Genomic DNA, 56,199 nt, shown 5'->3' with positions numbered 1-56,199 from the left:
CGCTCGGGCCGTCGAGCACCTGCCGGACCTTGCGGGCCAGGTCCTGCGGCAGGAAGGGCTTGGAAATGACTGGCAGCTCGCTGCCGCCCACGTCGGTGCGTTCGATCGAACTCTCGGCGTAGCCCGTCATCAACAGGCTTTGCATGGATGGCCAGCGCCGCTTGGCCTCGCGGGCCAGCATCACCCCGTTCATGCCGCCCGGCATCACGAGGTCGGTCAGCAGCAAGTCGAAGCGGTGCTGCTCCAGGATGGACAGCGCCTCGGCGGCGCTGTAGCACACCTGCGCGCTATAGCCGTATTCCTCCAGCATCAGCTGGGCCAGGTTGGCCACGTCCTGGCGGTCGTCCACGATCAGCAGCCGCTCCGAGCCGCGGCGCCTTGGCTGCACGGGTTGCGGCGCCTCGCGTTCGGCCGATTCGTCGGCCGCGGGAAAGTACATGCGCACGGTGGTGCCCACGCCGTCCTCGGAGTAGATGCGCACGATGCCCCCCGATTGCCGGGCGAAGCCGTAGACCATGGACAGGCCGAGCCCGGTCCCTTTTCCTTCCTCCTTGGTCGTGAAGAAGGGGTCCATCACGCGCGCTGCCACGGCCGGCGGCATGCCCACGCCGTTGTCGGTGAAGGACACGCTGACGTAACGTCCCGGCAGGAGTTCGTCGAAGCTGGCCTGGGTACTGGCTTCGACCTCCACGTTCCTGGTCTGGATGCTGAACTGCGGCGCGGGCCGCCCCTGCAGCGCATCCCGCGCATTGAGGTAGATGTTGAGGAACGCGACCTCCATCTGCGTCGGGTCGATGCGGCTGTTCCACAGGGGTCTGGCCAGGTCCACGCGCAGCGCTGCGCCGGCCAGCGACTGCCGCGCCAGGTCCAGCGTCGACTCCACGAAGGTGTTGAGGTTCACCACCCGGCCATGGAGCTTTTGCTTGCGCGAGAAGGCCAGCAGCTGCTGCGTGAGGGTGCTGGCCCGTTCCGCGGCAACCCGCGCGCTGGCCAGGCTGCGGGCCATCTTGTCGCGCTCCGGCCGGGGCGCGGCGAGGGCGCGTTCCACGATGTCCATGTGTCCCAGCATGACCTGCAGCAGGTTGTTGAAGTCGTGCGCGATGCCGCCGGTCAGCTGGCCCAGCGCCTCCATCTTCTGCGCCTGGCGCAGGCCTTCCTCGGCGTCGCGGCGCCGGCTCACGTCGAGCTGGGAGGCGAAGAAGTAGGTCAGCTCGCCGGACTCGTTGAGCACGGGTGAGATGAACAAGGCGTTCCAGAAGGCCGAGCCGTCCTTCTTGTAGTTCACCAGCTCCACCGCGATCTCGCGCCGCTGGGCGATGGCCTGGCGGACCTGCGTCACGATCGCGCGGTCGGTCTCGGGCCCCTGCAGGAAGCGGCAGTTGCTGCCGATGATCTCGCCGGCCGAGTAGCCCGTCATTTCGAGGAAAGCCGGATTGGCAAAGACGATGGGATTGTCCGGCCGGTGCGGATCGGTCACGAGCATGGGCATGCGCGTGGTCTGCACGGCGGCAAAGAAGATGTTGTGCCCTTCCTTGCTGATGTCACCGTTTGCGGTGTCGGCCACCCGCACTGGTGCCGTTTTGTGGACTGCCATGGCCTTCCCGTTCCAAGAGGGGTGCTTCTGTCCGCGGCCGAGCCCATGGCAACACCGCGGTCCGGGACGGCACAGGCTGGCCTGTGCCGTCAGTCGCGGGCAGTCTGCGGTACCGGCGCAGGTGCGTCTGTAGGACGGCACGGGACGGGCGCGACCGCCAAGGGCGCTACCGCGGGGCGCGGCAACGGTGCGCTCAGGCGGCTGCGGAGGAGGGCGCGCTGCCCCCGCGCGGCCGCCGCCGCGCCGGCCTGGCGGTCTGCGCGCCATTGGTGAGCGGGTCTTCCTGCAGCACCAGACGCGACACGGCCCAGCCGCCCTTGTGGTGCTTGCGCAGCATCTCGCGCAACAGCGGGCCGGCGCGGTCGCGCAGCGCGGCCAGCATCTCGCCGTGCTCCTGCACGGCCTGGCGCCAGCGGCCGGCCTGCTGGTTGCCGGCGTAGCGGTAGCGCCGGATGCGCGCGCACTCGGCCGCGTAGATGCGCGAGAGCACCGGGTTGCGCGCGGCATCCACCATGCACTGGTGAATGGCCTGGTTGATTTCGAAGTAGGACATCAGGTCGCCTGCCGCATGGGCCGCCACCATGCGCGCATGCAGCGCGCCGATGGCTTGCAGCTCGGCATCGGTGACGTGCGCGCAGGCCGGCTCCGCCGCCATGGTCTCCAGGCCGATCAGCACCTCGATGGCGGCCTCCACCTCGGCCAGCGACAGGGCCGTGACCACGGCGCCGCGGTTGGGTTCCAGCGTCAGCAGCCCCTCGGCCGCCAGGATCTTGAAGGCCTCGCGCAGCGGTGTGCGCGAGACGCCCTCCAGCTGTTCGGCGATCACGCGCTCGGACAGGCGCTGCCCCGGCGTCAGCGCGCCCGCGACGATCAGCGTGCGCAGCCGGGCGGCCGCCTGCTCGGTCCGCATGCCATCCCGGCCCGCCGCCTTGCGCGGGGCCGTCACCTGGGTGTCTTGTTCCATGTCCACATCCGTCTTGTACCTCCAAGTCCATGCACTTTGACGTCTGGAATTGCCAAACCAAGGGTTTTCCCTCGGATTTAATGTGCAAAGTGCATGCAAACTACCGCTATTCTTCTTCCCGGCGCGCCCGAAACGTTGTTCGGCGCGCCAACTGCATTCACATGGACCATCTTCACCGATACGCCGGCGTCACCCAGCCCATCGAGGTGTGCGTCGTCGGCAGCGGCGGCTTCGGCCGCAGTTTCCTGGCCCAGTCGACCCGCGTGCGCACCGTCAGCACCCGCGTGGCTGTCGATCTCACGCCGGCCATCGCGGCCGAAGCCTTCGCTGCCATCGGCCTTGCGGCCGACAAGGTGGCGCAGTGTCACACGCCGGCCGAGGCCGCTGCGGCCTGGGAGCAGGGCCTGTGCATTGCCGCCGGCGACGTGGCCACCGTGCTCGGCCTGCCGCTGCAGGTGATGGTGGAAGCCACCGGCCACCCCGAGGCCGGTGCGCGCCATGCGCGCCTCGCGATCGAGGCCGGCCTGCATGTCGCGCTGGCCTCCAAGGAGGTGGACAGCGTGGTCGGCCCCGAGCTGTCGCGCCTGGCCCGCGCCAAGGGCCGCGTGGTCACGCCGGTGGACGGCGACCAGCCGGCGCTGCTGATCGGCCTCGTGACCTGGGCCCAGGCCCTGGGCTTCACGGTGCTGTCGGCCGGCAAGTCCAGCGAGTACGACTTCGTGTTCGACGCCGCCACCGAGACCATGCACAGCAATGGCCAGGCGGTCGCCGTGCCGGGCTTCGGCGCGCATTTCGGCCTGGGCGAGGCCGCCGTGGGCGCGCGCGTGCAGGCCCGTGCCGAGATCTGCGCCGCGCTGCCGCAGCGCGCCGTGCCCGACCTCTGCGAACTGCAGGTGGTGGCCAACAGCACCGGCCTGATGGCCGACGTCTCGCCGCTGCACGCGCCGATCGCGCGGCCGGCCGAGGTGCCCGACCTGTTCGCCAGCCAGGCCGACGGTGGCCTGTTCGCACGCGACGGTGCGATCGACGTGTTCCACTGCCTGCGCCGGCCCGACGAGCTGAGCTTCGCCGGCGGCGTGTTCGTGGTGATCGGCTGCGACGACGCACCGACCTGGGAGCTGCTGCTGGGCAAGGGCCATGTGCTGAGCCGCGACCGGCGCCGCGCCATGGTCTACATCCCGCGCCACCTGCTGGGCCTGGAGGCCATGACCAGCGTGCTCGATGCCGCCGTGCTGGGCGTCTCCAGCGGCGCGCAGATGCCGCAGCCGCGGCTGGATCTGGTGGCGCGCAGCACGCGGGCCCTTGCGGCCGGCACGGTGCTGGCCATGGGCGGCCACCACCACACCATCGACGGCATGACCGCCGAACTGGTGCCGGCCGCGCCGCTGGCCGCCGGCACGCCCGCGCCGTTCTACCTGGTCGGCAACCACCGCCTGGTGCGCGACATCGCCGCCGGCCAGCTGGTCTGCTTCGACGACATCGCCATCGATCCGGATTCCGAACTGTTGCGCCTGCGCCAGCAGCAGGACGCCGCCTTCTTTCCCGCCCGCTGACCCGTTCACCAGGAGACACACCAACATGCGCACCCCGTTCCAAACCCTCGCCATGGCCGCCGCCGTGGCCGGCGCTTTCGCCGCTGCCGCACCGGCCCTGGCCGCCGACTGGAAGCCGACCCGCCCGGTCGAGTTCGTCGTGACCGCCGGCCCCGGCGGCGGCACCGACCAGTTCGCCCGCGTGGTGCAGGCCACTGTGCAGAAGCACAAGCTGATGCCCGTGCCCATCATCGTGACCAACAAGGGCGGCGGCGCCGGCTCCGAGGCCATGGTCTACCTGCAGTCCTCGCAGGGCGATGCGAACAAGCTGGTGTTCTCCACCAACCTGGCCTACCTGATGCCCATGATCACCAAGGTGGGCTACAAGATCGAGACCATGACGCCGGTGGCCATCATGGCGGCGGACGAGTTCCTGCTGTGGTCCAACGCCGAGAGCCCGTACAAGGACGCCAAGGGCTTCATCGATGCGGCGCGCGCCAAGCCGAACGGCATCAAGATGGGCGGCGCCCAGTCCAAGGACACCGACCACATCCTCACGCGCCAGATCGAGATGACCACCGGCGTGCAGATGACCTATGTGCCGTTCAAGTCGGGCGGCGAGGTCGCGGCCCAGCTGTCGGGCGGGCATGTGGACGCCAACCTGAACAACCCGTCCGAGAACGTCTCGCACTGGCGCGCCGGCAAGGTGCAGCCGCTGTGCGTGTTCACCAAGGAACGCCTGAAGATCGACGGCAAGGTGCAGGGCGGCAAGGGCTTCGCCGACGTGCCGACCTGCAAGGAGTCGGGCATCGCCATCGACACCTTCAACATGCCGCGCACGGTCTGGGCCGCCGGCGGCCTCACGCCCGAGCAGGTGAAGTACTACGAGAACGTGATGGCCCAGGTGCGCGAGAAGCCCGAGTTCAAGGAGTGGCTGGCCCGTGGCCTGCAGACCGAGATGTTCCTGACAGGCGCCAAGCTCAAGGACTACATCGCCGCCGACGCGGCCAAGAACAAAGCACAGTTCGCCAAGGACGACTGGCTCGTCAAGGACTGAACATGCCGGTCTCGATCCGCCGCCAGGCCATGGAAGTGACCATGGCCGGGCTTCTCGCCGCCTTCTCGGCGGTCGTCATCTACGGCAGCCTGCAGCTGGCCTCGGGCTGGGGCGACACCGGCCCGCAGGCCGGCTACTTCCCGCTGCGCCTGGCCATCTTGCTGCTGGTGGTGAGCCTGCTGCTGCTGGTGCAGGCCGTGCGCCAACCGGTGGAGGGCCCCTTTGCCGACGGCACGCAGCTGCGCCGCGTGTTCTCGCTGTTCGGCCCCACGGTGGTGCTGGCCCTGGCCGCGCCCTTCCTGGGCTTCTACCTCGCCTCGGCGCTGTTCCTTTTGTACATGTGCCGCGTGCACGGCGGCTTCGGCTGGGGCCGCTCGCTGCTGATCGGCTTTGGCGCGGCCGTGGTGCTGTACGCCGTGTTCGAACTGTGGTTCGGCGTGCCGCTGGCGCGCGGCCCGCTCGAAGACTGGCTCGACACCCTGCGCACCGCCGCCTGATCGCTTCGCCATGCTGGACCAACTCAACTACCTCGCCATCGGCTTCGAGACCGCGCTGACGCTGCACCATGTGCTGCTGATGGCCGGCGGCGTGCTGCTCGGCATCCTGGTCGGCGTGCTGCCCGGCCTGGGCGCGCCCAACGGCGTCACGCTGCTGCTGCCGCTGACCTTCACCATGGACCCGGTGTCCGCCATCATCCTGCTCTCGTCCATGTACTGGGGCGCGCTGTTCGGCGGATCGACCACCTCCATCCTGTTCAATATCCCGGGCGAGCCGTCCTCGGTGGCGACCACCTTCGACGGCTACCCGATGGCCCGCAACGGGCGCGCGCCCGAGGCGCTGGCCACGGCCTTCCTGGCGGCCGGCTTCGGCGCCATGGCCGGCGTCATCGTGGTCACGCTGATCGCCAATGCGATCGCCGACTTCGCGCTGAAGTTCGGCCCGCCGGAGTTCTTCGCGGTCTACCTGCTGACCTTCTGCAGCTACCTGGTCTCGGGCGGCTCGCCGCTCAAGACGCTGGCCTCGCTGCTGGTCGGCCTGATCCTGGCCACCGTGGGCATGGACACCGTGTCGGGCGAGATCCGCCTGACCTATGGCTCGGACACGCTGGTCAGCGGCATCTCCTTCCTGGCGGCCGTGGTCGGCCTGTTCGGCATCGGCGAGCTGCTGGTCACGATCGAGGAGGGCCTGAAGTTCAACGGCCTGAAGGCGCGCATGAGCTGGGGCGTGGTCTGGGATGCCGCCAAGAAGATGCCCAGCCATGCCGTCACGCTGGTGCGCTCCACCATCGTGGGCTGCTGGATGGGCATCACGCCGGGGGGGCCGACGGCTGCGTCCTTCATGTCCTACGGGCTGGCCAAGCGCTTCTCCAAGCGCCGCGCCAACTTCGGCAAGGGCGAGCCCGACGGCGTGGTCGCGCCCGAGGCGGCCGACCACTCGGCCGGCGTCTCGGCGCTGCTGCCCATGCTCGCGCTGGGCGTGCCGGGTTCGGCCACGGCGGCCGTGATGATGGGCGGTCTCATGATCTGGGGCCTGCAGCCCGGTCCCATGCTGTTCATCGAGCGGCCCGAGTTCGTCTGGGGCCTGATCTCGTCCATGTACGTGGCCAACATCGTGGCCGTGGTGCTGGTGCTGGCGACGATCCCGCTGTTTTCGTCCATCCTGCGCGCGCCGTTCGCGGTGGTGGGGCCGCTGATCATCGTGGTCTGCCTGATCGGGGCTTACACCATCAGCGGCAAGATGTCCGACGTGTACATTGCGCTGGCCTTCGGGGTGCTGGGCTACGTGTTCAAGAAGCTCGACTACCCGATCGCACCGCTGATCCTGGCCATGGTGCTGGGCGACAAGACCGAGGACGCGTTCCGCCAGAGCATGCTGCTGTCCGACGGCGCCATGGGCGTGTTCTTCGCCAACGGCCTGGTCGGCACCATCACCACGGCTGCGCTGGCGCTGCTGGCATGGGGCCTGGTGGGGCGCCTGTTCTCCAGGCGCGAACTGCCGGCCGCGGGCTGAACGACAAGGACAAGACATGGGTAATTCGACGGAACGCAAGGGCGGCGTGCGGCTGGGCTGCATCGCCGACGACTTCACGGGCGCGACTGACCTGGCCAACAACCTGGTGCGCGCGGGCATGCGCGTGGTGCAGACCATCGGCGTGCCGGGCGCACCGCTGGATGCGCAGGCCGACGCCGTGGTGGTGGCGCTGAAAAGCCGCACCATCGCGCCGGCCGAGGCCGTGGCCCAGTCGCTGGCCGCGCTGCAGTGGCTGAAAGAGCAGGGCGCCGAGCAGATCTACTTCAAGTACTGCTCGACCTTCGACAGCACGCCCGAGGGCAACATCGGTCCCGTGACCGATGCACTGATGCAGGCGCTCGGCACCGGTTTCACGGTCGCCACGCCGGCCTTCCCGGACAACAAGCGCACCGTGTTCAAGGGCTACCTGTTCGCGGGCGACGTGCTGCTCAACGAGTCGGGCATGCAGGACCATCCGCTCACGCCCATGACGGACCCCAACCTCGTGCGCGTGCTGCAGGCGCAGACGCAGAAGAAGGTCGGCTTGGTGGACTACCAGACCATCGCGCAAGGTGCAGACGCGGTCCGCGCACGCTTCGCGGCCCTGCAGGCCGAGGGTGTGGGCATCGCCATCGTCGACGCGCTGGCCAATGCCGACCTCGTGACCCTGGGCGCTGCGCTGAAGGGCATGCCGCTGGTCACGGCCGGCTCCGGCGTGGCCATCGGCCTGCCGGCCAACTTCGGCATCGCGCCGGATTCGCAGGCCGCCGCGCTGCCGGCGGCCGAGGGCCGGCAGGCCGTGGTGTCGGGCAGCTGCTCGGTCGCGACCAACCAACAGGTGGCGGAGTTCATCGCCACGGGCCGGCCCGCGCTGGCCATCGATCCGCTGCGCATCGCCGAAGGGGCGGATGTGCGCGGCGAGGCGCTGGCCTGGGCCAAGGACAAATTGGCCAGCGGTCCGGTGCTGGTCTATTCCACGGCCGAACCCGCCTCGGTGCGCGCCATCCAGGGCCGCCTAGGCGTGGAGAAGGCCGGCGCCATGGTCGAGGAGACCATCGCGGGCATCGCGCGCGGCCTGGTCGAACTGGGCGTGCGCCAGCTGGTCGTGGCCGGCGGCGAGACCTCGGGCGCCTGCGTGCAGGCCTTGGAGATCGCGCAGATGCGCATCGGCGCGCAGATCGACCCGGGCGTGCCCTGGTGCCATGCGCTGAGCCCGGCCGCGCCGCAGGGCCTGCACATCACGCTCAAGTCGGGCAACTTCGGCACGCCGGACTTCTTCACCAAGGCTTTCGCCAAGCGATGAGCGGGTTCCTCGACGAAGCCACGGCCCGCGCCGAGATCGTGCGCGTGGGCGCCAGCCTGTTCGCGCGCGGCTATGTGCACGCCACGGCCGGCAACATCAGCGTGCGCCTGGCCGACGGCTACCTGATCACGCCGACCGACGCCTGTCTCGGCGCACTGGACCCGGCGCGCCTGGCCCGGCTGGACGAGAACGGCCAGCAGACCGGCGGCGACCGCGCCAGCAAGACCATCGTTTTGCACCGGCGCATCTACGAGGCCAGCGCCGCCACGGCCCAGCCTGCGCGCTGCATCATCCACACGCACAGCACCCACCTCGTGGCCTGTTCGCTGCGCGACGAGGCGGCGGCCGAACTGCTGCCGCCGATCACGCCGTATTTCGTCATGAAGGTCGGCCGCGTGCCGCACATCGGCTACCGCCGCCCGGGCGCACCCGAGGCCGCCGAGGCCGTGGCCGACGCCATTGCCCGGTACCAGCAGCACGGCCGGCCGATCCGCGCCGTGATGCTCGCGCGGCTGGGGCCCAATGTCTGGCACGACAGCCCGGCCGCGGCCATGGCCACGCTGGAGGAGCTGGAAGAGACCGCGCGGCTGTGGATGCTGACGCAGCCGAAGTCGCTGGATGCCGAACAGATCGAGGAATTACGCCAGCAGTTCGGCGCCAATTGGTGAATACACGCCCGTCTAGAATCGCGGGCTGTTTGCAAACCAACCCGGACGAGGAATTCTGAGCATGTACCAAGAAGACAAGGACGACACGCAGCGCGTGGGTCTGTGGATCACCTTCGGCATCGTGGCCCTGGTGGTCATCAGCACGGTCAGCGCCATGGTGGTGCGCCAGCTGCAGAGCATCGAGGTGCCCGCACCCGCTGCGGCCGTGGTGGCACCGGCGGCCGTGGTCGTCGTCGAAGAGATCGTGCTGATCGAAGCCCCGCTGGTCGGTGACCTGGCCGCCACGCTGTACTTCGGTACGGGCGAGTCCGCGCTGCCGGCCGATGCCGCGCCGCTGATCACCGCCGTGGCCCAGGCCCTGGCGGCCGCCCCCGCACGCAAGCTCGTGCTGTCGGGCTTCCACGACGAAACCGGCGACGCCGCCAAGAACGCCGAGCTGGCCAAGCAGCGCGCGCTGTCGGTGCGCACCGCGCTGGTCGCCGCTGGCGTCGACAAGTCGCGCGTCGCGCTGCGCAAGCCCGAGGTCACGACCGGCAGTGGCTCCGACCAGGAAGCCCGTCGCGTGGAGCTGCGCCTGGTGGACTGAGCGCTTCCGCGTGCCAGAGGAACCGGGCCTGGCCCGGTTTTTTTCGCCGCGCAAACGGTGTTTCTTCCGTGTTGTGTCATCTGGATGACACGCAGCGTTCATAACATTTCCTCACATTTGAGGATGCGTCGCCCATGTCCGCTGTTGCCGAGTACCTGACCGATTCCCGTCCGCGCTTTCGCCAGCCCAGTGCCGCCGACCTGTGCACAGCGGTGCCGTGCATGACCACGGACGAGACCAACGAGAAGGTCATGGAGATGTTCAACCGGCACCGCGATCTGGTCAGCCTGCCGGTGGTGGAGGGGCGTCGGCCCATTGGCCTCATCAACCGCAGCATCTTCCTGTCGCAGATGAGCAAGCAGTTCCGCATGGAGCTGTACGGGCGCAAGAGCTGCATCGCCTTCATGGACAAGGAGCCGCTCGTCGTCGATGCCGCGATGGACATCGACACGCTGACCTTCAAGACCGTGGAGCACGGCGAGAAGGCGCTGTCCGACGGCTTCATCATCACGCAGGGCGGTGTGTTCCTGGGCGTGGGCAATGGCCTGCAGCTCATGCGCGTGGTGGCGGACATGCAGGCCTCGCGCAACCGCCAGATCATGCACAGCATCGAGTACGCGAGCGTGATCCAGCAGTCCACGCTGCGCAGCTCGCGCGAGGCGCTGGCGCGCGTGTGCCCCGCGGCCGACCTGGTCTGGGAGCCGCGCGACGTGGTCGGCGGCGACTTCTACCAGTTCAGCGAAGGCGAAGGCGGCTGGTTCGGCGCGGTGGCCGACTGCACGGGCCATGGTGTGCCGGGCGCGTTCATGACGCTGATCGCCTCCAGCGCGCTGACGCAGGCGCTCGAACAGCACGGCCCGCGCGACCCGGCGCAACTGCTCGGCGCGGTCAACCGCAGCATCAAGCAGACGCTGGGCCAGCAGGGCGGCGAGGACGCCACGCCGGGATCGGACGACGGCATGGACGCGGCCTTCTTCTGGTACGAACCCGAAAGCCTGCGCCTGGTCTTCGCCGGCGCGCGGCTGGCGCTGTTCGTGCTGCGCCCGGGCGCGCAGGAGGTGGAACTCGTCGATGGCCAGCGCAAGGGCGTGGGCTATGTGGACAGCGAGGCGGACTATGTCTGGCACAACCACAGCCTGCAGCTCGAATCCGGCAGCCTGGTGTTCATCACCACCGACGGCCTGATCGACCAGGTCGGCGGCCCGCGGGCGATCGCACTGGGCAAGAAGCGTGTGCGCGAGGCCGTGCTGGGCGCGCCGGCGCACAAGCCCGCGGACGTGAACGGCGCCGTACTCCAGGCCTTGCGCAGCTGGCAGGGCGAGCACCACCGCCGCGACGACCTGACCTTCCTCAGCTTCACCGCCTGAACGCCGCCATGCCCCCGACCCCGATCGCCGACAGGTACGGCTCCTTCTTCCACCTGGCGCACGAGCACCAGGTGATCTTCTACTACATGGGCTACTTCTCGCAGCACATCGTGGCGGCCATGGCCGACGCGGTGAAGTTGCAGCTGGAAGTGACCGGCGTGGCCGGCCCGACGCGGCGCAAGCTGTTCTCCTGCTTCATCGAGATGGCGCAGAACATCGTGCACTACTCGGCCGACGCGCTGACCTCGCCGACCCAGCGCGAGGGCGAGGTGCGCCATGGCGCGGTCTGCATCCGGCGCGAGAACGACGGCAGCTTCCTGCTGCTGTGCGCCAACCCGGTGGAGGCGCGCATCGCCGAAGAACTACGCGGCAAGCTCGAGGCGCTGCGCAGCATGACGCTGGACGAGATCAAGCAGGCCTACCGCAAGACGCTGCGCGAGGAGACGCCCGAGGGCAGCAAGGGCGCGGGCATCGGCCTGCTGACCGTCGCGCGCGACGCGCGCGAGCCGCTGGAGTTCGACTTCGACGCGGCCGAGTCGGCCGGCGGCGCGTCGGTCTTCTACCTCAAGGCGGCCATCTGAGCCACCTGCCCGGCACCGACACGAGACCACGCAATGGACAACTTCTACATCGCCCCGACGCCCAGTTCGCCCGAGGTGGACTTCCGCTTCGACCAGCACCAGCTGCACCTGCGCGGCGAGTCCTACCCCGAGAATGCCGCCGCCTTCTACGGCGAGGTCATCGCGCAGCTCAGGAACTACCTGGCCGGCGAGGACGGGCGCAGCATCGAGATCCACATCGCGCTGGCCTACTTCAACAGCTCCAGCACCAAGATGCTGTTCAACCTGATCGAGGCGCTGAACGACGCGGTGGACGCCGGCAACCAGGTCGCGCTGCACTGGTACCACGATGCCGAGGACGACACCATCCTCGAGTTCGGCGAGGAGCTGCGCGACGACTTCCCGGCGATCGCGTTCGCCAGCCATCCCGTGGAGCAGGCCTGAGATGAAACACCCCCGTTTGGATGTCTCACTGCGTGTAGAAATCCCATCCCCCCTCAAGGGGGCGCCGCGAGCGGCCGGGCAGAGCCCGTTCCACCGCGTCTGCCGGCATGGCCTGCTCCGCGGCCTTCGGGGCAGCGGCTTGCGCGCCAGTTTCGCATCCTGCGGGTGGCGCGCCAGCGCCGTGGAGAACTGACATGGACGGGCCCGGCGAGGCGCCTGACCTGTTCGACGCCGAACACCGTGCGCTGCTGGCCGCGCGCGCGGCCCATGCCGCCGGGCCCGACGGCGCGCACGCGGCCCTGGGCGAGCTGCTCGCCGCCTACGACCGCCTGCTGCGCGAGACGCGCCGCCTGGTGCGCCGCAGCGACCGCGCCGAGCTGGAGATGACCCAGCTGAACCAGCGCCTGCAGGAGCTGGCCGGCGAACTGCAGTACCGCGCCACGCACGACCCGCTGACCGGCGTGCTGAACCGCGCCGCCATCATCGAGCGCGTGAACCAGCTGTTCGCGCACAGCGGGCTCACGCTGATCGTGCTGGACATCGACCACTTCAAGCGTGTCAACGACAGCTTCGGCCATCCCATGGGCGACAAGGTCATCCTGGGCGTGGTGGCCTGCCTGCAGCAGGCGGTGCCGGCGCAGGGCCTGCTCGGCCGCGTCGGCGGCGAGGAGTTCACGCTGCTGCTGCCGCACGACGACCCGGAGGCTGCCGAGGCCGTGGCCCAGCGTGCCCGCCGCGCCATCGAGGCCCATGCCTTCGGCCTGCCCGACGGCAGCCGTGTGACGGCAAGCTTCGGCATCAGCTGCATGCCCGCGGGGGCCAGCTTCGACGAGGCCTACGGCCAGGCCGACGAGGCGCTGTACGCGGCCAAGCGTGGCGGCCGCAACTGCGTCGCGCATGCAGGCGGCGACCTGCAACTGCACAACTGACATGCCCCCACGCGCACCCGCGCCGGCCCGCGCCGGCGCGATCCTGACCGCCGCGGCTGCGCGCGACTGGCGTGTGCTCGTGGTCGACCACGACGAGGACGTGCACGCCGCCGCGCAGGCCGGCCTGCAGGGCCTGGTGCTGTTCGGTGCACCGGTGGTGCTGCTGCAGGCGCGCACCGAGGCCGAGGCCCGCGCCGTGCTGCGCCAGGAGCGTGACCTGGCCGTGGTGCTGCTGGGCGCGGACGCGCCGCCGCACAGCGGCTTCGGCCTGGTGGAGTTCCTGCGCGAGGACCTCAGGCTGCAGCACACGCGCGTCGTGCTGCGCACCGAGCAGCCCGATCCCGCGCTGGAGACGCTGCTGCGCCTGGACATCGGCGACTGCCGCAGCAAGGCCGAGCTGGCACCGGCGCGCCTGCAGGCCTCCGTGGCCGCCGCCCTGCGCGCCTACGAGCAGCTGTGCAACACCGATGCCAGCCGGCGCAGCCTGGAGCGCATCGTGCAGTCCGGCACGGCGCTGCTGGAGCAGACCAATCTGCAGGCCTTCGCCGCCGCCGTCATCGCGCAGCTGGCCGCCGTGCTGGACGTGCCCGAGGAAGGCCTGGTCTGCCTGCGCGATGCAGGCGCGGCCGCGGCGGGCACCGGCCAGGTGCTGGCGGCGGCCGGCCGCTTCGCCGGACTGACCGGACAGCCGCTGCAGGCACTGCCCGCGAGCCGGGCCGCGCAGCTGCTGCAGCGCGCGCTGGTGCAGGGCACCAACGTCTACGGCGCGCAGGGCGGCGTGGCGCTCTACATGGGGCGCCGCGACGGGCAGGACATGGCCGTCTACGTGCAGGCGCCGCGCCTGCGCAGCATGGCCGACCGGCAGCTGCTCGATGTGTTCTGCACGAACCTGCGCACGCTGCGGCACAACCGCGGCCTGCTCGAGCGGCTGCACCAGTCGGCCTACTTCGACACCCAGGTGGGCCTGCCCAACCGCGCCCACTTCATCGAGAAGGTGGACGCCTGCGCGCGACGGGGCGCGCGCCACCACATCCTGGCGCTGCTGGACATCGACGACTTCAGTGCCGCCAACGACGTCATGGGCCACCGTTTCGGCGACCGCCTGCTGGCCGCCGTGGCGCGGCGGCTGGCCGAGGCGCTGGCGCCCGGCGTGCTGCTGGCGCGCGTGGGCCCGGACACCTTCGGCGCCCTCGGCACCACCAGGCAGGTGGTGCCGCAGCGCCTGCTGGAATGCGTGCGCCAGCCGGTGCTGGTGGACGGCGTGCCGCACAAGGTCACGCTGACCTGCGGCCATGTGCTGCTGCCGCATGCGGCGGAGGCCGGCGCCGACCTGGTCAAGGACGCCACCATCGCGCTCAAGCGCGCCAAGCGCGACCACCGCGGCCAGGACCTGCGTTACGCCGAGCAGATGGGGGCCGAGGCGCGCGACCGTGCGCTGCTGCTGTCCGAGCTGCGCGTGGCCATCGACGAGGCGCGCCTGTATCTGGTCTACCAGCCGCAGCGCGACCTGCGCACCCAGGCGCTGGTGGGCCTGGAGGCGCTGCTGCGCTGGCGCACCGAGGACGGCCGGCTGATCCCGCCGGACCAGTTCATTCCGGTGGCCGAGCATTCCGGCCTGATCGTGCCGCTGGGCCAGTGGGTGCTGGCCACGGCCTGCGCCACCATGCGCGAGATGCTGGAGCTGGGCTGCGCGCCGCGCCGCATGGCGGTGAACGTCTCGGTGGCGCAGCTGCGCGACCCGGGCTTTTTCGAGACCGTGCGCGGCGCGCTGGCCGCCAGCGGCCTGGACGGCCACCACCTGGAGCTGGAGATCACCGAGTCGGTGGCCGTGCTGCCCACGCAGCTGCTGGAGTCCACGCTGTCGGCCTTGCGCGCCGAGGGCATCACCATCGCCATCGACGACTTCGGCACCGGCTACTCCTCGCTGAGCTACCTGGAGCGGCTGCCGCTCGACCGCATCAAGATCGACCGCGGCTTCGTGCGCCAGCTGCGCGAGGCCCAGGGCGCGCGCATCGCCGAGACCGTCACCCAGCTGGGCCGCAAGCTGGGCCTGCAGGTGCTGGCCGAGGGCATCGAGGACGCCGCCACCTGGCAGGCGCTGCTGGACATGGGCTGCCACGAAGGGCAGGGGTACCACATCGCGATGCCGATGGAGCACAGCGCCTTGCTGGACTGGCTGCGCTGCCCGGCGCTCGCCTGAACCATGCCCCTGCGCGGGCCGAGCTTCTCGCGCCCCGGCCGGGGGGCGATGCTGTAATGGTTCGATGGTCGATGCAGGATTCGGAACGCGCGAGACGCCCGGTGTGCGGCTGCTCGTGGTCGGCGGCGGCGTCGCCGGCCTGGGGATCGCCACCGTGCTCGGGCGGCGCTGGCGCGGCCGGCCCGGCGCTCCCACGGTCACGCTGCTGGACAGCGATGCGGCCCATGTCTGGAAGCCCATGCTGCACACCATCGCGGCCGGCACGCGCGACATCGCCCAGCAGCAGACCACCTACGTCGCCCAGGCCCGCGACGCGGGCTTCGTCTACCAGCCCGGCGCCCTGAGCGGCCTGGACCGTGCGCGCCACGTGGCGCAGGTGGCGCCGCTGCATGCCGAGGACGGCCGCCTGCTGGTGCCGGCGCGCGAGCTGCCTTACGAACTGCTGGTGCTGGCCGTGGGCAGCCAGGCCAACGACTTCGGCACGCCGGGCGTGGCGGCGCACTGCCATGCCATCGATTCGCGGCTGCAGGCCGATGCCTTCTGCCGCGAGGTGCGGCTGCGCATGCTGCAGTGCGTGGCCATGGAGCGGCCGCTGTCGATCGCCATCGTGGGCGGCGGCGCCACGGGCGTGGAACTGGCGGCCGAGCTCGTGCAGCTGACCGAGACCGCCGAGGCCTATGGTGCGCGCGGCCTGGCTGAGCGGCTCACGATCACGCTGGTGGAGGCCGGGCCGCGGCTGCTGGCCGCGTTCCCGCAGGACATCTCGGCCGCCACGCAGCAGCGCCTGCAGTCGCTGGGCGTGCGCGTGCGCACCGGCACCCAGGTCAAGGCTGCGCACGCCGAGGGCCTGGAGCTGGACGATGGCAGCCTGCTGGCGGCCACGCTGCAGGTCTGGGCGGCCGGCGTCAAGGGGCCGGCGGTGCTGGCCGCGCTGGACGGGCTGGAGACCGGCCGCAACCAGCAGCTGCTGGTCACGCCTTCGCTGCAGACCACGCGCGACGAAGCCATCTACGCCGTGGGCGACTGCGCCAGCCTCACGCCTGCGGGCAGCGAACGCCCGCTGCCGCCGACCGCGCAGGTCGCGCACCAGCAGGCCCAGCACCTGGTGCGCTACCTGCCGGAGGTGCTGACGGCAGGCCGGCCGGTGCCGCCGTTCCGCTTCCGCGACTTCGGCGCGCTGGTCTCGCTGGCCGACTACGACGCCTTCGGCTCGCTGGGCCAGTTCGGCTTCTTCGACGGCGGCGTCGTCCGCGGCCGGCTCGAGCAGCTCAGCCACGCCATGTTGTACCGCAGCCACCAGGCGCGACTGCACGGCTTCTGGCGCGGCGGCCTGCTGTGGCTGGCCGACCGCATCCAGGCGCGCGTGCGGCCGCCGATCCGGTTGGATTGAGCATGCTGGCGGAGGACGCGGAATGTGAGGACAGGGACTCCAATCTTCACTTTGTGCGTCGTTGACACGGCTTGCTTGGCCGAGTCGATGGGGTTTGCCGGATGTGTCGTTGAACGGACGAGAGGCTGATTGCTTAAAGGGCCGCTGTGCACCATCTGCTGTCGGCCGGCTCGCAAGCCTGAACGACAGCAGTGCAGCGGTTGGAGCCGTTGCTACCTCAAAAGCGAACGAGTGGCCTGGGCCAGTTTGCGGTCGTTGAGGCTTCCGTAGCTCGCGTGGCTCGAACGACCGCACTGGAGTGCGCTGCAGTCATCCCATTCATCGTCGCTCGACCATCTTGAGAATCTGGCGCTTCAATGTCCGCTGTCAGCTCGGGCGAACTGGCGCTGCGTGCACACAGCAGACGTCGGGGGGCGAAGCCGGGCCGGCGACCTGACGCCTGCTAAGGTTGCAGCGGCCCTTTGTTGCCGATGCTTCCAGGCGCCTCCGAAGAAGCGAACGGCAGCAGCACGGTGAAGGTCGCGCCCTGTCCAGGCCCTGGGCTGTTAGCGAAGACCTGTCCGTCATGCAGTTCCACGATCCGCTTGACGATGGCAAGGCCAAGCCCGAGGCCACTGCTCTCGCTCCCGATTGCGGCAGGTGCCTGAACGAACGGCTCGAACATCTCAGCTTCCGTCGTCTTGTCGAAGCCTTGGCCACTATCGGTGATGCTGGCCACCCATTCACTTTCGGCGCGCGACAGCTTCAGGGTGATGCGTCCCCCAGGTGGGGTGTACTTAGCAGCGTTGTTCAACAGATTCGCGAACACCTGGACGAGACGGGCTGCATCGCCCCACACATTTGCAGGCTCACCGGGGATCTCGCTGGTGAGATCATGCTGCCGGCTGACCATGAGTGCACTGCTCTGCTCAAGTGCCTGTCGCAGGACGAAGCGCAAATCGAGGCCACTCGCCTGGATGTCGAGACGGCCGTGCAGGACCTTGGATGCCTCGGTAAGGTCATCGGACAGGCGCGAGATCTGAGCCACTTGCCGGCCGATGATTCCAGTGGCCCGCGCCACCTTCGTTGGATCGGTGCCAGCGCGCTCCAGGACATTGATAGCAGTGGTCAACGCAGACAGCGGGTTGCGGATTTCGTGTGCGACGGTGGCCAGGACCTGGTCTTTTGCGCGATTGCTTCTGCGCAGCTCGAGGACGCTCGCGGCCAACTCGCGTCGAGACGTTTTTAGCTGTCCACTGATCAAGCTGATGCTGACACCGATCGCCACGAAGAGGAGAGTTCGCGTGATGTTCGGCAGCTCCAGCACGCTCTCCCAGCCGGGCTTCGTGCCGATGAAGAGATAGGTGCCAACCATGGTCCCCAGCGCCGTCGCCAAGATTGCAGGACCAAAGCCTCCGTATAGTCCGGCAAGGACGATTGAGAGTGTGAGGATCAGGTACGGCCCTTGTTGGCCAAGCAGCGGCGACAGGATGTATCGCAGCAGCAGGCCTCCGGCCACGGCCACGAACGCCAGCGCATAGCCTCGCCATGGACGGTCGTGGTCAGAAAACCTCATCCGTCTGGAGCTCTGCAGTTTCCATAGGGAAGCCAGTCTACAGGTACGCTCGAACCGTCTTGCACAGGGGCCTCTTGGCGCTCATCGGGCGGGAGGAGAACGGCTCACCGCGGATGCAGACAGTTTTCAGCCGGCATTTCCTGAAGGCAGCCATCAACGCGCCGTTCCCAGCCCTGCTTGACCCTTACCCTTGCGCTGACGGGCACGCGTGCAATGACAGGGCGCGCCACCGTTGTCCGCTTCTGGCCGAGAGCGCCTGCCCACCGGGACGCTTGAATGCCGCCCTTCAACCCTGCTTGTCGGAGGGGGCAACTCGCAACGACAGCGGCCACGCAGGCGCATCCTACAAGCCCCTCAACTCGATGGGAGACCATCATGGAAACTGCAAGCAGTGCGATCCACCACGAGCCGTGGAACAAGGGCAAGATCGTAGGGCAGAAGGCACCGTTTAAGTTGAAGGACATCTGGGCGTTGCGCGTTCGCCTGCAGATGGACGGCCGGGTCCGCGAGCTGGCCCTCTTCAACCTCGGAATTGACAGCAAACTGCGCGGGTGCGACCTCGTTGCACTGAAGGTCCGTGACGTGTGCCACGGTGAGCAGGTTGCCTCGCGCGCCATCGTCTTGCAGCACAAGACGCAGCGCCCAGTCCAGTTCGAGATCACGGCCGCCACCCGAGAGGTTCTGGCGGCGTGGATCAAGAAGGCTGGACTGAGGTCGGATGACTTCCTCTTCCCAAGCCGGCTCCATGAGTCGCCACACCTGGGAACGCGGCAGTACGCCCGGATTCTCGGCCACTGGGTCACTGAGCTGGGCCTCGACCGCGCGGACTATGGGACGCACTCGATGCGAAGGACCAAGGCGACCCTGATCTATCGACGGACGAAGAACCTGCGCGCGGTGCAACTGCTGCTCGGGCACTCCAAGCTCGAATCGACCGTGCGGTACCTCGGCATTGAAGTCGACGACGCCCTCGAGATCTCCGAGCAGACAGAGATCTAAGCCACCGCAGCGGCCGCGACTGCAATCACCCTGGGGCGGCCGCCGCTGGACGACCGCTGTGTGGGATCTGGCAGCGCCTACGCTTTCGGCCAGCAGCGGACGTTCGAAACGCTGCCGCGAATGGCAGCTTCGTCAAGTATGCGACGTTCACCATAGCGCTTTGGCCGCCTGCACTGAGCAAGCCGGCGCCACTCTCAAGCTCGCACCCATAGACTCTCGCCTCGTGAACTGGCCTCAGCCTGGCACACGCTCCCCGATTGGCTCCGCGTGCTTAGCGTAAAAACTAAGCAGCGAATCGGTACAACCGCTGCGGGTTACGAACCAACAATTGCTCGAGTGCATTTGCAGTGGGAGCGATCTGCGCAAGCGCATCGATGAGCACACCGTCATCAGGAATGTGCGTGTGGTTCGGATGTGGCCAGTCCGTCCCCCAAACGCAGCGCTCCGGAAAGCGCTTGACCAGCGCTTGCGCAAGCGCAACGCCGTCGCGGTACTTCTGCGCAGGCGGCGCCTTCGCATCGATGCGGTCAATGCCACTGACCTTCACATAGAAGTTCGGGTTTTCGAGCAGGCGCATGAGTCCTTGGAAGTCTGCGTGCTCGATCCCGAGCGTGGCATCCACTCGGCCCATGTGGTCTATCACTACGGGCACGCTGCTGCGCTGCAGCGGCGCCGTCAGCTCATGCACAAGTTCGCTTTCGAAGTGCACCTGCAAATGCATGCCGACGGCGGCAAGCCGTGGTGTCAACGCCAGCACAGCATCGACAGAAGCGCTTCCGGCGATGTGGCGCATGAAGTTGAAGCGCACGCCGCGGAAGCCGGCTTGCGCAAGCCGACTCAGTTCCACATCCGGCACATCGGGCGAAACCAGTGCTACGCCCAGGTAGCGACCTCCGCCCGCCTGGATGGCGTCTTCGACTACGCTGTTGTCTGTGCCGTGCACGATGGATTGCACGATCACGCATCGCTCGATGCCCATGCTGCGATGGAGTGCGAACAGAGCTTCCTTCGGGGCTTCAACCGGCGTATTGCGCCGGGTAGGCACGTAGGGGAACCGCGCGACGGGTCCGAATACGTGGACATGGCTGTCGCAAGCCAAAGCAGGCAAGCGCACGCTTGGCTTGGACGGATGTTCGAGAAACGTTCGAACTGGAACGGCGGTATCGGCAACAGTGGTGGACATTTTCAGGTTGAGGTAGGTTGATGAGTCCAGGATCAGGCCGAGATAGAAAGGCCGACGAGACGTTCGAGTTCGGCCAAGGTCAGTCCATCCACCGCATCGATCATGAGGAGGCCCTGGGGCGTGCAAGCGAAGGTCGCCAGGTCGGTGTAAATCCGTTTGACGCAACCAATGCCCGTGAGCGGGTAGGTGCAGCTCTCGACGATCTTGCTGACGCCTTGCTTGGTCAGCAGGTCCATCATGACCCAGGTCTGTTTGGCGCCGATTGCAAGGTCCATGGCGCCGCCCACTGCCGGGATAGAGCCGGGCTCGCCCGTGCTCCAGTTGGCTAGGTCGCCCGTGGAAGACACCTGGAACGCACCAAGGACACAGATGTCCAGATGGCCGCCGCGCATCATCGAGAAGCTGTCCGCGTGATGAAAGTACGCGCCGCCAGGCAGGAGCGTGACGGGTTGCTTGCCGGCGTTGATGACGTCGTAGTCTTCCTCGCCCACGACAGGAGCAGGCCCCATGCCCAGAATGCCGTTCTCGCTGTGCAGGATGACTTCGCGGCCAGACGGCAGGTGGTTAGCCACCGTCGTTGGCTGGCCGATCCCCAGATTGACCACGGCACCGTCGAAGATGTCCGCTGCGACGCGTGCGGCCAACTGGTCCTTGGTGCGGCGCTGATAGTTGCTTGTCGTCATGGTCATGCCGCCTTTCGGAATCCACCAGCCTCGGTCGCCACGCGGTCGACCCGCACGATGCGCGAAACGAAGATGCCCGGTGTGACGATGGTCTCTGGGTCCAGTTCGCCCAAAGCCACGACCTCGTGCACGGTGGCGATGGTCGTGGTGGCGGCCATTGCCATCACAGGCCCGAAGTTGCGCGCTGCCTTGCGGTAGGTCAGGTTCCCCCAGCGGTCTCCACGCTCTGCCTTCACAAGGGCTAGGTCGCCATGGATCGGACACTCCAGCACGAAGGGTTTCCCATCGATAACGCGCACTTCTCGGCTCTCGGCCAGTGGCGTGCCGTAACCCGTCGGACAGAAGAACGCACCGATACCTGCTCCCGCCGCGCGAATGCGCTCAGCCAGATTGCCTTGCGGCACTAGCTCCAATTCAATCTTGCCGGACCGGTACAGCCCGTCAAAGACCTGGCTGTCAGCTTGGCGGGGAAAGCTGCAGATGATCTTGCGCACCCTGCCGGCTTTCAGCAACGCAGCCAGGCCCGTTTCGCCATTGCCAGCGTTGTTGTTCACGATGGTCAGCTCGCGCGCGCCCTGTGCAATCAGCCCATCGATCAGTTCGTTGGGAATGCCAGCGGTGCCGAAGCCGCCAATCATCACGGTCGAGCCGTCGCGTACTTCAGCCAACGCCTGTGCGACAGACTCGCTGATCTTGTTGATCATTCGGCCTCCGTCAGTGGGAGATGTTCAGTGCCACGAGGAAGCGCGACACCATGTTGTAGGCTGCCACCGTGGCCACCAGCTCCACGACCGCCTGCGGATCGCGTCCTTCGTTGACGCGTGCCATCAACGCTGCGGGAACCTTGACGTCACGCGTCATGTGATCCGTCAGCTCCAGCAGCAGCTTTTCTTCCGAAGAGAACAGGTTGCCAGGCGACGCCTCGCGCAACGCGTCGATCTTGGCCTGCGGAAACCCCGCCTTCAACGCGTGAGGGACGTGCGCGTCGAACTCGAATGCGGCGTCGTTGAGCACTGCCACGCGCAGGATGACCATTTCACGCAGGTCGGCCGGCACGCCGGTGCGGTTGCGCACCGCGGTCAGCATGGCTTCCCAGCCGGCGGCGATGGCCGGACTGTTCAGCAGCACCTGGTACAGCAGAGATATGCGGCCGCGCTCAGCCAGGATGCGCGCTTCGGTCTCGGCCAGCTCGGGTCGCGTGCCGGGCGTTACAAGGGGCACGCGGATGTGGTCGGTGCTCATTCGTCCGCCTTGATGTTGCGTGCCTTGATCAACGCGGCCCACTTGGCCGTGTCGGTCTTCAGCAATGCGGCAAGTTCTTGCGTCGTGGAGGACTTCGGTTCGGCACCACCGTGCAACAACTTGGCGTTGGTTTCAGGGTGCGCAATTGCGTCGCGCACAGCCTTGTTCAGTTGCTCCACCACGGCCGCCGGCGTCTTGGCCGAAACGAACAAGGCGTACCAGTTGTTGGTGTCCACCGCCTTGATGCCTTGCTCTTCGAACGTCTTCACGCCGGGCAACGACGGATGGCGCTTGCTGGCGGCAATGCCAATGGCCTTGAGGCGACCGCCTTGGACCTGGGACATGATGGCCGGCACATCCGCGAACACGCCCTGAACCTGACCGCCCATCAAGTCGGTGAAGGCCGGCGCCATGCCCTTGTACGGCACATGCAGGAATTTCGCGCCTGTCGACTCCTCCAACTGGATCAAGGCCAGATGCGGAATGCTGCCAGAGCCCGAAGAGGCCATGGGCGTCGATTCCTTGCGAGCCTTGGCGGCCTTCACGAACTCAGCGGCATCGGTCACCGGCGTCTTGGCATTGACCACCAGCGCCTCCACATTGTTCGCCACCAGCGAGACGGGCAGGAAGTCTCGTTGCGTGTTGTACCCAGGCTTCTCCGCGAGGGTCGGGTTGATAGCTGCAGCGCCCACGCTGGTGATCCACAGGGTGCTTCCATCAGCTTCGGATCGCAGCGTCTCCAAAGCGCCGAGTGCGCCGTTCGCTCCCGGCTTGTTCTCAACGATGACAGGCCGCTTGAGCTCGCGAGCAAGTTGCTCAGCCAAGGTGCGGGCAACGAAGTCAACAGGACCGCCGGGACTGAAAGAGCTGACGATGCGGACTGGCTTGCCGCTCGTCTGTGCATGGGCAAGCGGAACCAGGGTGAAAGCCATGGCGGCTGTGAGCAGGTGACGTTTCTTCATGATGTGGCTTCGCAAGGGATGGGGTATCAGTCGCAGCGCGCGGTCATGCCGCCATCGACGACGAGTTCGGTGCCCGTCACGAAGCGAGCTTCATCACTGGCCAGGTACAGGGCAGCGCTGGCGGTGTCGCGGCCATCGCCCATGAAGCCCAGCGGAATGCGCTTGACACGGGAGGCGAGGAGCCCTTCGACGTCACCACCGGTGCGCTGCTTGGCCAGCCGGACTTCGACCATGGGCGTATGCAGCTGACCCGGCACCACGGTGTTGACGCGCACACCGTCCGGTGCGTGCTGTACGGCGACTACCCGAGAGAGGTGGATCACGCCAGCCTTGCTCGCTGCGTACGCCACTTGCGCGCTGCCCGTCCAGCGCATGCCGGAGGTCGAGGCCACGTTCACGATGGCGCCGCGCTTGCGCTCCACCATCAGCGGCAGAACGTACTTGCAGGTCAGGAAGACACTCTTCAGATTGATGTCGATCTGGCTGTCCCAGGCCTCTTCGCTCAACTGCACAGGGCCGCCAGCGGCCGAGCCGCCAACGTTGTTGATCAAAATGTCCGGGGCGCCGTAGGCAGCGACACAGGCCTCGACCATGGCCTGCACGCTGGCGGCGCTGGTCACGTCGCAGATGCACGTGGTGATGGACGCCGCCGCATCGCCCGCCAGCGACAGGGTCTCGTTCAGGCGCTCCTTGTCGCGGTCCACGGCAAGCACTTTTGCCCCTTCCTCGGCCAAACGAACTGCCATCGCGCGGCCGTTGCCCCAACCCGCGCCGACGCAACCCGCGCCGGTCACGATGGCGATCTTCGATTCAAACCTCTTCATGCCCTTGCTCCTCGTAGTTCCAGCAGTCCGGCAGGTGGCCGACTCGCTGCATGGATCAAGTTTGCGAGAACGGCTCCCAAAGTTAAACTCGATGACAGCTATATCGACTATGTTCTAACGCTATGGATTTGCGGCAGTTGGAGTATTTCGTTGCCGTGGTCGAGCAAGGCAGCTTCAGCCGAGCGGCCACGGCCCTCAACCTCGCCCAGCCCAGCGTCAGCCGGCAGATCGCGCTGTTGGAGGAAGAGTTGGGCCAACGCCTGCTTGAACGCACTGGTCGCGGTGTTTCAGCGACGGACGCAGGTCACGCCTTGTTGGCTCACGCGCACGTGATGCTGAACGCTGCCAAGCAGGCGCTGTCCGATCTGAAGGACATGCATGCGGAGCCGGTCGGGCGCGTCGTGGTGGGGCTGCCGCACCACGTGGCAATGGGTCTGGCAGTGCCGCTGATCCGCCAATTTCGCCAGCGCTTTCCCAACGCGCTGCTGTCGGTTGTCGAAGGGCTCAGTCTGTCGTTGCGCGAAGGGCTGGTGGCAGGCCGCATTGACCTTGGCCTGCTGTTCGACCCCGCTCCGACACCTCTTCTGGCCTATGAAGACCTGACCCGCGAGCGCATGGTCTTGGTTGCGCCGAAGGGATTCCGGCTGGACAAGCAGGTGGGATTGACCGCGCTGGCAGAGTTTCCGTTGGTGCTGCCGGGCTCGCACAACCCGATTCGCACCTTGGTGGACGCCGTGTTGCTACCTCGTCGCATCAGCCTGAACGTCGTTGCGGAGGTCGGCGCAGTGCACACCGCGCTCAGCGTGGTCGAAGATGGCTTGGCATGCTCGATCCTGCCCGAGAGCGCCTTGCAACTGAGCAGGCGGCCTGCCCGAATTCACTCCGCCCCCATCGGTCCGCCCGCCATGCGAAACCTGCTTGTGCTGGCCATGCCCCGCGCACGCCCCGCAAGTCGCCTGATCGCAGAGACTGCCAAGCTGCTTCGCGAACTTGGACACCGAAAAGAAGGCGCGGACGACTGACTTTCAGTCGACCAAGGAAAACATCGTGCGCACTGTCGCCGTGAACCGCGGCCGCACGCGCGAACTCCAAGCCGTGTTGCGCACCGCCAGCCAGGGCGGGGACCCCATGGCTTGCGCATCGACCAAGTCGTAGCAAGCCAGTGAACTTGGCCCTGTGTCGTAGTTCAGGAACCGCTGCGCGCGCACGCAGCCAGGAACACCGGCCAGTCCCGGCAGGTGCTCGCGGGCATACCAGTGCTGCAGCTCCGCTTCCCAGCCGGCCTGCGGGGTCATCTCGACGGCGTAGTGGACCGCTGGGTGTTGACCATGGCTCGCGCCGTCCAGCGTTTGCATGAGCGCCAAACGGGAAAGCTCGACGCCCACGCCCATCGCCGAAAGGCCCGCAACGCTCTCGGGCGCAAGCACTGGCAATGCAATGCGCTCGGGAAGGTCCAGGTAGACGTAGGCCGTGCCCGTTTCCTTCAACCAGGCGCAGCGCCCAGGCGAAGCACCAAGATCGCGCAGGTCCGGCAGGCCTTCCAGGCACTTGCGCAAGCTGTTCAGCGCATCTGGTGCAACGCGCATGCGCAGCAGCAGAACGTCAGTCGGAAGATGGGAGTGCAGCATTGGGTCTTCGAGTGTCGCGCTCAGCCCCGCTTGCAGAGCAGGCCTCCGTCTACGGGCAGCAGAACGCCCGTCACGTACCGGGCCTCTTCCGACGCCAGGAACACCGCCGCATTCGCAACGTCCCAGCCAGTTCCCATGCGCTGCATGGGCACCAGCGCCTCGCGCTCGGCGCGGACCACATCCCGCGAAACGCCGCGCTCCATGGCTCTGCGCTCGATGGCCATTGGCGTGTCGATCAGGCCGGGCAGGATCGCGTTGGCGCGGATGCCATGCGCCGCGTTCTCCATGGCTAGGTGCTGCGTGAAAGCGTTGACAGCGCCCTTGCTGGTCTTGTAGGTCACGGTGGGCCGCGCTGCCATCGAAGCGGTGGAAGACACGTTGATGATGCTGCCAGAGCCTTGCTGAACCATTTGGGGCAGCACATGCTTGCACGTCATGAACATGCCCTTGAGGTTCATCGCCATGATCTCGTCCCACATCTCTGCATCCATGTCGGCGGTCCGTCGGTCACCTTTGGACCGGCCCACGTTGTTGTGCAGGATGTCGATGCGACCATAGCGTTCAACACAGGTAGCCGCAATGGTGCGGCAGTCACCCTCCTGGGTGATGTCTGCACGCAGCACGCTCGCCGGCGACCCGTAGCCTACGACTGCATCAAGCGTGGCCTGCGCCAGTTCCTCCTGAATGTCCACCAGCAAGAGGGTGGCACCTTCCTGCGCAAAACGTTCGGCAACAGCGCGACCATTGCCAACCGTGTCGCCGGCCAACTGGCCCGCGCCCACGATGACGGCGACCTTGCCGTGCAGTCTTCCTTTTGATTGCTCTTGCATGTCGTGTATCAGTCGATGGTGACCTTGCCTTCGACCACGACTTTGCGCCAACGAGCCTCTTCAGCGCGCATGAGCTGCGTCATCTGTGCGGGCGTGTTTGCCGCAACTGTCAGACCCTCATGCGCCAGTCGCTCCTTGTAAGCAGGAGCCTCTGCGGCTTTGCGCACGGCGGCGTTGATGGTCGCGATCACGTCTGGCGGTGTTCCCGCCGGCGCGAACAGGGCGTACCAGACGTCAGCCTCGTACCCCGGCAAGGTTTCCGCGATGGTGGGCACGTCCTTGTAAGCAGGACTACGCCGGGTGGAGGTGACGCCGATGGGCCGCATCTTGCCGCCTGTCACCAGCTTGGCCACGCCGCCCGCGGTTCCAAACAGGAGGTCAACTTGGCCGCCGATCAGGTCGTTGTAGGCGGGACCAGCACCGCGATACGGCACGTGCGCGATGTCAACCTTGGCCATGGTCTTGAACAACTCACCAGCCAAGTGCACCGCAGACCCGTTGCCGGATGATGCATAGGTCAATTTGCCCGGTGTGGCCTTGGCCGCAGCGATGACATCCGCCACGGTTTTGTAGGGGCTGTCTGCCTTCGTCACCAACACATTGGGGCCGGTGCAGATGAGGGCGACCTCGGTAATGTCCTTGTCCGTGTCGTAGGGAAGCTTCTTGACCAACGAGTCGTTGATGGCGATGGCGGACGTGGTCATCAACAGCGTATGGCCGTCTGCGGGAGCCTTCGCCACCAAGTCGGTGCCGATCACGGTACCGGCGCCTGGCTTGTTGTCGATGATGAGCGCCTGTCCCAGCTCCTTCTGCATGCCGATGATGAGCGCACGGCCAACCACGTCGGTACCGCCGCCAGGCGTGAACGGCACCACGATGCGGATGGTACGAGAGGGAAACTTGTCAGCGGCGCGGGCGCCAAAGCTGGCCAGGGCGAGCGTAGCGGGTGCCAAGCTGCCTGCGCGCAGCATGCGGCGGCGCGACACGGTGGTGTTGAGAGTGAACATGGTCGTGGTCCTGATGCTTAGAAATCGATGCGGATGCCCGCTTCCTTCACGGCCTTGCCGATCTTTTTAAGGTCGTCGGCAATGAGCTGTCGGAACTCGGCAGGCGTGGACTGCGTCGGGACGAACGACAGCTCCGCGAACTTGGCCTTCAGCGCCGGAACCTGCACCGCTTTGCCAATTTCTGCATTCAGGCGTTCGACGATGGCGGGAGGCAGATCGGCGGGGCCCCAAATGCCGTACCAGGACAGCAGTTCGAATCCGGGCATGCCGCTTTCCGCTAGGGTGGGCACATCGGGAAGTGCAGGAATGCGCGTCTTGCTGGTCACGGCAAGAGGTCGCAACCGGCCAGCCTGAACGAAAGATGTCACGCCAGGCATAGGCGAAATCGCGGCCGACACATGACCACCGACCACGTCGGTCAGTTGGGGTACCGCGCCTTTGTAGGCCACGATTTCCATCTGCAGGCCCATTGCGCGGTTGACCATTTCTTCGCTCAGATGGCTGGTCGTTCCCAAACCTGATGTTGCCCAGGTGTACTTGCCGGGATTGGCTTTCGCAAGCTTGACGAACTCGTTGAAGGTCTTGGCCGCCACGTCGTTGTTGATCGCCACAATCAACGGGACGAAGCCGATCTGACCGACAGGAGTGAAGTCCCGTTCGGCGTCGTAGCTTTTCTTGGCAAGCACCAGCGGGAGGTAGGCCTGGCTGGACGCATTGAACAGCAGCGTGTAGCCGTCGGCCTTGGCCCTCTTCACGTTCAAAGCGCCGAGCACGCCGGACGCTCCTGGCGTGTTCTCGATCACGATGGGCTGGCCGAGCTGGCGCTGCAGCTGGTCGGCCACCATGCGCCCGACGTTGTCGATGGAGCCGCCGGGCGTGTAGGGAATCACCATGCGGATCGGCTTGTGCGGGTACTCCTGCGCGCTGGCGGCGTTGCCGGCCAGCAGTGCGTAAGCTGCGAGGGCGAGTGTCAGAAGGGGGCTACGGATGGGTTTGAACAAAGTGGGTCTCCGGTGAACGATGGAAAGCGCTTTGCCCGCCGTGCTGCGCGGCGTTGGCGCTTGTCGGGATGGCCAGCGGGGCCGTGCGCCCGCAGGGGTCGTGGCGCTGAACCTGGCTTCTGCGCTACTTGGAGATCACGTCGGTCTTGACGAGCCTGGCCCACCGCGCGATTTCGGCGCGCACGAAGGTCTCGTACTCTGCTGGCGTTCCCGTCTGGGCAACCATGCCTTCATGCACCAGCTTGGACTTGAAGAAGTCGGTGCCTGCCGCTTTGCGAATCGCTGCATTGAGTTTCTCGATGACCGCAGCCGGCGTGCCGGTGGGGGCATGGAAGCCGTACCAACCTTCCGAGGCGTAGCCGGGAACCCCTGCTTCGACCATGGTGGGAACGTTCGGATAGGCGCTTGAGCGCGTGGCCGACGACACGGCCAATGGCCGGAGCTTGCCGTTGTCGATGAACGGGCCGACCGATCCCGACGTGGCGAACAGAATGTCGGTCTGGCCCCCCAGCAGGTCGGTGAGCGCCGGGGCCGACCCCTTGTACGTGATGTGCTGAATCTGGACTTTGGCCAGGTCCGCGAACAGCGCGCCGGCGAGATGGGACGAAGTGCCGTTGCCCGGTGATGCGTAGGTCAGGCTGTTGGGCTTGGCCTTGGCCGCATCGACGATGTCTTTGACGGACTTGTACGGGCTGTCCGCGCGCACGACCAGCACGTTCGGAGAGCGCACCACCATGGCAACGGGGATGAAGTCTTTCTCGGTCGAGTAGGGCAGCTTGTCCATCAGGCTTGGATTGACCGAATGCGCGATGGAAGACGCCAGCAAGGTGTAGCCGTCCGGCGCACTCTTGGCCACCAGGTCGGTTCCGATGATGGTCCCCGCGCCCGGCTTGTTCTCCACGAACACCGGTTGACCGAACTCCTTGCTCAGTTCCACCGCCAGTGTGCGCGCGATCAGGTCTGCGCCTCCACCCGGTGCGAACGGCACCACCAGCTTGATGGCCTTGTCAGGGAACGCCGCGTGGGCGGCGGCCAGGCCCAAGACAAGGGTGGCCGTGACGGCTGCGACCACTCTGGCGCAGGACTGGATGGACCGATGGACGGGATGTGGCATGCGAGTCTCCGATGGTTTTGAATGAATGCGAGGGCGGGGTGCCGATCTCGTCAGTGTGTTGATGCCAAGGCCTGTGGGCACGCCCGCGCTGGACATCCAGGCCTACGCATCGGAAAGGCCGCGGCTAGGCGCCTACCGGGGCGGCGGTCACGCCCCGCACAAATGCGGCGATGGCATCTGCCATGGCACGCGGCTGCTCGGGCGCCATGGCATGGCCCGCGTCGCGGATCACCTGTACGGTGACGCGCTCGCCCAGGTAGGCCTTCATGACGTGTGGCACGACCACGGCGTCGTGCTCGGCTTGCAGGTCCAGGATCGGCACCTGCGTGCCGGCCGAGAAGTAGTCGTCCACCGGTGTGTTGATGCGCGCATGGCTCTGCGCCTCGTGCGCGGCAGCGCTCCAGCCATCGAGCCAGACGCGCGGGTCGTGGCCGGGCGCGAAGAAGGCCCGGCGCAGGCAGTCGACACGTTGCGCCTCTGGCAGGGTCATATCGCCCGCGCCGTCGATGGCATCGCGCAGACGGCTGTAGGGCTTCTCGGTGGAGCCCGGCGGCAGCTTGCCCGCGGACGCGGCCGCCATCACCACACCACGCACCAGGTCGGGCCGGTCGGCCGCCAGCATGCGCGCGGGCTGGCTGCCCCATGCATGGCCGACGACGACGACGGGGCCGGTATTTGCATGGTCCAGTACCGCTGCCACATCGGCGGCGAAGTCGTGCAGGCTGAGCGCGTGCATCGGACCTGCGCTCTGGCCGATGCCTCGTGGTTCAGGACGGATCACGCGAAACCCGTCACGCTGCAACATTGCAGCCACCTCGTCGTAGTCGCGCCCGGAGCGTGCCAGCGAAGGGAGCATGCAGACAACTGGTCCGGTGCCTTGATCCGCATACTCGATCTGAACCGGCTCCGCGCCAGACTGCGGTGTGTAGCGGACCAGACGGCGGGTCGCACCACTTGTCTCTGTCGGTGTGTTGTTCATGGGACGCAGTCTGGGCTTCGCAGAGCCCAAGCAAAAGCTATGGGCGCCTATACCAGCTATGTTGTTCAGCTATTGCAAATGTGAACCCCTGTCGGTTCCGGACGAGTTCCAAAGAGTGGAACTTGGGGCTGTCCTTTGAAGATCGCTGTCGGTACAAGTCAGCACCACTTCAACCAGGAGACCTCTTTGACTCGACCCTCTGCCCTCTCACTGAACGCACCTGATGCCAGCAGCATACGAATGCGGCGCCGCACACTGCTGGCGGGCGCGACCGGTTCGCTCGTTGCGCTGACAGGCTGTGCAACGTCGGCGGGGATACCGGTTCGGCGCAGCTTCCAATCTGCAGGTGTCGAAATCAGCTACCTGCAGGCTGGCGAAGGCGAAACCGTCGTCCTCACGCATGGCTTCTCGAGCAGTGCCGAGCGGCAGTGGGTGGACACCGGCGTTTTTCAGAAGCTCGCGGCGCGGTACCGGGTGTACGCGCTCGACGGCCGCGGTCATGGCCTGAGCGGCAAGCCCCACGATGCTGCGCAGTACGGCCCGCAGGCAGCGCAAGATGCCATTCGCTTGCTCGATCATGTCGGCCAGGCGCGCGGGCACATCGTGGGCTATTCCCTCGGAGCGATCCTGACGGGCTACCAGGTAGTCCAGTCGCCAGAGCGCTTCAAGACCTGCGTACTCGCTGGTGCGACGCCGCGCTTTCGGTGGACGGCAGATGACCAGCGCAGGCTGGACATTGAAGCGTCCGAGATGGAAGTCGGATCGAAGAAATCGCAGATTCTGCGGCTGTGGCCCAAGGGCCAGCCGGCGCCGTCCGATGAGGTGATCCGCCAGATGTCTGCAAAGGACTTGGCCGGGCAGGACTACCGCGCCTTGGCCGCATCTCGGCGAGGTGGCGCGCGCGCACTGCTCTCGCCCGAGCAGGTGAGTGCCATCCGTGTGCCGACGTTGGGTATCGTCGGCACAGCCGACCCCTACCTGGCCGAGTTCCGGGCGATGCACGCGTTGAACCCGGCCATGGAGCTTGTCACTGTCGACGGTGCCTCGCATTCCACAGCGCCGGCCAGGCCGGAGCTTGCTGCGGCGTTGCTCGCTTTCCTTGATCGGCACCGGGGCTGAGTGCCGCCGGGCGCATCTCACTGAACGCGGTCAGGCGTCAGACCAGCCGCTGCAGGTCAGTGGCTTGGTCAAGGCTCCAGATGCGCTGCAGCAAGCCGGAGGCCCGCTGCTCGCCGATCACTGGCGTCGCCAGTTCGAGAAACTTGCTTTCCAGCTCCGCATCGGACAGCGGCAGCTCTGGGTCGCCCTTCCGGTTGGGCTGCAGGTGCACCAGCTTCTCGCCTCCGCGAGTTGTGATTTCCAGCCGCGCGGCGCGCTGCCCTGGGAACGCCGCGTCGATCTGTGGATCAATGCGCGCGTCGATGCGCGTGATGAGCTCGCGTGTGCGCTGGTCGTCAAGTTGCTCAGGTTCGTAAGCTGCCAGCCGCACGCTGCCGCGCACCAGCGCCGTAGCCACGACGTAGCGAAGGCTGAAGCGGGCCTCATTGGCGGTCGTCGGCCGCTCGTAGCACGCGATGTCCAGGGCCGGCTTGTACGTGTCGATCTGGACATGGGCGATGTCCTGCGGCTGCAGGCCGTGCAACTCGCGCAGTGCAAGCGCAGCATCGATGGCGGCGAAGGTGTGCCCGCAGCCAATGTGGTTCTTGAAGGTCAGGCGCGTGATGTGGAAGTCTCGGCCCAACGTCGCGCCGGCTTGAGACCAGTCCGGCCCGTTGCTCATCGCCTTGCCCAGGCCGGCCTCGCCGTCGAGCACATCCAGCGAACCCGTCACTCCGCGCGCGGCCATCTGAGCGGCCAACAGGCCGGCCTCCGCGGCGCGACCGGCGTGCAGCGGCTTCGACATGGAATCCATGCGGAAAGCCTGTTGCAGTCCGGCAGTGAAGGTGGCAGCCGTCGCGAGGGCATGGGCGAAAGGCTGCGCGCCCAGGCCGAGCGCGCCGCCAGCGGCGGCCGCAGCCCCGAAGCTGCCGACGGTTCCTGTGTTGTGCCAAAACTTGTAGTGGGGTCGGCCCATGACCACACCGATGCGCGTGGAGACCTCGTAGCCGAGCACCAGCGCCCGCAGGAAGTCCAGGCCGGTGGCCCCTGTATCCTGGCTGGCCGCCAACGCTGCGGCGATGGTGGCGGCGCCTGGGTGGTACATCGCGTCCCGGAAGCTGTCATCCACCTCGGCCGCATGTGCGGCCGTGCCGTTGTACAGCGCCGCGGCTCGAGCTGTGGCGCTGCGTCCATTGCCCAGGCGTGCGCGGCCATGGTCCAGGTCTTCTGCCAGCACTTGTTCGAGCTGGGCCAGCGGGTCTGCAGCCAGGCCAGGGAACAGCGAGGCGTACCAGTCGATGACGGCGCGCTTGGCATGGTGGATCACGTCATCGGTGAGGACGGTGTGGCGGTACTCTTCGGCGTAGCGCCCGAACACTTCAGTGGCGTGCATGGTGTGATGGTCTTTCAAATGTTGGGGATAAGGCCAGCCAGTCGCGCAGCAGCGCATTGATGGCCGGCGCAGATTCGTACTGCACCCAGTGACCGGCGTCCGCCACGATGGCGGTGCGGCTGCGCGGATGGCAGGCTGCCAGCTCTGGTGCCAGCAGGTCGGGCGTCGCGGTGACGTCATGGGCGCCCCAAACCAGCAGCACCGGGCAAGCAGCTTGGTGCAACAGGGCGTGAAGGCCGCCCGCGCGTGAGATGCCCTTGCTCCTGAAACGCGTCTGCAGGCAAGCCTCGGTGTGGACACGCAGGGCCAGCGGGTCGGCGCTGTCTGGCTGGTGGAGCATGTGGGCGAGGAGGTTGTGTCGCATGACCTGGGCCAGCGCCGCGGCGTCATCAACCGCATGACGCCACGACACCAGCTCGGACCTTGGGCGCCGAGGTCCACCGTGCCCTGCAGGTCCCAGCAACGCCAGCCGGTCCACTCCGCGTCGAGCGACAGCCACGTGCGCCGCCACCAGCCCGCCGAAGGAGAAGCCGGCCAAGTCGATGGATGTCGACGGGCCCAGCAAGGTATCGAGGCTACCGGTCAGCCGGTCCAGCAGCGAGCCCATCGTCGGCTCGGCAGGCGCATCGGAATCGCCATAGCCAGGCATGTCCGGCACCCACACGCTGCGGCGCGTGGTCAAGGCTTCGACGTTGCGCACCCAATGCTGCCAACTGCCATGTCCTCCGTGCAAGAGCACGAGAGGTCGGCCGGAGCCCAACGTCCACCACACGACCTGCCCACCATGGCTTTGCACGACGTGACGCTGCATGCGCTGTTCCAGCGCTGCCATCCGGTCGCCTGCAGGTTGCTCGTCGTGTTGCATGGTGCGCAGCAGGTTCATTCCATCTTGATGGACTGGTCCTTGATAACACGCTTCCACTTGGCTTCCTCTTCGCGAACGATGCGCGCGGTCTCCTGCGGACTGTCCATGGTGAGCGCCAGACCCTCCGCAGCAGCGCGGCGCTGAAAGGCCTCCGTCTGCGCGGCACGTTTGATCGCTGCGTGCAATTGTTCAATGACGGCAGGCGGCGTCGCGCCCGGTACGAATACCCCGTACCACACGTCCGCGTCGTAGCCAGGGACGCCCGACTCGGCAAAAGTCGGCACATCGGGCAGCAGCGGCGAGCGCTTGGCGCTGGTCACGGCCAATGCGCGCAGTTTGCCGCCCGCGAGCATGGGCGCCACGCTGGGCAGGGTACCGAAGGCCAGGTCGATCTGGCCAGCGATCACGTCGTTGATGACCGGCGCGGCTCCCCGGTAAGGCACATGGGTGACAAACACCTTGGCCGTGCTCTTGAGCAATTCAGCCGCGAGGTGCGTAGAGGTGCCGTTGCCGGCCGAGCCATAGGCCATCTGCCCCGGCTTGGCGCGGGCCTGCGCGACGAACTCCGCAGCGGACTTGAGCGGGCTCTCGGTCCGCACCACCGCAACGTTCGGTGCGCGGCCCAGCAGCATGACCGGCGCGAATGCGGTCTCCGCAGGGTACGGCAGCTTGGGGTGCAGGCTGGGCACGATGGCGATGGCGCTCGTGTTCAGCAGCAGGGTGTGGCCGTCGGGCGGGCTCTTGGCCAGCGCGTCATTGCCGATCACCGTGCCGGCGCCAGACTTGTTGTCCACAATCACTGGCTGGCCCAGGTCGCGCGACAGCGCATCGCCAAGGGCGCGCGCCATGGCGTCGGTACCGCCGCCGGCAGGAAAGGGAACGATCATCCGCAGCGGCTTGCTGGGGAATGCCTGTCCCATGGCCCACGGGCTGACCACGGCAGCAGCCAGCCCGGCCGAAAGCAAGCGTCGCAGGTAGACGCGGCGCCTCATACGCGCTCCAGAACCACGGCGATGCCTTGGCCAACGCCGATGCACATCGTGGCCAGGGCGTATCGCCCTCCGCTGGCGTGAAGTTGGTTGACGGCCGTGGTGGCGAGACGGGCGCCCGAAGCACCCAGAGGATGGCCCAGAGCGATGGCACCGCCGTTCGGGTTGACGCGGGCGTCGTCGTCCGCCAGGCCCAGGTCGCGCAGCACCGCAAGGCCCTGCGCTGCGAATGCCTCGTTCAGTTCGATCACGTCCATTTGCGCAAGCGTCAACCCCGCCAATGCAAGCACCTTGCGCGTCGCCGGCGCCGGCCCCATGCCCATGATGCGAGGCGGCACACCGGCCGTGGCCATGGCGACCACACGCGCACGCGGCGTCAAGCCGTGCCGCGCCGCACCGCCTTCGCTGGCTAGCAGCAGCGCGCAGGCGCCGTCGTTCACGCCGGATGCGTTGCCCGCCGTGACCGTGCCGTCCGGACGGACCACCCCTTTGAGCTTCGCCAACGTCTCCAGGCTGGTCTCGCGCGGGTGCTCGTCGCGCGACACGACCAGCGCGTCACCCTTCTTCTGCGGCACAGTCACCGGCACGATTTCTGCGTCGAAGAACCCGCGCTGCTGTGCGGCAACGGCCTTGCGCTGAGAGGCCAGGGCCATGCGATCTTGGTCCACGCGGGAAATGCCGTAGTCGGTGGCCACGTTCTCGGCCGTCTCGGGCATGCTGTCCACGCCATGCAAGGTCTTCATGCGCGGGTTGATGAGCCGCCAGCCGATGGTCGTGTCCTCGATCTTTGCCGCGCGTGAAAACGCACTCTCAGCCTTGCCCATCACGAACGGTGCGCGGCTCATGCTTTCGACGCCGCCGGCCAGCATCAACTCCGCTTCGCCGGACTTGATGGCGCGTGCCGCCGTGCCCAGTGCATCCAGCCCTGATCCGCACAACCGGTTCACGGTGCCGCCGGGCAGACCGACAGGCAGGCCGGCAAGCAGCGCGGACATCCGCGCGACATTGCGGTTGTCCTCGCCGGCCTGGTTGGCGCAGCCGTAGATGATGTCCGCGACAGCTTCCCAGTCCAGTGTGGGGTGGCGTGCCATCAGCGCCTTCAAAGGCACGGCGCCCAGATCGTCGGCGCGAACCGACGACAGGCTGCCGCCGTAGCGGCCGAAGGGGGTGCGAACCGCGTCGCAGATGTAAGCGTGCAGCGTCATGGTGACTGTCTCATTGAAATAGTTGATGGAGGTCGCCGCGCACGAAGCCCGGCCCACTGCGCTCGGCGAGCATGTCGACCTCGCGTGCCAGGGCTTCCTGGCCGCGCGTACGCGCCCAGAACACAGGCCCGCCTTCCCAGCGGGGGAAGCCATAGCCGTTGACCAGTGCGACGTCGATGTCCGTGGCATGCGCAGCAACGCCGTCGGCCAGCAGCAGCGCCGCCTCATTGACCAGGGCAAGAAGAACTCGGCGCTGCACTTCTTCATCGTCGATGGTCCGCGGCACGATGCCCTTCTCGGCGCGCGCCTGCGCGATCAACGCGTGCGTGCCTTCGTCCATTTCGGCCTTGCCCCCCTCGGGGTAGCGGTAGTAACCGGCGCCAGTCTTGCGACCCAGGCGCCCGGCTTCGCACAGCCGGTCTGCAATGTGCACGTAGCGTGCGGACGGCTCGCGGGTGGCCGCCTGCGCCTGCCGCATGCGCCAGGCGATGTCCAGGCCCGACAGGTCGGCCACCGCGAAGGGGCCCATGGCGAAGCCGAAGCGCTGGAGGGCGGCGTCCACCTGCTCGGGCCAAGCGCCTTCCTCGATCAGAAACTCGCACTGGCGTCGGTAGGCCGCGTAAAGCCGGTTTCCGACGAAGCCAAAGGCATTGCCCGTCAACAGCGGCAGCTTGCCAAGCTTGCGAGCCACGGCCAGGCCGGTTGCCAGAGCATCGGGAGCAGTCGCCTTGCCGCGCACCACCTCCATAAGACGCATCACGTTGGCAGGACTGAAGAAGTGCAGGCCGATCACATCCTGCGGTCTTGTTGTCGCGCTGGCGATAGCGTCCAGGTCCAGGTATGAGGTGTTGCTGGCGAGCACGGCGCCTGGACGGGCCACGGCGTCGATACGCGCGAATACCTGGCGCTTGACGTCCAGGTCTTCGAACACGGCTTCGATCACCAGGTCCGCTTCCGCAAGATCGTTCCATTCCAGGCTGCTGCGCAGCTTCGCCGGGCGAGACTGCGCTGTCTCGGGTGCCATCTTGCCGGCACGGACCCGGCCAGCGTAGTGGTCGTGGATGCGGGCCGAGCCACGCTCCAGCGCCGCACCGTCTTGCTCCAGCAGCAGCACCTCCAGGCCTGCATCCAGCACGGCGATGGCGATGCCTGTGCCCATCGTGCCGGCGCCGATGACCGCGACGCGGCCCACAGCGCGCGGTGTCACGTCCGCTAGGGCTGGGTGCTTCGCACTGTCGCGCTCGGCGAAGAACTGGTGACGCAGCGCCGCAGCTTCATGCGACACGCGCAACTGCTGGAACACTTCGCGCTCGCCAGCCAGCGCTGCGTCGAAGTTCTGTTCTGCAGATGCCTTCACAGCCGCAATGGCGGCGACGACCGCAGGGCGGCCTTTTCCAGCCTTCATTGCAGCGGCGGCGGCGTCTTTTACTGCCTGGGGTTCGGAAACCGGCACGGGCCGATCACGCAGGCGTTGCTTCTTGCCGGCGAGGCTCCGTGCGTAATCGACCGCAGCTGCACGAAGATTCCCCTGGACCTGCGCATCTACCAGACCGCAAGCGAGCGCCGCGGTGCTCTTCACGCGCTCGCCCGCGCACACCATGGCGATGGCACGCGGCACACCAACCAGGCGCGGCAGCCGTTGGGTGCCGCCTGCGCCGGGAATGATGCCCAAAGTGACTTCAGGCAGACCCACGACCGTGCCGGGCGCGACCACGCGCGCATCGCACCCTAAAGCGAGTTCGAATCCGCCACCCAGAGCAGCCCCATGCAGGGCTGCCACGAAAGGCTTGGCACAGGTCTCGATGGCAGCGATGACCGTCGGCAGTTGCGGCTCGGCCAGGGGCAGGCCGAACTCGCGCAGGTCCGAACCGGCGATGAAGGTGTTGCCGGCGCCGATCAGCACTGCGGCGACCAAGCTTTCGTCACGCGCCACGGCGTCGACGGCATGCAGAAGTCCGGTACGTACCGCCACCGAGCCGGCGTTGATCGGCGGGTTGTCGATACAGATGACGGCGACGTCGCCGTCGCGCTCCAGGCGAACCTGGTTCGTTGCCGGGGCGTTCATTAGGCCAGCACCACGACGCCGTCGGCCGCGCGCACACCCTGGCCCTGCGGCAGAACGAACACCGGGTTGATTTCGGCTTCGACCAGTCGGTCGCCGAGCTGCGCTGCCATCTGCGAGAACGCTACGATGGCCGTCACGAGCGCATCCGCATCCGCCTTGGGCCGGCCACGGAAGCCGTCCAACAGCGGCCAGGTCTTGAGCTGCTGCGCCATGGCCAGCGCATCGGCGCGCGACAGGCCCCCCTCCGGCGGCAGCAAGCGCATGGTGGTGTCTTTGAACAGTTCCGCGGTGACGCCTCCCATGCCCAACAAGATGGCTGTTCCCAGCGCGTCGCGGTGCATCCCCAGAATCAGCTCGGTGCCGCCTCCGACCATTTCCTGCACGAGGAAGCGTTTCGGCCGCACGCCTGCTTTGGACTCGACCTCGGCAGTCATGGCGGACAGGCGCTCTCCCACGTTGTCGGCCGTCAAGTTGACCGCCACGCCGCCCACGTCGCTCTTGTGCGTGATTTCTGCCGACAGAATCTTCAGGACTACACGGTCACCCAGCTCGCGCGCTGCGGCTTGAGCCTCGGCCGGCGTCGCCACGATGCGTTCGCCGGCGCACGGCACACCGAAGCGCGTGAACAACTGCTTGGCCTGGTATTCATCGAGCGATCCGGCCGGCAGGTCGTCCACCGCCACCGGCTGGGCCGCTGCGCTGGCATCCACCTGGGGCTTGAGCTGCGTGGCCTTGAACATCGCCTGCAGCGCTGCAGTGCAGCTCTCAGCTGCCGCGAAGGCCGGCACGCCGCGTTGCGTCAGCAAGGCACCGACTTCAGGTGCATGCGGGCTGACATAAGCGATGACGGGCTTGTCGGAGTTCGGCAGGCAGTCCTGGATGGCACCGGCCAGCAGTTCCGGCATGGCGAGGCTGGAAGAGCCGACGATGATGGTCAGTGCGTCGTAGCTGTCGCTCTTGAGCAGCACGTTGATGGCGCCGCGCAACAGGTCGGGCTTGAGGCCGGCGAGCGTCACGTCGATGGGATTGCGGTCCAGCACGGCGTGGTCACCAGTCTGCAGGGCGCGCAGTGCTTCGGCCGTGGCCGCATCCGGTGCGGGCGTGTCGAAACCGGCGATGCCCAGGTCGTCCGACACCAGGGTGCCGGCACCACCGGTGGAGGTTAGGATGGCGACGCGCTTGCCATGGAGCTTGCGGCCCGTGGCCAGCGCAGCGGGAATGTCCAGCAGGTCGGAGAAGGTCTGTGCGCGGATCACGCCGATCTGCTGGAACAGCGCGTCGTACATGCGGTCGGCACCAGCCAGGGCGCCGGTGTGCGAGACAGCTGCTTTGGCGCCGGCCTCCGAGCGGCCGATCTTGAACGCCACGACGGGCTTGCCCTTTTGGGCCGCCTTCAGGCAGGCATTGCGGAACTTGGCGGGGTCGCGCACCGTTTCCACATAGAGCGCGATGACCTTCGTGGCCTCGTCGTCGGCCAGATGGTCGATGAAGTCGGCCAGTTCCAGGTCCACCTCGTTGCTGGTGGAGATGAGCTTGGACAGGCCGATGCCGCGCGCCGCAGCACGCGAGAGCAGCGCGCCCAGGATGCCGCCGCTTTGCGACACCACGCCGATGCCACCTACAGGGAAGTGCTCCATCTCCAGTGCACCGGTGGCCGACAGCACGATGTTGTCGGTCAGGTTCACCAGGCCGATGGTGTTGGGGCCCAGGATGCGCATGCTGCCCGCGGCCTCGATCAACTGCTTCTGCCGGCGAGCGCCGTCTTCACCAGTCTCCGTGTAGCCGCTGGCGAGCACGATGGCTGCCGCGCACCCCCGGGCGGCCAGGTCGCGCACGGCCAGGTGCGCGCGCTCGGCACCCAGCAGCACGATGGCGACGTCGGGCACGCCAGGCAGTGCCGCTACGTCGGGGTAGCAGGTCAGCTCGCCGATGCGGTCGACCTTGGGGTTGACGGGGTAGATGTCGCCCTTGAAGCCGTGTTTGACAAGGTAGGACACCGGACGGCCAGCGGTCTTTCCTGCGTCGGCCGATGCGCCGATCACTGCGACGCTGCGCGGCTGGAGCAGGCGGGAAATGGCGTTCATGGTCATCACTCCTTGGCGGCCGTGGCGGCTGCGGACTTGTCGAGGAAGGCCATCACCGAGGCGCGGTGCTCGGTGCTGGTGTAGCAAATGCCCTGGGCTTGGCTGCCCTGGGCGAAGACTTGGTGCGCCGACAGTTCGAAGCTCTGGTTCAGGATGGTCTTGGTAAGGGCCAGCGCCGTGGCCGAGCCCTTGCCCAGCTCGGCTGCCCAGGCCTGGGCGTCGGCGACCAGGGTCTCGCCCGATGTCTTGCGGTCCACGATGCCCAGCGCAACGGCCTCGTCCACCTTGACGGCGCGGCCCGTGAAGATCAGCTCCTTGGCCTTGGAGAGGCCGACGCGGCGCGGCAGGAAGTACATGCCGCCGCCATCGGGGATGATGCCGCGGTGGATGTACGACCAGGTGAAGCTGGCCCATTCGCTGGCGATGATGAAGTCGCAGGCCAGCGCGGTGTCGGCGCCCAGGCCGGAAGCGGCACCGTTCACGGCAGCGATCACGGGCTTTGGCATGGTGTGCAGCAGCGCCTGGGTGTGGTGTACGCGCTGTTGGCGGTGCCAGCCGTTGAAGCCGACTTCGCCGGTCGGGGCGTTCATGCGCTTTTCCATGCCGGCGATGTCGCCGCCAGCGCAGAAGCCTTTCCCCGCGCCGGTCAGCACCAGCGCCTTGATGGTTTTGTCGGCAGCGACCTGCTCCAGCGCTTCGATGAACTCGCTGCGCATGGCATCGCTCATGGCATTGCGCTTGTCCGGGCGGTTCAGGGTAATGGTCGCGATGGCGGACGCGACTTCCAGGTTAATCAGTGTGAAGCTCATGGTGTTCTCCTCGATGCGGTTGTTCAGTCGGCCTTGATGCCGTTTTCCTTGACGACGCGCGCCCAGCGTTTTTCCTCGCCGCGCACATAGGCGTCCAGTTCTGCCGGGTCGCCAGCAGCGATTGCCAGGCCTTCCTGCTCCACCTTGCGCGTGAAATCCGGGGCGCGCGCGGCCTTGGCGGCGGCCGCGTTCAGGCGTGCGATCACGTCCTTCGGCGTGCCGGCCGGGGCGTACAGGCCGTACCAGCTCTCCACGGCATAGCCAGGGATGGATTCGGCGATGGTCGGAATGCCCTTGAACGCAGCCGAGGGTTGGGCGCTGGTCACGGCGATGGCGCGCAACTGGCCACGCTCGACGAAGGGCGCCACAGCGGCAGCCGTGCCGAAGAACATGTCGACCTGCCCGCCCATCAGGTCGGTCATCGCCGGGCCGGCGCCGCGGTACGGGATATGCACGGTCTTGACCTTGGCCAGGTTGTCGAACATCTCGCCGCCCAGGTGTGCCGAGGTGCCCGCGCCCTGCGACGCATAGGTCAGCTTGCCCGGGCTGGCCTTGGCCGCGGCGAGCACGTCCTGCACCGTCTTGAACGGGCTCGCCGGGCGCACCACCAGCACGTTGGGGCCGCGGCCGACCAGGATTACCGGCGCAAAGGATTTGTCGTTGGCAAACGGCAGCTTGGGTTGCAGGCTGGGATTGACGGCATGCGCGAAGCTGGCCATCACCAGGGTGTAGCCATCGGGCTGCGCCTTTGCGACTGCATCGGTGCCGATGATGGTGCCGGCACCGGGCTTGTTGTCGATGATGACGGGCTGACCGAGGTCCTTGGACATCTCCTGGCCCAGCGTGCGGGCGATCAGGTCGGTTCCGCCACCAGGTGCGAACGGCACGACGATGCGCACGGGCTTCTGCGGAAAAGTGCTGGCAAAGGCAGTGCCTGCGGCCAGGACGGCGCTGATGAGCAGTGGCTGGGCGAACGTGCGGATGAGTTGGAAGCTTGGCTGACGCATGTGAATGTCTCCGTGATGGGGGGCGCGAGGCCCTGGCGGGTGGCGGCGTCGGTGTGCGATCACCGTGGCCGTAGCTTAGAAAAATCGACCCAAAAAGTAACCCTGCTAATTCCATTGAGTGGAACTAACATGCCGGCTGCCACAGGAGGATCACGCATGGACACCGCGCGAAACGGAATTGCCGAAGACAAGCCAGGCCAGTCACCTGCCAACCGTTCGCTTGAACGTGGCATCGAATTGCTGCGGGCTTTCAGGCAGGGCTCGGAGCTGCTGGGGAACGGCGAACTGGCCGAGCGCACAGGCCTGTCAAAGTCCACGGTGAGCCGCTTGACGCAAACGCTGGTGGGCACTGGCATGCTGCAACTCGACACTGTGCGCCGGGCCTACCGACTGGCCCCGGCTGTGCTGAGCTTGGGCCACGCGATGCGTTCAGGGTCGCGTGTGCTGGCAGTAGCTGCGCCTCATATGCGAGCCTTGGCAGAAGGCCAGCGCATCAATGTCGGGCTCGCCGCGCCAGACCGCGACGAAATGGTCTACCTGGAGTCGATCCGCTACGCCCGGCGTGTGGCACTGCGGCATGTGGTGTCCGGGCAGCGAGTGCCGATGGAACTGACCTCGCTGGGGCGCGCCTATCTCGCAGTCGCGCCGGAACCTAAACGCAAGGCGCTGATGGCGGTGTTTCGCAGCCGCCGCCCGGACGGGTGGGGCGATCTTGCGCGATCCATTGAGGGGGCACGGATGGATGTGGCCGAGAAGGGCTACTGTTCAGCATCTTGGCAACCTGAAGTGGTCGCGCTGGCAGCACCATTGGCAGTGGACGGTGCCACGTACGTGTTCAACCTCAGTTTGTCGACCGCAGAGTCAGCGGGACGGGTAGCGAAACAGTTTTCTCCAGCGCTGCTCGATTTGGTCGAAGCGGTGCGCAGTGACATCGCACGGGGCACCTTGGACCCTTGACTGCTATCAGCAAACCAGTTCTTGAACAACTCGCGGTTCAGCGAAGCACCGAGCCCGTCTTTACGGGGCAGCAAGCATGTCGAGCCGCGTGAAGATGGGGGAGTCGGTCCGAGTGTCCAGACTGAACGCTGATGAACAAACTGGCAACGTCTGCAGTCGGCCCCGGTGCTGACCTTCGAAGCCGTATGCTCATGGGCTGCAATGGGCGCACAGCGCCAACTCGCCGATTGCGCAAGCAGCCGTTCGCGCAGCTTGGGAACGTTCTCTCGCTGATCGACCGGTCCGGGATGTACAGCGGACCGACGCGCTTGTCGAACTGAATGGCTGGTTTCGCGAGCGGCGGTCACTCAGGTCAGAAAGCTCAACGTCAGCAGCCAGTCTGCAGCTGTCGGTCGCATCGTTGCGGCGAGCGACGCTTCCTGGCCGTGCCGCTCGGGGCGTCCGCGGACCGGATGAAGCGTCACGAAGCCGGCGACTGGCGCAGCGTTCCACTTGGCCGGCTGTCCGCCCTCGTGCGATCCGAGCCGTGGAGTCCACGAACGATGCAACTTGCCGGATGCTGCAAGCGGTCCATCGCCCCCATCCAACTGCGCTACAACAGCCAGTCGATCGGCAGCCAGGACAGCACGCGCACGCCCAGCCGCAGCCACAGGCTGGTGCCGGGCTCCTCGTCCAGCACCAGGGGTGGATCGCTGCGGCCGTCCAACCACTGCAGCCGGTCCTGCGGGCCCAGCCGCAGCTGGTAGCCGCGCTGGCGCGCCTTCTCGCGCAGTTGCCGGTCCAGCTGCGCGGCCAGCGCCGGGCTGTCGATGACGAAGCCGAGCTCGGTGTTGAGCCGGGCCGAGCGCGGGTCGAAATTGAACGAGCCCACGAACAGCTGGCGGTGGTCGACCACGAAGGTCTTGGCGTGCAGGCTCTCGGCCGAGCTGCTGCCCAGTCGCAGCTTGGCGTCCGGGGCCTGGATGTCGGCCTCGCGCCGCATCTCGTAGAGCTGCACGCCGGCGCGCAGCAGCGGTCTGCGCCAGGGCAGGTAGCCGGCGTGGACCACGGCCACGTCCGTGGCCTCCAGCGTGTTGGTCAGGATGGCCACCTCCACGCCGCGGGCCGCCAGCTGCTCGAACAAGGCGGTGCCGCGTGCCGTGGGCACGAAGTAGGGCGAGACCAGCTTCAGGGTCTGCGCCGGGGCGCCGACGAGGCGGGCCATGCGGGCGAACATGAGGTCCGCGTCGGCCGCCTGCCCCAGGCCCTTGGCCGGGTCGTCGCTGACGAGTTCGACCGGTGCCCAGTGCAGCGGCAGCCGCGCCGCGATGAGGTCGGCCACGAAGGGCGAGCGCGCCACGGCGTCCAGGTACTGCCGGGTCCGTTCGGGTGGCGGTGCCAGGTCCTGCGGCGGAGCCGCGTCGCCGGCACCAAACAGCAGCGCCACCGGGTAGGTCGAAGCGCTGGCCCAGTAGCGGTCGAAATCTTCCGACACGGCCTGCAGCACCGGCCCGATGGCCAGCACGTCCAGGTCCACGAACAAGGTGTCCACCTCGGCGCCGAAGTACTCGTCGCCGACATTGCGCCCGCCCACCACGGTCGCCTGGTTGTCGGCCGTGAACGACTTGTTGTGCATGCGCCGGTTGGCGCGCATGAAGTCGGTCACGAAGCCCAGCGGCTTGAAGCGCCGCTGCACGAAGGGGTTGAACAGCCGCACCTCGATCTGCGGGTGTGCATCCAGCGCGGCGAGCAGGGCGTCCAGGCCCGCGCTGCCCAGGTCGTCGAGCAGCAGGCGCACGCGCACGCCGCGCTCGGCCGCGCGGCGCAGGGCCTGCAGCAGCAGCCGGCCCGACATGTCGTCGCGCCAGATGTAGTACTGCACGTCCAGCGTGCGCTCGGCGGCCTCGGCCAGCAGCATGCGCGTGGCGAAGGCGTCGCGGCCCTGGTCGAGCAGGAACACGCCCGACAAGCCCGGCCCGCGCGCGGCCACCGCGGCCTGCACGGCGCGGCCCAGCCGCGTGCCGGCCGTGTCGGGGTCGAGCCGGCTCTCGGTGCGGCCGTCCAGCAGCGGCAGCTGGGCGCAGCCGACCAGCGCCAGCAGGCTGGCGGCGCAGACCATGCGGAACATCTGCAGGAATCTGCGGGCAAAGGACATGGAAGTGGCAACCGGCGCAGGCCGCCACTGTAGCGGCTCGGGAAAGCGGTTCAGCCGGCGGGCATCACGCGGCGCGGCGTTCGCGCACCAGCAGCACGGGCACGGGCGCGATGCGCGCGAGCTGCTCGGCATCGCTGCCGATCAGCAGCCGGTCCACGCCGCGGCGCCCGTGCGTGCCGAGCACGATCAGATCGGCACCCAGCCGCGTGGCCTGCGCGGCGATGAGCTCGGACACGCGCTCGCCGCGGCTTTCCAGCAGCGTGGTGTGCACGGCCACGCCCTGGGCCTGCAGCAACGCGGCGGCCTGCTCCAGGATCTGCTGGCCGGCCCGCAGGAAGCGCGGCCGGATGTCGCCGATGTGCACGGCCGGCGGCTCGAAGCCCGTGATGTGCTCCATCGCGTCGACGATGTGCAGCAGCTGCACAGTGGCGCCGCTAAGCCGCGCGAGCACCAGGGCTTCGTCCAGGGCCAGCTGCGCCGTGGCGCTGCCGTCCAGCGGCACGAGAAGGTTCTTGTACATGGGAGAGGTCGCTCTCAGAACTGGAAATGGGACGAGGGGGCGCCGCGGTTCAGCCGCCCAGCACGTGCTGGGCGTGGCGTGCCGCGATCCACTCTTCGTTGGTGGGCTCCACGGCCACGCGCACGCGGCTGGCGGGGTCCGAGATCAGTGGCGCGTGGGCGGCGTTGGCCGGCAGATCCAGCACCACGCCCAGCCAGGCCAGGCCCGCGCAGATGCGTTCGCGCAGCACCTGGCTGTGCTCGCCGATGCCGGCCGTGAAGACCAGCATGTCCAGCCCGCCCAGCACGGCCGTCAGCGCGCCGATCTCGCGCACCACGCGGCGCACGTAGAGCTGCAGGGCCAGTGCGGCGCGCGGCGTGTCGGCCTCGCGTGCGAGCAGCACGCGCGGGTCGGACGAGATGCCCGAGATGCCCAGCAGGCCCGACTCGTGGTACAGCACGCGGCCGACCTGCTCGAGCGTGAGCTTCTCGATCTCCATGAGGTAGAGCACGGCGCCGGGGTCCAGCGCGCCCGTGCGCGTGCCCATCATGAGCCCGTCCAGCGCCGAGAAGCCCATGGTCGTGGCCTGGCTGCGCAGCTCCTGCATCGCGCACAGGCTGGCGCCGGAACCCAGGTGCGCGACGATGGTGCGCCCACGCGCGGCCTCGCCATGGCGCTCGGCCAGCGCCACGGCCATGTAGGCGTAGGACAGGCCGTGGAAGCCGTAGCGGCGCAGCCCGCGTTCGTAGGCCGCGTAGGGCAGGGGCAGCAACTGCTCGAGCAGCGGCACGGTGTGGTGGAAGGCCGTGTCGAAGCAGGCCACCTGTGGCAGCCGCGGCTGCTCGCGCAGCAGGATCTTCATGGCCTCCAGCGCAAAAGGCTGGTGCAGCGGGGCCAGCGGCACCAGGGCCTTGAGGTCGGCCAGCACCTGCGCGTCCACGCGCACGGGCGCGAAGTACTTGGCGCCGCCGTGCACCACGCGGTGGGCCACGGCCGCGATGGGCCGCCCGTCCAGCCAGCGCAGCACCTCGTCGCGGATGAGCTGCAGTGCCACCGCATACGGGTTCGTGCTGCCCAGCGCGGCGGGCCGCACGGGCACCGTGCTCGCACCGAAGTCGGGCTGCGGGCCGCCGATGCCCTGCACCTTGCCGTTCCAGGCCGGGGTGCGGCCCGGGTCGGCCGCGTCGAACACGCCGAACTTGATGCTGGACGAGCCGCAGTTCAGCACGACGATGAAGGAGGTGGGTGCGTTCATGGTGGGCTCTTCCGATAGTGCTCCGCCAGCAGCACGGCGATGGCGCAGGAGGCGATGCGGGTCTCGCGGCTGTCGGCGCGGCTGGTCAGCACGATGGGCACCTTGGCGCCCAGCACCACGCCGGCCGTGGCCGCGTCGCCCATGTACTCGAGCTGCTTGGCCAGCATGTTGCCGCTCTCGAGGTCGGGCACCACGAGCACGTCGGCCTGGCCGGCCACGGGCGAATCGATGCCCTTGGTGCGCGCCGCGGCGGCCGAGACCGCGTTGTCGAAGGCCAGCGGCCCGTCCAGCACGGCGCCCGCGATCTGGCCGCGCTCGGCCATCTTGCACAGCGCGGCCGCGTCCAGCGTGGCAGGCATGGCCGGGTTCACGGTCTCCACGGCCGCCAGGATGGCCACGCGCGGCTCGGCCACGCCGATCGCATGGGCCAGCGTGATGGCGTTGCGCACGATGTCGGCCTTGTGCTCCAGCGTGGGCGCGATGTTGATGGCCGCATCGGTGATGATGAAGGGCCGCGGGTAGGCCGGCGTCTGCATCACGAAGCAGTGCGAGAGCCGGCACTTGGTGCGCAGGCCCGCGCCGGCGGCCAGCACGGCGCTGACCAGCTCGTCGGTGTGCAGGCTGCCCTTCATGAGGGCCTGCACCTGGCCCTGGCCCGCCAGCTCGGCCGCGCGCGCGGCCGCCGCGTGGCTGTGCGGCACGTCCTCGATGGCGATGCCCGTGAGGTCCAGGCCCGCAGCAGCAGCCACCGCCTCGAGCTTGGCGCGCGGCGCCAAGAGCAGGGGCTCGATGAGGCCGGCGGCGCGCGCGTCCAGCGCGCCGCCCAGGCTCAGCGCGTCGCAGGGATGGACCACGGCCACGCGGATCGGCCCCAGCGGCCGCACATGCTGCAGCAGCCGCGGCAGGCCGTCGGCCGTGTGCAGCCGCACCTCGGGCAGCGTGGCGGCGGGCCGCTCGATCTTCTCGGCCGGCGCCAGCACCTGGGCCTCGCCGTCGATGACGGTCTCGCCATGCTGGTTGGTGCAGCAGCAGGCCAGCGTGACGCGCTGCTGGTGCGGCTCCAGCGCGCTCACGGTGACCGCGATCTCCAGCGTGTCGCCCACGCGCACGGGCCGCTTGAAGTGCAGCGTCTGGCCCAGGTAGACCGTGCCGGGGCCGGGCAGGCGCGTGCCCAGCACGGCCGAGATCAGAGCGCCACCCCACATGCCGTGCGCGACCACGCCCGCAAAGCGCGTGGAGGCCGCGTACTCGGCGTCCAGGTGGGCCGGGTTCACGTCGCCCGAGAGCACGGCGAACAGCGCGATGTCCTGCTGCGTGAGCGTGCGCACGATGCGCGCGCTGTCGCCCAGCGCGAGTTCGTCGAAGGTGCGGTTGCGCAGCATCTGCGGCGCGCCCGTGCTCATCGTCGCCTCCATCGGAGGCCGTCCTGGAACTTCTGCATACTTCTCCTTTCGCGGCGGCCGCTGCCGCCTCTTGTCTTGTCCTGCCGTCCATGCATACCGTCGAAACCGTGCTGCTCGTGCTCCTGCTCGGAGCCCTGACCGGCATTGCCGCGCGCTACATGCGCGCCATTCCCTTGCCCCTGATCCAGGTCGCGCTCGGGGCGGTGCTGTCCTGGCCCCAGCAGGGCCTGCACATCGCCTTCGATCCGGAGCTGTTCCTGCTGTTGTTCATCCCGCCGCTGCTGTTCGCCGACGGTTGGCGCATCCCCAAGCGCGAGTTCTTCGCCTTGTACCGTCCCATTCTGCGGCTCGCGCTGGGCCTCGTGCTGTTCACGGTGCTCGGCCTGGGGTATCTGATCCACTGGATGATCCCATCCATGCCGCTCACGGTGGCCTTCGCGCTGGCCGCCGTGGTTTCGCCGACCGACGCGGTCGCCGTCTCGGCCATCACACGCAACCTGGGCATGCCGGCCAAGACCATGCATGTGCTGGAGGGCGAATCGCTGCTCAACGACGCCTCGGGCCTGGTGGCGCTCAAGTTCGCGGTGGCGGCCACGCTCACGGGCGTCTTCTCCTGGGCCGACGCGGGCAAGGAGTTCCTGTGGGTCGCGCTGGGCGGCCTGGCGGTGGGCGCCGGCCTGGGCTGGGCCTTCGCCGTGGGCCGCGAGACCGTCACGCGGCGCGTGGGCGACGTGGCCGCCACGCAGATGGTGCTGCTGCTCGTGCTGCTGCCGTTCGCGGCCTACCTCGTGGGCGAGCATGTCGGCGTCTCGGGCATCCTGGCCGCCGTGGCGGCCGGTGTCACGACCAACTTCGCCGACCTGCGGCGCAGCGAGTTCGTGGCCGAGCGCATGCAGACCGAGGGCATCTGGACCATGGTGGAGTCGGCCTTCAACGGCGCCATCTTCCTGCTGCTGGGCCTGCAGCTGCCCTCCATCGTGGGCACCACGCTGGCGGCGGCCGGCGACGACTGGTGGCAGCCCGCCGGCCAGGCGCTGCTGATCACGCTGGCGCTGCTGGGCCTGCGCTGGATCTGGCTCATGCTGGGCGTGCGCGGCAGCCTGTGGCGCGCGCACGAGCGCGGCTCCATGGCCGAGCCACCTTCGCCGCTGCTGACCCTGGCGACCACGCTGGCCGGCATCCGCGGCGCCGTGACGCTGGCCGGCGCCCTGTCGGTGCCGCTGCTGCTGCCCGGCGGCGCGGCCTTCCCGGCACGCGACCACCTGGTCTTCCTGGCCACGGGCACCATCCTCCTCACACTGGCCATCGGCAGCGTGGGCCTGCCCCTGGTGCTGCGCCGCCTGCCGCTGGCCGGCGAGCCGGCCGCGCTGCAGGAGGAGCGCAACGCGCGGCTGGCCGCCTGCAAGGCGGCCATCGCCCACATGGCGCACAAGAAGCCCAGCACGGACGACCCGGACCGCCTGGCCCAGATCCAGGAAGCCGTGGGCCGGCTCACGCAGGACTACCGCAAGCGCATCGACCTGCTCGAAGACCCCGCGACGCCCACCACGCCCGAAGCCCAGGCCGAATCGCCCGAGGCCGTGCGCCAGCGCCGCCAGCGCTACCTGCTCGAGATGGAGCTGCGGTTGCAGGCCCTGCATGTCGAGCGCAACGCCTTGTACGCCGAGCGCCAGGCGCACCGCATCAACGACGAGTCGCTGCGCGCGCTGGTGGGCGAACTGGACCTGGCCGAGGTCTCGCTGCGCAAGCGCCTGGCCGTGGCGCGCCAGGCCGCCGGCCTGGCTGGTGGCGCGCCGGGGTCGCACTGAGCGGGGCGGCCAGGCTCGGCTCATGCCATCTGCGCAATGGTCTTGCGGAAGCGGTGCAGCGACAGGCCGAACAGCGCGCTGCCGATCACCAGCAGGCAGGCGAAGGGCTTCCACACCACGTCCAGGCCGGCGCCCCGGTAGAGGATGGCCTGTGCCAGTTCGACGAAGTGCGTCGTCGGCGCGAGCAGCATCACGTCCTGCACCAGCGCCGGCATGCTCTCGCGCGGGGTCATGCTGCCCGACAGCATCTGCAGCGGCAGCATGATCAACACCATCAGCAGGCCGAACTGCGGCATGCTGCGCGCCAGCGTCGCCAGCCAGATGCCCATCGCCGTGGTGGCGAACAGGCACAGCGCGGCGCCGGTCAGGAACAGCGGGATCGACCCCTCCACCGGCACCTGCAGCAGCGTGCGCACGACAAGCTGCAGCGCCATCCACGCGGCCAGCAGCACCACCAGCCCCATGGCCCAGACCTTGGCCAGCATGATCTCGGTGGGCGTGACCGGCATCACCAGCAGGTGCTCGATGGTGCCGTGCTCGCGCTCGCGGATCAGCGCCGCGCCGGTCAGGATGATGGACAGCAGCGTGACGTTGTTGATGATCTGCATCAGCGAGCCGAACCACATCTGCTGCAGGCCGGGGTTGAAGCGCGCGCGCAGCGCCAGGTCCACCGGCAGGGCGGTGCTGGTGCGGTGGCGCTGCACGAATTCGGTGACCTGGCCCAGCGCGATCTGCTGCACGTAGCCGCTGCCGGAGAAGGCCTGGCTCATGCGCGTGGCGTCCACGTTGAGCTGCAGCTCGGCGCTGCGCCCGGCCAGCACGTCGCGCTGGAATCCGGGCGGGATGGTCAGCGCGAAGGTGATGCTGCCGGCGTCCATCGCCGCGTCCATTTCCGCCGGCGACTGCAGGTGCTGCGCCACGAACTGCGGCGCGTAGAACGCGGCGGCGATCCGTGCCGACAGCGGCGATGCGTCCTCGTCGAGGATAGCGATCGGTGCCTGGTGCAGCGTCTCGGGCATCGCCGTGCCCGCGGTGTAGACCGACACCGTGAAGGTGTAGGCGATCAACACCAGCATGACCGGGTCGCGCCACAGGCTCCACAGCTCCTTGATGCCCAGGCGCCAGATGTTGGACAGGTGCCGGCGCATCCTCAGCTCTCCTGCTTCTTCAGCAGCGCGATGGCCACGCCCAGGATCACCGGGACCGAGGCCAGCAACGGCCAGAAGGCACCCTGCAGGTCCGCCAGACCCAGCGCCTTGCCGAACACGCCGCGGCTGATGATGAACATATGGGTGGCCGGAAAAATCTCGCCGACCAGACGCCCCCCGCCTTCCAGCGAGGACACCGGGTTCGTCATGCCCGAGAACTGCGTGGCGGGGATCAGGGTCCCGATCATCGCGAAGAACATCGCGGCGATCTGGCTGCGGGTCAGGGCCGACGCCAGCAGTCCCATGCCGGTGGCCGCGAAGCTGAACACCAGCGCCGCCAGCGCCAGTGTCCGGAAGCTGCCCGTCATCGGCACGCCGAACACGGTGACGGCGAGCAGGCACATCAGCAGGAAGTTCAGCATCGCCAGCGCCACGTAGGGCAACTGCTTGCCGAGCAGGAACTCGGCGCGCGTCACCGGCGTCACGTACAGGTTGATGATGGAGCCCATCTCCTTCTCGCGCACCACGGCCAGCGCGGTCAGCATGGCCGGCAGCATCATCAGCAGCAGCGGGATCACGGCGGGCACCATCGCCGGCAGGCTGCGCACGTCGGGGTTGTAGCGAAAGCGGGTCTGCATCTGCACGGCGCTGCTGGAGGACAGGCCGCGCGCGCGCGCCTGCTCGGCCAGCCACTGCTGGTGCATGCCCTGCACGTAGCCCTTGACGGTCTCGGCGCGCTGCGGCATGGCGCCATCGATCCAGGCACCCACGGCGACCTCGTGCCCGCGCAGCGCGCTGCGGCCGAAGCCGGGCGGGAGCTCGATGGCGAGGGCCAGCTCGCCGCTGCGCATGCGGCGGTCCAGCGCGGCGTAGTCGGTGATCGGCGGCCGTTCGGTGAAGTAGCGCGAGCCGGACAGATTCAGCGCGTAGTTCTGGCTCAGGGTGCTCTGGTCCCGGTCCAGCACTGCGTAGTTCAGGTTCTCCACGTCCAGACTGATGCCGTAGCCCATCACGAACATCAGGATCAGTGAGCCGGCCAGCGCCAGCGTGGCGCGCACCGGGTCGCGCTGCAGTTCGAGCGCCTCGCGCCACAGGTAGCTGTACAGGCGCTGCAGCGAGGCCGCCAGGCGTGCCGGCGCCCCCCCGTGTCCGGCCGGTGCCGCCATCGTCGCCACGGGCTGCGCGGCGGGGGGGGCATCGGCCTGTGACCCGCCGCCGCTGGCCTCCAGCAGGTAGCCGATGAAGGCCTGCTCCAGCGTCGCGGCGCCGCGCTTGTGCACCAGCCGGGCCGGCGTGTCGCTGTCGAGCACGCGGCCGGCGTGCATCATCGACATGCGGTCGCAGCGCGCGGCCTCGTTCATGAAGTGGGTGGAGATGAAGATGGTCACGCGGTCGCGCCGGGACAGCGCCACCAGCAGGCGCCAGAAGGCGTCGCGAGCGACCGGATCGACGCCCGAGGTCGGCTCGTCCAGGATCAGCAGCTCGGGCCGGTGCACCATCGCCACCGCCAGCGACAGGCGCTGGCGCAGGCCCAGCGGCAGGCTCTCGGGCAGGCTGTCCAGCACCTCGGCCAGGCCGAAGCGCGCCACCATCTCGTCCACGCGCGCGGCGCGCTCGGCCTGCGGCACGTGGAACAGCTGCGCGTGCAGCACCAGGTTCTGCCGCACCGTCAACTCGCCATACAGCGAGAAGGCCTGCGACATGTAGCCCACGCGCCGGCGCGTGGCGATGTCCCTGGGGTCCACCGGCTGGCCGAACAGCGCGGCCTGGCCCTCACTGGCCGGCAGCAGGCCGGTCAGCATCTTCATCGTGGTGGATTTGCCGCAACCGTTGCTGCCGAGGAAACCGAAGATCTCGCCGCGCCGGATCCGGAAGTCCACGTGGTCCACGGCCGTGAAATCACCAAAGCGCATGGTCAGCCCGCGCGCCTCGATGGCAATGTCCTCGTGGCCTTCGTCGGGCAGCGGCGGGATCTCCACCGGCGCGTGGCCGCGCTTGCGCTCCTCGGGCAGCAGCGCGATGAAGGCCTCCTCGAGCGAGTGCACCTGGGTCTGCGCCAGCAGTTCGGCCGGCGAGCCGGTGGCCAGCACGCGCCCGGCGTCCATCACGACCAGCCAGTCGAAGCCCTGGGCCTCGTCCATGTAGGCGGTGGCGACCAGCACGCTCATGCGCGGCCGTTCGTTGCGGATGCCGTCGATCAGCGCCCAGAACTGCGCGCGCGCCAGCGGATCGACGCCGGTGGTGGGTTCGTCCAGGATCAACAGATCCGGGTCGTGGATCAGAGCACAGCACAGGCCGAGCTTTTGCTTCATGCCGCCGGACAGCTTGCCGGCCGGCCGGTCAAGGAAGGGGCGCAGGCCGGTGCTGGCGGTCAGCGTGTCGATGCGCTGGCGCCGCGCGGCCGCGCCGTGGCCGAACAAGCGTGCGAAGAACTGCAGGTTTTCCTCGACCGACAGCGTGGGGTAGAGGTTGCGGCCCAGTCCCTGCGGCATGTAGGCGATGCGCGGGCACACGGCCGTGCGGTGGCGCCGCTCGGCCATGTTGCCGCCCAGCGCCTCGACCCGGCCTTCCTGTACCGCGCGCGCGCCCGCCACCAGCGACAGCAGGCTGCTCTTGCCAACGCCGTCGGGGCCGATCAGCCCGACCATGCGCCCGGCCGGGATGTCCAGGTCCACGCCGTCCACGGCCAGCGTGGCGCCATGGCGCAGCCGCACGCCCGCCAGGCGCACGACCTGCGGGGCTTCAGCGGACATCGCTCACTCCGGCACCCGGGTGGTCAGTTCATCCGGCCACGGCGCCTGCGTGTCGAGCTTGACCCAGGCCACGCCGGGCAGGCCGGTCTTGACCTGCTGCAGGTGTTTTCGCAGCAGCGCCGGATCGATCTGCGCCTTCACGCGGAACATCAGCTTCTGCCGCTCGCTGGCGGTCTCCACCGTCTTCGGCGTGAACTGCGCGGTGCTGGCGACGAAACTGATCTTGGCCGGGATCACGTACTGCGGCGCAGCGTCGAGGACGATGCGCGCCTCGCTGCCGAGCGCGACGCGGCCGGCCACCGTCTCGGGCAGGAAGAAGCTCATAGAGACGTCGGACAGGTCGACGAGGTTGAGCAGCTTGCCGCCGCCGGCCAGCACCTCGCCGGGCTGCGCCAGGCGGAACTGCACGCGGCCGTCGCGCGGCGCCTTGAGCGTGCTGTCGTCCATGTCGGCGTCGATGCGGGCCACGGTGGCCGCGGCCGCCTGCACCGCCGCGTCCGCGCCCACGCGCTGGGCGCGGGCGGCGGCGATCGCTGCCTGCGCCGCGGCCACCTGCGCACGCACTGCGGCGACCACGGCCTCGGCGCTGTGCACGCGGGCGCGGTCGTCGTCCAGTTCCTGCTGCGAGGAGGCGCCGTCGCGCGCCAGCGTCTCCGAGCGTGCCAGCCGGCGGCGCGCGGCATCCAGTTCGCTTTCGCGCTGGACCACCTGGGCCTGCACGGCCAGGCGGTCGCTTTCCCGTGCGGCGATCTGGGCCTGCGCCTGGGCCACCCCGGTGACGGCCTGCTGCTGGCGCGCCAGCGCCTCGTTGCGCTGCGCGACGAGGCTGTCGATCTGCATCGTCGCCAGCGACTGGCCGGCGCTGACGAACGCCCCTTCGTCGACCAGCATCTCCTGCACACGGCCGGCGAGCTTGGTGGCGACGTCGACCTCGGTGGCCTCGATGCGGCCGTTGCCACTGGCGAAGCCTTCACCGTGGCCCTGTGGCTGCCGGGACTGCCAGGCCCACCAGCCGGCCCCGGCGAGCGCGGCGATGGCGAGGACGGGGAGCAAGCGGTTCTTCGTGGCCATGGTGCTGTGTCTGGGGTCAGGGTGCCGGTGTGGCGGTGGCGAACATGGCCGCGCCGCCGCCCAGCGCGGCGTACAGCGTGGTGCGGGCTGCCAGCAGCGTGCGCCGCGTCTGCACCAGTTGCTGCTCGGCGGCGAGCAGGTCGCGCTGCGCGTCGAGCACTTCGAGGAAGTTGGTGGCGCCGGCGTCGTAGCGCAGGCGGGCCAGCCGGGCGCGCTCGGCCTGCGCCTGCAACGCCTCGCGCTGGATGCCGGTCTGCTCGGCCAGCCAGCGCTGGGCCGACAGCGCGTCCGCCACCTCGCGGAAGGCGGCCTGGATGGTCTTCTCGTAGTCGGCCACGGCCAGGTCGCGCCGCACCTCGGCCAGCGCCAGGCCGGCCTCGCGCCGGCCCCGGTCGAACAGCGGCAGCGTCAGGCTCGGTGCGAAGGTCCAGGCGCGGCTGCCGCCATCGAAGAGGCCGGCCAGTTCGGCGCTGGCCGTGCCGAAGCTGGCGGTCAGCGCGATGCGCGGGAAGAAGGCAGCGCGTGCAGCGCCGATGTTGGCGTTGGCCGCGCGCAGCCGGTGCTCGGCGGCCGCGATGTCGGGCCGGCGCGCCAGCAGCTCAGACGGCAGCCCGGCGGCCAGCGGCAGGACCACGGCGGCGTCGTCCAGCGGCCGCGCCGCAGCCACCAGCTCGGTCGGTGTGCCGACCAGCTGGACCAGTGCGTGCGCCCTTGCCGCGCGCTGCTGCTGCAGCTGCGCGGCCAGCGCCTGCGCCTGGCTGGCCAGCGTGCGCACCTGGGCCAGTTCCAGCCGGGAGGCGGCGCCGACCTCGAAGCGCCGCTTGAAGATGTGCAGCGATTCGTTGCGGCTGTCCACCGCCGCCCGGGCCAGCGCCAGCCGTTCGTCCAGCTCGCGCAGCTCCAGCCAGCCCTGGGCCACCTGCGCGACCAGCGACAGCGTCAGCGCACGGCGGGCGGCGTCGGTGGCCAGGTAGCTCTGCAACGCGCTGTCCTGCAGGCTGCGCACGCGGCCCCAGAAGTCCAGCTCCCACGCGGCCAGACCCAG

At 68.2% G+C, this 56,199-nt stretch carries 49 protein-coding genes (2 of these 49 cut by a window edge); 18 read left to right on the top strand and 31 right to left on the bottom strand.

What is annotated here, in order from left to right; all coding sequences use genetic code 11:
* Positions 1-1,594, bottom strand: partial view of a hybrid sensor histidine kinase/response regulator gene (locus ASF45_RS19095; protein ID WP_056666186.1) — the 5' portion only. Its footprint begins 11 nt before the window's first position; 1,594 of the gene's 1,605 nt are visible here — the first part of the coding sequence; it begins with the start codon at positions 1,592-1,594; the stop codon falls past the left edge of the window.
* Positions 1,595-1,787: 193 nt separating this feature from the next.
* Entirely contained in the window at positions 1,788-2,558 is a 771-nt protein-coding gene (locus ASF45_RS19090; RefSeq protein ID WP_063887722.1) for a GntR family transcriptional regulator, read from the bottom strand.
* A 161-nt stretch (positions 2,559-2,719) separates the two neighbouring features.
* Between ASF45_RS19090 and ASF45_RS19085 the strand changes: the two genes are divergently transcribed.
* The 13 genes from ASF45_RS19085 to ASF45_RS19025 all read left to right on the top strand — a co-directional run bounded on the left by ASF45_RS19085 (position 2,720) and on the right by ASF45_RS19025 (position 16,604).
* Positions 2,720-4,111 carry an NAD(P)H-dependent oxidoreductase gene (locus ASF45_RS19085; protein WP_056666182.1) on the top strand — a complete coding sequence of 464 codons (1,392 nt, stop codon included), beginning with the start codon at positions 2,720-2,722 and terminating at the stop codon, positions 4,109-4,111.
* Positions 4,112-4,136: 25 nt separating this feature from the next.
* The gene (locus ASF45_RS19080; protein WP_056666180.1) at positions 4,137-5,147 is read left to right on the top strand and encodes a tripartite tricarboxylate transporter substrate binding protein; all 1,011 of its coding nucleotides are present in this window, start codon (positions 4,137-4,139) and stop codon (positions 5,145-5,147) included.
* A gap of 2 nt (positions 5,148-5,149) precedes the next feature.
* Entirely contained in the window at positions 5,150-5,644 is a 495-nt protein-coding gene (locus tag ASF45_RS19075; protein ID WP_056666174.1) for a tripartite tricarboxylate transporter TctB family protein, read from the top strand.
* A gap of 13 nt (positions 5,645-5,657) precedes the next feature.
* On the top strand, positions 5,658-7,157 hold the full coding sequence (locus ASF45_RS19070; protein ID WP_056666984.1) for a tripartite tricarboxylate transporter permease: 1,500 nt from the start codon (positions 5,658-5,660) through the stop codon (positions 7,155-7,157).
* A gap of 16 nt (positions 7,158-7,173) precedes the next feature.
* A complete protein-coding gene (otnK, locus tag ASF45_RS19065; RefSeq protein ID WP_056666171.1) occupies positions 7,174-8,460 on the top strand; it encodes a 3-oxo-tetronate kinase in 1,287 nt (428 codons plus the stop codon).
* Positions 8,457-9,128: an aldolase gene (locus ASF45_RS19060; RefSeq protein ID WP_056666168.1), complete on the top strand. Its 672-nt coding sequence runs from the start codon at positions 8,457-8,459 to the stop codon at positions 9,126-9,128. Before otnK ends, ASF45_RS19060 begins: the two co-directional genes overlap by 4 nt.
* 61 nt (positions 9,129-9,189) lie before the next feature.
* A complete protein-coding gene (locus ASF45_RS19055; protein ID WP_056666163.1) occupies positions 9,190-9,714 on the top strand; it encodes an OmpA family protein in 525 nt (174 codons plus the stop codon).
* Positions 9,715-9,848: 134 nt separating this feature from the next.
* Positions 9,849-11,081: a SpoIIE family protein phosphatase gene (locus tag ASF45_RS19050; protein WP_056666160.1), complete on the top strand. Its 1,233-nt coding sequence runs from the start codon at positions 9,849-9,851 to the stop codon at positions 11,079-11,081.
* A gap of 8 nt (positions 11,082-11,089) precedes the next feature.
* Complete coding sequence (locus ASF45_RS19045; RefSeq protein ID WP_056666157.1) at positions 11,090-11,662, top strand: SiaB family protein kinase; 573 nt, start codon at positions 11,090-11,092, stop codon at positions 11,660-11,662.
* Positions 11,663-11,695: 33 nt separating this feature from the next.
* Positions 11,696-12,085, top strand: coding sequence for a DUF1987 domain-containing protein (locus ASF45_RS19040; RefSeq protein ID WP_056666155.1), 390 nt, complete (start codon positions 11,696-11,698; stop codon positions 12,083-12,085).
* 194 nt (positions 12,086-12,279) lie between these two features.
* Positions 12,280-13,014 carry a GGDEF domain-containing protein gene (locus ASF45_RS19035; RefSeq protein ID WP_056666152.1) on the top strand — a complete coding sequence of 245 codons (735 nt, stop codon included), beginning with the start codon at positions 12,280-12,282 and terminating at the stop codon, positions 13,012-13,014.
* A 1-nt stretch (position 13,015) separates the two neighbouring features.
* Positions 13,016-15,214, top strand: a complete 2,199-nt coding sequence (locus ASF45_RS19030; RefSeq protein ID WP_056666150.1) for a bifunctional diguanylate cyclase/phosphodiesterase — start codon at positions 13,016-13,018, stop codon at positions 15,212-15,214.
* A gap of 64 nt (positions 15,215-15,278) precedes the next feature.
* Positions 15,279-16,604 (top strand): NAD(P)/FAD-dependent oxidoreductase, encoded by a 1,326-nt coding sequence (locus tag ASF45_RS19025; RefSeq protein WP_056666147.1) that lies wholly within the window; start codon positions 15,279-15,281, stop codon positions 16,602-16,604.
* Between the two features lie 442 nt (positions 16,605-17,046).
* Here ASF45_RS19025 and ASF45_RS19020 read toward each other — a convergent pair whose 3' ends face one another.
* The gene (locus ASF45_RS19020) at positions 17,047-18,159 is read right to left on the bottom strand and encodes a HAMP domain-containing sensor histidine kinase (RefSeq protein ID WP_056666144.1); all 1,113 of its coding nucleotides are present in this window, start codon (positions 18,157-18,159) and stop codon (positions 17,047-17,049) included.
* A 375-nt stretch (positions 18,160-18,534) separates the two neighbouring features.
* On the opposite strand from ASF45_RS19020, the gene ASF45_RS19015 reads away from it, so the two are divergent.
* Entirely contained in the window at positions 18,535-19,158 is a 624-nt protein-coding gene (locus ASF45_RS19015) for a tyrosine-type recombinase/integrase (RefSeq protein ID WP_056666143.1), read from the top strand.
* A gap of 283 nt (positions 19,159-19,441) precedes the next feature.
* On the opposite strand, the gene ASF45_RS19010 is transcribed toward ASF45_RS19015, so the two are convergent.
* The 6 genes from ASF45_RS19010 to ASF45_RS18985 are packed head-to-tail and all read right to left on the bottom strand — an operon-like array spanning position 19,442 to position 24,052.
* Complete coding sequence (locus ASF45_RS19010; protein WP_056666140.1) at positions 19,442-20,341, bottom strand: amidohydrolase; 900 nt, start codon at positions 20,339-20,341, stop codon at positions 19,442-19,444.
* Between the two features lie 32 nt (positions 20,342-20,373).
* Positions 20,374-21,030, bottom strand: a complete 657-nt coding sequence (locus tag ASF45_RS19005) for a 3-oxoacid CoA-transferase subunit B (protein WP_056666137.1) — start codon at positions 21,028-21,030, stop codon at positions 20,374-20,376.
* A complete protein-coding gene (locus ASF45_RS19000) occupies positions 21,027-21,728 on the bottom strand; it encodes a 3-oxoacid CoA-transferase subunit A (protein ID WP_056666133.1) in 702 nt (233 codons plus the stop codon). The genes ASF45_RS19005 and ASF45_RS19000 overlap by 4 nt, the downstream gene beginning before the upstream one ends.
* Positions 21,729-21,738: 10 nt before the next feature.
* A complete protein-coding gene (locus ASF45_RS18995; protein ID WP_156473092.1) occupies positions 21,739-22,266 on the bottom strand; it encodes a carboxymuconolactone decarboxylase family protein in 528 nt (175 codons plus the stop codon).
* Positions 22,263-23,228 carry a tripartite tricarboxylate transporter substrate binding protein gene (locus tag ASF45_RS18990; RefSeq protein WP_056666131.1) on the bottom strand — a complete coding sequence of 322 codons (966 nt, stop codon included), beginning with the start codon at positions 23,226-23,228 and terminating at the stop codon, positions 22,263-22,265. Before ASF45_RS18990 ends, ASF45_RS18995 begins: the two co-directional genes overlap by 4 nt.
* Positions 23,229-23,254: 26 nt before the next feature.
* Positions 23,255-24,052: an SDR family NAD(P)-dependent oxidoreductase gene (locus tag ASF45_RS18985; RefSeq protein WP_056666129.1), complete on the bottom strand. Its 798-nt coding sequence runs from the start codon at positions 24,050-24,052 to the stop codon at positions 23,255-23,257.
* Between the two features lie 122 nt (positions 24,053-24,174).
* Between ASF45_RS18985 and ASF45_RS18980 the strand changes: the two genes are divergently transcribed.
* Positions 24,175-25,074 carry a LysR family transcriptional regulator gene (locus ASF45_RS18980; RefSeq protein WP_056666126.1) on the top strand — a complete coding sequence of 300 codons (900 nt, stop codon included), beginning with the start codon at positions 24,175-24,177 and terminating at the stop codon, positions 25,072-25,074.
* A gap of 3 nt (positions 25,075-25,077) precedes the next feature.
* On the opposite strand, the gene ASF45_RS18975 is transcribed toward ASF45_RS18980, so the two are convergent.
* The 6 genes from ASF45_RS18975 to ASF45_RS18950 form a co-directional block, all read right to left on the bottom strand.
* Entirely contained in the window at positions 25,078-25,680 is a 603-nt protein-coding gene (locus tag ASF45_RS18975; RefSeq protein ID WP_056666124.1) for a hypothetical protein, read from the bottom strand.
* A 20-nt stretch (positions 25,681-25,700) separates the two neighbouring features.
* The gene (locus ASF45_RS18970) at positions 25,701-26,510 is read right to left on the bottom strand and encodes an SDR family NAD(P)-dependent oxidoreductase (protein ID WP_056666122.1); all 810 of its coding nucleotides are present in this window, start codon (positions 26,508-26,510) and stop codon (positions 25,701-25,703) included.
* A gap of 8 nt (positions 26,511-26,518) precedes the next feature.
* Positions 26,519-27,517 (bottom strand): tripartite tricarboxylate transporter substrate binding protein, encoded by a 999-nt coding sequence (locus ASF45_RS18965; RefSeq protein ID WP_082551128.1) that lies wholly within the window; start codon positions 27,515-27,517, stop codon positions 26,519-26,521.
* A 17-nt stretch (positions 27,518-27,534) separates the two neighbouring features.
* Positions 27,535-28,518: a tripartite tricarboxylate transporter substrate binding protein gene (locus ASF45_RS18960; RefSeq protein WP_235580969.1), complete on the bottom strand. Its 984-nt coding sequence runs from the start codon at positions 28,516-28,518 to the stop codon at positions 27,535-27,537.
* Between the two features lie 124 nt (positions 28,519-28,642).
* Positions 28,643-29,632 (bottom strand): tripartite tricarboxylate transporter substrate binding protein, encoded by a 990-nt coding sequence (locus tag ASF45_RS18955; RefSeq protein ID WP_056666121.1) that lies wholly within the window; start codon positions 29,630-29,632, stop codon positions 28,643-28,645.
* 124 nt (positions 29,633-29,756) lie between these two features.
* A complete protein-coding gene (locus ASF45_RS18950) occupies positions 29,757-30,488 on the bottom strand; it encodes an alpha/beta fold hydrolase (protein ID WP_235580968.1) in 732 nt (243 codons plus the stop codon).
* Positions 30,489-30,851: 363 nt separating this feature from the next.
* On the opposite strand from ASF45_RS18950, the gene ASF45_RS18945 reads away from it, so the two are divergent.
* The gene (locus tag ASF45_RS18945; RefSeq protein WP_082551126.1) at positions 30,852-31,730 is read left to right on the top strand and encodes an alpha/beta fold hydrolase; all 879 of its coding nucleotides are present in this window, start codon (positions 30,852-30,854) and stop codon (positions 31,728-31,730) included.
* Positions 31,731-31,767: 37 nt separating this feature from the next.
* Here the strand turns inward: ASF45_RS18945 and ASF45_RS18940 are convergent, their stop codons facing one another.
* From ASF45_RS18940 to ASF45_RS18905, 8 genes are read right to left on the bottom strand one after another with little or no spacing between them, the layout of a single operon-like run.
* Positions 31,768-33,102 carry an MmgE/PrpD family protein gene (locus ASF45_RS18940; protein ID WP_056666115.1) on the bottom strand — a complete coding sequence of 445 codons (1,335 nt, stop codon included), beginning with the start codon at positions 33,100-33,102 and terminating at the stop codon, positions 31,768-31,770.
* Entirely contained in the window at positions 33,089-33,985 is an 897-nt protein-coding gene (locus ASF45_RS18935; RefSeq protein ID WP_235580967.1) for an alpha/beta fold hydrolase, read from the bottom strand. Before ASF45_RS18935 ends, ASF45_RS18940 begins: the two co-directional genes overlap by 14 nt.
* The gene (locus tag ASF45_RS18930; protein ID WP_056666112.1) at positions 33,982-34,959 is read right to left on the bottom strand and encodes a tripartite tricarboxylate transporter substrate binding protein; all 978 of its coding nucleotides are present in this window, start codon (positions 34,957-34,959) and stop codon (positions 33,982-33,984) included. The genes ASF45_RS18935 and ASF45_RS18930 overlap by 4 nt, the downstream gene beginning before the upstream one ends.
* A complete protein-coding gene (gene pcaF / locus ASF45_RS18925; RefSeq protein WP_056666109.1) occupies positions 34,956-36,161 on the bottom strand; it encodes a 3-oxoadipyl-CoA thiolase in 1,206 nt (401 codons plus the stop codon). Before pcaF ends, ASF45_RS18930 begins: the two co-directional genes overlap by 4 nt.
* Before the next feature lie 10 nt (positions 36,162-36,171).
* Positions 36,172-38,226: a 3-hydroxyacyl-CoA dehydrogenase NAD-binding domain-containing protein gene (locus ASF45_RS18920; RefSeq protein ID WP_056666107.1), complete on the bottom strand. Its 2,055-nt coding sequence runs from the start codon at positions 38,224-38,226 to the stop codon at positions 36,172-36,174.
* Positions 38,226-40,310, bottom strand: coding sequence for an acetate--CoA ligase family protein (locus tag ASF45_RS18915; RefSeq protein ID WP_056666965.1), 2,085 nt, complete (start codon positions 40,308-40,310; stop codon positions 38,226-38,228). The genes ASF45_RS18920 and ASF45_RS18915 overlap by 1 nt, the downstream gene beginning before the upstream one ends.
* A gap of 5 nt (positions 40,311-40,315) precedes the next feature.
* On the bottom strand, positions 40,316-41,119 hold the full coding sequence (locus ASF45_RS18910; RefSeq protein WP_056666105.1) for an enoyl-CoA hydratase/isomerase family protein: 804 nt from the start codon (positions 41,117-41,119) through the stop codon (positions 40,316-40,318).
* Between the two features lie 23 nt (positions 41,120-41,142).
* Entirely contained in the window at positions 41,143-42,126 is a 984-nt protein-coding gene (locus ASF45_RS18905) for a tripartite tricarboxylate transporter substrate binding protein (RefSeq protein WP_056666103.1), read from the bottom strand.
* Positions 42,127-42,282: 156 nt separating this feature from the next.
* Here ASF45_RS18905 and ASF45_RS18900 point away from each other — a divergent pair, with 156 nt between their 5' ends.
* On the top strand, positions 42,283-43,083 hold the full coding sequence (locus tag ASF45_RS18900) for an IclR family transcriptional regulator (protein ID WP_056666100.1): 801 nt from the start codon (positions 42,283-42,285) through the stop codon (positions 43,081-43,083).
* A gap of 592 nt (positions 43,084-43,675) precedes the next feature.
* Here ASF45_RS18900 and ASF45_RS18895 read toward each other — a convergent pair.
* The 4 genes from ASF45_RS18895 to ASF45_RS18880 form a co-directional block, all read right to left on the bottom strand.
* A complete protein-coding gene (locus ASF45_RS18895) occupies positions 43,676-45,217 on the bottom strand; it encodes a phospholipase D family protein (RefSeq protein ID WP_056666096.1) in 1,542 nt (513 codons plus the stop codon).
* 64 nt (positions 45,218-45,281) lie between these two features.
* Positions 45,282-45,737: a universal stress protein gene (locus ASF45_RS18890; protein ID WP_056666093.1), complete on the bottom strand. Its 456-nt coding sequence runs from the start codon at positions 45,735-45,737 to the stop codon at positions 45,282-45,284.
* Between the two features lie 49 nt (positions 45,738-45,786).
* A complete protein-coding gene (locus ASF45_RS18885; RefSeq protein ID WP_056666090.1) occupies positions 45,787-46,971 on the bottom strand; it encodes an acetate/propionate family kinase in 1,185 nt (394 codons plus the stop codon).
* On the bottom strand, positions 46,968-48,374 hold the full coding sequence (locus ASF45_RS18880) for a bifunctional enoyl-CoA hydratase/phosphate acetyltransferase (protein WP_082551155.1): 1,407 nt from the start codon (positions 48,372-48,374) through the stop codon (positions 46,968-46,970). Before ASF45_RS18880 ends, ASF45_RS18885 begins: the two co-directional genes overlap by 4 nt.
* Before the next feature lie 89 nt (positions 48,375-48,463).
* On the opposite strand from ASF45_RS18880, the gene ASF45_RS18875 reads away from it, so the two are divergent.
* Positions 48,464-50,182 carry a Na+/H+ antiporter gene (locus ASF45_RS18875; protein WP_056666085.1) on the top strand — a complete coding sequence of 573 codons (1,719 nt, stop codon included), beginning with the start codon at positions 48,464-48,466 and terminating at the stop codon, positions 50,180-50,182.
* Between the two features lie 20 nt (positions 50,183-50,202).
* Here ASF45_RS18875 and ASF45_RS18870 read toward each other — a convergent pair whose 3' ends face one another.
* The 4 genes in view from ASF45_RS18870 to ASF45_RS18855 are tightly spaced (at most 16 nt apart) and all read right to left on the bottom strand, a layout consistent with a single transcriptional unit that may run on beyond the window.
* Positions 50,203-51,330: an ABC transporter permease gene (locus tag ASF45_RS18870; protein ID WP_056666080.1), complete on the bottom strand. Its 1,128-nt coding sequence runs from the start codon at positions 51,328-51,330 to the stop codon at positions 50,203-50,205.
* A gap of 2 nt (positions 51,331-51,332) precedes the next feature.
* Positions 51,333-54,083, bottom strand: a complete 2,751-nt coding sequence (gene rbbA / locus ASF45_RS18865) for a ribosome-associated ATPase/putative transporter RbbA (RefSeq protein ID WP_056666077.1) — start codon at positions 54,081-54,083, stop codon at positions 51,333-51,335.
* 3 nt (positions 54,084-54,086) lie between these two features.
* Positions 54,087-55,154, bottom strand: a complete 1,068-nt coding sequence (locus ASF45_RS18860) for an HlyD family secretion protein (protein ID WP_056666075.1) — start codon at positions 55,152-55,154, stop codon at positions 54,087-54,089.
* Between the two features lie 16 nt (positions 55,155-55,170).
* Positions 55,171-56,199, bottom strand: partial view of an efflux transporter outer membrane subunit gene (locus tag ASF45_RS18855; protein WP_056666069.1) — the 3' portion only. 393 nt of this gene lie beyond the right edge of the window; the window shows 1,029 of its 1,422 coding nt (coding positions 394-1,422); its start codon lies beyond the right edge, outside the window; its stop codon occupies positions 55,171-55,173.

This window comes from Pseudorhodoferax sp. Leaf265 (genome assembly GCF_001422365.1).
GTDB lineage: Bacteria > Pseudomonadota > Gammaproteobacteria > Burkholderiales > Burkholderiaceae_C > Pseudorhodoferax.
The sequence above is the reverse complement of the archived record's forward strand: the minus strand, read 5'-3'. Positions and strand labels throughout refer to the sequence as shown.

What these genes read in the sequence shown, in the direction of transcription:
- ASF45_RS18885 (WP_056666090.1), bottom strand. Translation starts at nt 46,971, where the DNA reads ATGAACGCACCCACCTCCTTCATCGTCGTGCTGAACTGCGGCTCGTCC.
- ASF45_RS19040 (WP_056666155.1), top strand. Translation starts at nt 11,696, where the DNA reads ATGGACAACTTCTACATCGCCCCGACGCCCAGTTCGCCCGAGGTGGAC.
- ASF45_RS19010 (WP_056666140.1), bottom strand. Translation starts at nt 20,341, where the DNA reads ATGTCCACCACTGTTGCCGATACCGCCGTTCCAGTTCGAACGTTTCTC.
- ASF45_RS19085 (WP_056666182.1), top strand. Translation starts at nt 2,720, where the DNA reads ATGGACCATCTTCACCGATACGCCGGCGTCACCCAGCCCATCGAGGTG.
- ASF45_RS18940 (WP_056666115.1), bottom strand. Translation starts at nt 33,102, where the DNA reads ATGCACGCCACTGAAGTGTTCGGGCGCTACGCCGAAGAGTACCGCCAC.
- ASF45_RS19035 (WP_056666152.1), top strand. Translation starts at nt 12,280, where the DNA reads ATGGACGGGCCCGGCGAGGCGCCTGACCTGTTCGACGCCGAACACCGT.
- ASF45_RS19050 (WP_056666160.1), top strand. Translation starts at nt 9,849, where the DNA reads ATGTCCGCTGTTGCCGAGTACCTGACCGATTCCCGTCCGCGCTTTCGC.
- ASF45_RS18900 (WP_056666100.1), top strand. Translation starts at nt 42,283, where the DNA reads ATGGACACCGCGCGAAACGGAATTGCCGAAGACAAGCCAGGCCAGTCA.
- ASF45_RS18935 (WP_235580967.1), bottom strand. Translation starts at nt 33,985, where the DNA reads ATGAACCTGCTGCGCACCATGCAACACGACGAGCAACCTGCAGGCGAC.
- rbbA (WP_056666077.1), bottom strand. Translation starts at nt 54,083, where the DNA reads ATGTCCGCTGAAGCCCCGCAGGTCGTGCGCCTGGCGGGCGTGCGGCTG.
- ASF45_RS18930 (WP_056666112.1), bottom strand. Translation starts at nt 34,959, where the DNA reads ATGAGGCGCCGCGTCTACCTGCGACGCTTGCTTTCGGCCGGGCTGGCT.
- ASF45_RS18980 (WP_056666126.1), top strand. Translation starts at nt 24,175, where the DNA reads ATGGATTTGCGGCAGTTGGAGTATTTCGTTGCCGTGGTCGAGCAAGGC.
- ASF45_RS18880 (WP_082551155.1), bottom strand. Translation starts at nt 48,374, where the DNA reads ATGAGCACGGGCGCGCCGCAGATGCTGCGCAACCGCACCTTCGACGAA.
- pcaF (WP_056666109.1), bottom strand. Translation starts at nt 36,161, where the DNA reads ATGACGCTGCACGCTTACATCTGCGACGCGGTTCGCACCCCCTTCGGC.
- ASF45_RS18995 (WP_156473092.1), bottom strand. Translation starts at nt 22,266, where the DNA reads ATGAGCACCGACCACATCCGCGTGCCCCTTGTAACGCCCGGCACGCGA.
- otnK (WP_056666171.1), top strand. Translation starts at nt 7,174, where the DNA reads ATGGGTAATTCGACGGAACGCAAGGGCGGCGTGCGGCTGGGCTGCATC.
- ASF45_RS18870 (WP_056666080.1), bottom strand. Translation starts at nt 51,330, where the DNA reads ATGCGCCGGCACCTGTCCAACATCTGGCGCCTGGGCATCAAGGAGCTG.
- ASF45_RS18905 (WP_056666103.1), bottom strand. Translation starts at nt 42,126, where the DNA reads ATGCGTCAGCCAAGCTTCCAACTCATCCGCACGTTCGCCCAGCCACTG.
- ASF45_RS19090 (WP_063887722.1), bottom strand. Translation starts at nt 2,558, where the DNA reads ATGGAACAAGACACCCAGGTGACGGCCCCGCGCAAGGCGGCGGGCCGG.
- ASF45_RS19055 (WP_056666163.1), top strand. Translation starts at nt 9,190, where the DNA reads ATGTACCAAGAAGACAAGGACGACACGCAGCGCGTGGGTCTGTGGATC.
- ASF45_RS19015 (WP_056666143.1), top strand. Translation starts at nt 18,535, where the DNA reads ATGGAAACTGCAAGCAGTGCGATCCACCACGAGCCGTGGAACAAGGGC.
- ASF45_RS18945 (WP_082551126.1), top strand. Translation starts at nt 30,852, where the DNA reads ATGCGGCGCCGCACACTGCTGGCGGGCGCGACCGGTTCGCTCGTTGCG.
- ASF45_RS18950 (WP_235580968.1), bottom strand. Translation starts at nt 30,488, where the DNA reads ATGCTCCCTTCGCTGGCACGCTCCGGGCGCGACTACGACGAGGTGGCT.
- ASF45_RS19005 (WP_056666137.1), bottom strand. Translation starts at nt 21,030, where the DNA reads ATGACCATGACGACAAGCAACTATCAGCGCCGCACCAAGGACCAGTTG.
- ASF45_RS19000 (WP_056666133.1), bottom strand. Translation starts at nt 21,728, where the DNA reads ATGATCAACAAGATCAGCGAGTCTGTCGCACAGGCGTTGGCTGAAGTA.
- ASF45_RS18970 (WP_056666122.1), bottom strand. Translation starts at nt 26,510, where the DNA reads ATGCAAGAGCAATCAAAAGGAAGACTGCACGGCAAGGTCGCCGTCATC.
- ASF45_RS19045 (WP_056666157.1), top strand. Translation starts at nt 11,090, where the DNA reads ATGCCCCCGACCCCGATCGCCGACAGGTACGGCTCCTTCTTCCACCTG.
- ASF45_RS18915 (WP_056666965.1), bottom strand. Translation starts at nt 40,310, where the DNA reads ATGAACGCCATTTCCCGCCTGCTCCAGCCGCGCAGCGTCGCAGTGATC.
- ASF45_RS18985 (WP_056666129.1), bottom strand. Translation starts at nt 24,052, where the DNA reads ATGAAGAGGTTTGAATCGAAGATCGCCATCGTGACCGGCGCGGGTTGC.
- ASF45_RS18975 (WP_056666124.1), bottom strand. Translation starts at nt 25,680, where the DNA reads ATGCTGCACTCCCATCTTCCGACTGACGTTCTGCTGCTGCGCATGCGC.
- ASF45_RS18895 (WP_056666096.1), bottom strand. Translation starts at nt 45,217, where the DNA reads ATGTCCTTTGCCCGCAGATTCCTGCAGATGTTCCGCATGGTCTGCGCC.
- ASF45_RS18955 (WP_056666121.1), bottom strand. Translation starts at nt 29,632, where the DNA reads ATGCCACATCCCGTCCATCGGTCCATCCAGTCCTGCGCCAGAGTGGTC.
- ASF45_RS18875 (WP_056666085.1), top strand. Translation starts at nt 48,464, where the DNA reads ATGCATACCGTCGAAACCGTGCTGCTCGTGCTCCTGCTCGGAGCCCTG.
- ASF45_RS18920 (WP_056666107.1), bottom strand. Translation starts at nt 38,226, where the DNA reads ATGAACGCCCCGGCAACGAACCAGGTTCGCCTGGAGCGCGACGGCGAC.
- ASF45_RS19080 (WP_056666180.1), top strand. Translation starts at nt 4,137, where the DNA reads ATGCGCACCCCGTTCCAAACCCTCGCCATGGCCGCCGCCGTGGCCGGC.
- ASF45_RS18890 (WP_056666093.1), bottom strand. Translation starts at nt 45,737, where the DNA reads ATGTACAAGAACCTTCTCGTGCCGCTGGACGGCAGCGCCACGGCGCAG.
- ASF45_RS18990 (WP_056666131.1), bottom strand. Translation starts at nt 23,228, where the DNA reads ATGAAGAAACGTCACCTGCTCACAGCCGCCATGGCTTTCACCCTGGTT.
- ASF45_RS18965 (WP_082551128.1), bottom strand. Translation starts at nt 27,517, where the DNA reads ATGTTCACTCTCAACACCACCGTGTCGCGCCGCCGCATGCTGCGCGCA.
- ASF45_RS18860 (WP_056666075.1), bottom strand. Translation starts at nt 55,154, where the DNA reads ATGGCCACGAAGAACCGCTTGCTCCCCGTCCTCGCCATCGCCGCGCTC.
- ASF45_RS19020 (WP_056666144.1), bottom strand. Translation starts at nt 18,159, where the DNA reads ATGAGGTTTTCTGACCACGACCGTCCATGGCGAGGCTATGCGCTGGCG.
- ASF45_RS19025 (WP_056666147.1), top strand. Translation starts at nt 15,279, where the DNA reads ATGGTCGATGCAGGATTCGGAACGCGCGAGACGCCCGGTGTGCGGCTG.
- ASF45_RS19030 (WP_056666150.1), top strand. Translation starts at nt 13,016, where the DNA reads ATGCCCCCACGCGCACCCGCGCCGGCCCGCGCCGGCGCGATCCTGACC.
- ASF45_RS19075 (WP_056666174.1), top strand. Translation starts at nt 5,150, where the DNA reads ATGCCGGTCTCGATCCGCCGCCAGGCCATGGAAGTGACCATGGCCGGG.
- ASF45_RS19060 (WP_056666168.1), top strand. Translation starts at nt 8,457, where the DNA reads ATGAGCGGGTTCCTCGACGAAGCCACGGCCCGCGCCGAGATCGTGCGC.
- ASF45_RS18910 (WP_056666105.1), bottom strand. Translation starts at nt 41,119, where the DNA reads ATGAGCTTCACACTGATTAACCTGGAAGTCGCGTCCGCCATCGCGACC.